General features: G+C 59.5%; 40 protein-coding genes and 1 riboswitch. Of the genes, 14 read left to right on the forward strand and 26 right to left on the reverse strand.

Features of this window, described 5'->3' with window-relative positions:
• The 5 genes from HMPREF2712_RS02195 to HMPREF2712_RS02215 all read right to left on the reverse strand — a co-directional run.
• Positions 1-626, reverse strand: a 626-nt coding sequence (locus HMPREF2712_RS02195; protein WP_141762564.1) for an ATP-binding cassette domain-containing protein, incomplete at its 3' end; no start/stop codon positions are given.
• A 416-nt stretch (positions 627-1,042) separates the two neighbouring features.
• Complete coding sequence (locus HMPREF2712_RS02200) at positions 1,043-2,830, reverse strand: ABC-F family ATP-binding cassette domain-containing protein (protein ID WP_070819155.1); 1,788 nt, start codon at positions 2,828-2,830, stop codon at positions 1,043-1,045.
• A gap of 466 nt (positions 2,831-3,296) precedes the next feature.
• On the reverse strand, positions 3,297-4,109 hold the full coding sequence (locus HMPREF2712_RS02205) for an NUDIX hydrolase (RefSeq protein ID WP_070629352.1): 813 nt from the start codon (positions 4,107-4,109) through the stop codon (positions 3,297-3,299).
• Positions 4,110-4,370: 261 nt separating this feature from the next.
• Positions 4,371-4,691 carry a putative quinol monooxygenase gene (locus HMPREF2712_RS02210; protein ID WP_049360721.1) on the reverse strand — a complete coding sequence of 107 codons (321 nt, stop codon included), beginning with the start codon at positions 4,689-4,691 and terminating at the stop codon, positions 4,371-4,373.
• 136 nt (positions 4,692-4,827) lie between these two features.
• A complete protein-coding gene (locus tag HMPREF2712_RS02215) occupies positions 4,828-5,406 on the reverse strand; it encodes a TetR/AcrR family transcriptional regulator (protein WP_070819156.1) in 579 nt (192 codons plus the stop codon).
• A gap of 177 nt (positions 5,407-5,583) precedes the next feature.
• On the opposite strand from HMPREF2712_RS02215, the gene HMPREF2712_RS02220 reads away from it, so the two are divergent.
• Together HMPREF2712_RS02220 and HMPREF2712_RS02225 are read left to right on the forward strand one after the other, a co-directional pair.
• Positions 5,584-7,149: an MFS transporter gene (locus tag HMPREF2712_RS02220; RefSeq protein WP_070819157.1), complete on the forward strand. Its 1,566-nt coding sequence runs from the start codon at positions 5,584-5,586 to the stop codon at positions 7,147-7,149.
• 209 nt (positions 7,150-7,358) lie between these two features.
• Positions 7,359-8,714 (forward strand): NADH dehydrogenase, encoded by a 1,356-nt coding sequence (locus tag HMPREF2712_RS02225; RefSeq protein ID WP_070819158.1) that lies wholly within the window; start codon positions 7,359-7,361, stop codon positions 8,712-8,714.
• Positions 8,715-9,211: 497 nt separating this feature from the next.
• On the opposite strand, the gene HMPREF2712_RS02230 is transcribed toward HMPREF2712_RS02225, so the two are convergent.
• The 6 genes from HMPREF2712_RS02230 to HMPREF2712_RS02255 form a co-directional block, all read right to left on the reverse strand.
• Entirely contained in the window at positions 9,212-10,282 is a 1,071-nt protein-coding gene (locus tag HMPREF2712_RS02230) for an alcohol dehydrogenase catalytic domain-containing protein (RefSeq protein WP_070819159.1), read from the reverse strand.
• Positions 10,283-10,573: 291 nt separating this feature from the next.
• Positions 10,574-11,428: an anchored repeat-type ABC transporter permease subunit gene (locus tag HMPREF2712_RS02235; RefSeq protein WP_049338175.1), complete on the reverse strand. Its 855-nt coding sequence runs from the start codon at positions 11,426-11,428 to the stop codon at positions 10,574-10,576.
• Entirely contained in the window at positions 11,425-12,297 is an 873-nt protein-coding gene (locus tag HMPREF2712_RS02240; protein WP_070819160.1) for a metal ABC transporter ATP-binding protein, read from the reverse strand. Before HMPREF2712_RS02240 ends, HMPREF2712_RS02235 begins: the two co-directional genes overlap by 4 nt.
• Positions 12,294-13,388 carry a TIGR03773 family transporter-associated surface protein gene (locus HMPREF2712_RS02245; protein ID WP_070819161.1) on the reverse strand — a complete coding sequence of 365 codons (1,095 nt, stop codon included), beginning with the start codon at positions 13,386-13,388 and terminating at the stop codon, positions 12,294-12,296. Before HMPREF2712_RS02245 ends, HMPREF2712_RS02240 begins: the two co-directional genes overlap by 4 nt.
• A gap of 93 nt (positions 13,389-13,481) precedes the next feature.
• Positions 13,482-15,245 carry an anchored repeat ABC transporter, substrate-binding protein gene (locus HMPREF2712_RS02250; protein WP_070819162.1) on the reverse strand — a complete coding sequence of 588 codons (1,764 nt, stop codon included), beginning with the start codon at positions 15,243-15,245 and terminating at the stop codon, positions 13,482-13,484.
• On the reverse strand, positions 15,232-17,607 hold the full coding sequence (locus tag HMPREF2712_RS02255; protein ID WP_070819163.1) for a TIGR03773 family transporter-associated surface protein: 2,376 nt from the start codon (positions 17,605-17,607) through the stop codon (positions 15,232-15,234). Before HMPREF2712_RS02255 ends, HMPREF2712_RS02250 begins: the two co-directional genes overlap by 14 nt.
• Before the next feature lie 274 nt (positions 17,608-17,881).
• Here HMPREF2712_RS02255 and HMPREF2712_RS02260 point away from each other — a divergent pair, with 274 nt between their 5' ends.
• Positions 17,882-20,896: a choice-of-anchor M domain-containing protein gene (locus HMPREF2712_RS02260; protein ID WP_070819164.1), complete on the forward strand. Its 3,015-nt coding sequence runs from the start codon at positions 17,882-17,884 to the stop codon at positions 20,894-20,896.
• 88 nt (positions 20,897-20,984) lie between these two features.
• Here HMPREF2712_RS02260 and HMPREF2712_RS02265 read toward each other — a convergent pair whose 3' ends face one another.
• The 7 genes from HMPREF2712_RS02265 to HMPREF2712_RS02295 all read right to left on the reverse strand — a co-directional run bounded on the left by HMPREF2712_RS02265 (position 20,985) and on the right by HMPREF2712_RS02295 (position 26,996).
• Positions 20,985-21,674 (reverse strand): hypothetical protein, encoded by a 690-nt coding sequence (locus tag HMPREF2712_RS02265; RefSeq protein ID WP_070819165.1) that lies wholly within the window; start codon positions 21,672-21,674, stop codon positions 20,985-20,987.
• A gap of 89 nt (positions 21,675-21,763) precedes the next feature.
• Positions 21,764-22,381 (reverse strand): hypothetical protein, encoded by a 618-nt coding sequence (locus HMPREF2712_RS02270; protein ID WP_239665157.1) that lies wholly within the window; start codon positions 22,379-22,381, stop codon positions 21,764-21,766.
• A 44-nt stretch (positions 22,382-22,425) separates the two neighbouring features.
• Positions 22,426-23,208, reverse strand: coding sequence for a hypothetical protein (locus HMPREF2712_RS02275; protein WP_141762562.1), 783 nt, complete (start codon positions 23,206-23,208; stop codon positions 22,426-22,428).
• A gap of 101 nt (positions 23,209-23,309) precedes the next feature.
• The gene (locus HMPREF2712_RS09125; RefSeq protein ID WP_246828656.1) at positions 23,310-24,647 is read right to left on the reverse strand and encodes a hypothetical protein; all 1,338 of its coding nucleotides are present in this window, start codon (positions 24,645-24,647) and stop codon (positions 23,310-23,312) included.
• Positions 24,648-24,766: 119 nt separating this feature from the next.
• Positions 24,767-25,426, reverse strand: a complete 660-nt coding sequence (locus tag HMPREF2712_RS02285) for a hypothetical protein (RefSeq protein WP_070819168.1) — start codon at positions 25,424-25,426, stop codon at positions 24,767-24,769.
• Positions 25,427-25,574: 148 nt separating this feature from the next.
• Positions 25,575-26,477: a hypothetical protein gene (locus HMPREF2712_RS02290; protein ID WP_070819169.1), complete on the reverse strand. Its 903-nt coding sequence runs from the start codon at positions 26,475-26,477 to the stop codon at positions 25,575-25,577.
• A 27-nt stretch (positions 26,478-26,504) separates the two neighbouring features.
• Positions 26,505-26,996 carry a hypothetical protein gene (locus tag HMPREF2712_RS02295; RefSeq protein ID WP_070819170.1) on the reverse strand — a complete coding sequence of 164 codons (492 nt, stop codon included), beginning with the start codon at positions 26,994-26,996 and terminating at the stop codon, positions 26,505-26,507.
• A gap of 351 nt (positions 26,997-27,347) precedes the next feature.
• Between HMPREF2712_RS02295 and HMPREF2712_RS02300 the strand changes: the two genes are divergently transcribed.
• The 4 genes from HMPREF2712_RS02300 (at position 27,348) to HMPREF2712_RS02320 (ending at position 32,830) form a co-directional block, all read left to right on the forward strand.
• Complete coding sequence (locus HMPREF2712_RS02300; RefSeq protein WP_083323934.1) at positions 27,348-28,010, forward strand: hypothetical protein; 663 nt, start codon at positions 27,348-27,350, stop codon at positions 28,008-28,010.
• A 237-nt stretch (positions 28,011-28,247) separates the two neighbouring features.
• The gene (locus HMPREF2712_RS02305; protein WP_049350179.1) at positions 28,248-28,487 is read left to right on the forward strand and encodes a hypothetical protein; all 240 of its coding nucleotides are present in this window, start codon (positions 28,248-28,250) and stop codon (positions 28,485-28,487) included.
• Positions 28,488-28,616: 129 nt separating this feature from the next.
• Complete coding sequence (locus tag HMPREF2712_RS02310) at positions 28,617-29,336, forward strand: DUF6318 family protein (protein ID WP_070819171.1); 720 nt, start codon at positions 28,617-28,619, stop codon at positions 29,334-29,336.
• A 413-nt stretch (positions 29,337-29,749) separates the two neighbouring features.
• Complete coding sequence (locus HMPREF2712_RS02320) at positions 29,750-32,830, forward strand: beta-galactosidase, LacZ type (protein ID WP_070819172.1); 3,081 nt, start codon at positions 29,750-29,752, stop codon at positions 32,828-32,830.
• Between the two features lie 148 nt (positions 32,831-32,978).
• Here HMPREF2712_RS02320 and HMPREF2712_RS02325 read toward each other — a convergent pair whose 3' ends face one another.
• The 4 genes from HMPREF2712_RS02325 to HMPREF2712_RS02340 all read right to left on the reverse strand — a co-directional run bounded on the left by HMPREF2712_RS02325 (position 32,979) and on the right by HMPREF2712_RS02340 (position 40,425).
• Positions 32,979-34,961: a M13 family metallopeptidase gene (locus tag HMPREF2712_RS02325; RefSeq protein WP_070614780.1), complete on the reverse strand. Its 1,983-nt coding sequence runs from the start codon at positions 34,959-34,961 to the stop codon at positions 32,979-32,981.
• 107 nt (positions 34,962-35,068) lie between these two features.
• Positions 35,069-36,514, reverse strand: coding sequence for an MFS transporter (locus tag HMPREF2712_RS02330; protein WP_070542024.1), 1,446 nt, complete (start codon positions 36,512-36,514; stop codon positions 35,069-35,071).
• Between the two features lie 516 nt (positions 36,515-37,030).
• Entirely contained in the window at positions 37,031-39,358 is a 2,328-nt protein-coding gene (gene metE / locus HMPREF2712_RS02335; RefSeq protein WP_070819173.1) for a 5-methyltetrahydropteroyltriglutamate--homocysteine S-methyltransferase, read from the reverse strand.
• Between the two features lie 161 nt (positions 39,359-39,519).
• Entirely contained in the window at positions 39,520-40,425 is a 906-nt protein-coding gene (locus HMPREF2712_RS02340) for a methylenetetrahydrofolate reductase (RefSeq protein ID WP_070819174.1), read from the reverse strand.
• 117 nt (positions 40,426-40,542) lie between these two features.
• A riboswitch (SAM riboswitch) is annotated at positions 40,543-40,659 on the reverse strand.
• A 347-nt stretch (positions 40,660-41,006) separates the two neighbouring features.
• Between HMPREF2712_RS02340 and HMPREF2712_RS02345 the strand changes: the two genes are divergently transcribed.
• The 3 genes from HMPREF2712_RS02345 (at position 41,007) to HMPREF2712_RS02355 (ending at position 45,471) form a co-directional block, all read left to right on the forward strand.
• On the forward strand, positions 41,007-42,767 hold the full coding sequence (locus HMPREF2712_RS02345; protein WP_070819185.1) for an ABC transporter ATP-binding protein: 1,761 nt from the start codon (positions 41,007-41,009) through the stop codon (positions 42,765-42,767).
• A 36-nt stretch (positions 42,768-42,803) separates the two neighbouring features.
• Entirely contained in the window at positions 42,804-43,805 is a 1,002-nt protein-coding gene (locus tag HMPREF2712_RS02350) for an aldo/keto reductase (protein ID WP_005507313.1), read from the forward strand.
• Positions 43,806-44,028: 223 nt separating this feature from the next.
• Entirely contained in the window at positions 44,029-45,471 is a 1,443-nt protein-coding gene (locus tag HMPREF2712_RS02355) for a sugar porter family MFS transporter (RefSeq protein ID WP_070819175.1), read from the forward strand.
• An 82-nt stretch (positions 45,472-45,553) separates the two neighbouring features.
• On the opposite strand, the gene HMPREF2712_RS02360 is transcribed toward HMPREF2712_RS02355, so the two are convergent.
• Positions 45,554-45,835, reverse strand: coding sequence for a type II toxin-antitoxin system prevent-host-death family antitoxin (locus tag HMPREF2712_RS02360; RefSeq protein ID WP_060824046.1), 282 nt, complete (start codon positions 45,833-45,835; stop codon positions 45,554-45,556).
• 175 nt (positions 45,836-46,010) lie between these two features.
• Between HMPREF2712_RS02360 and HMPREF2712_RS02365 the strand changes: the two genes are divergently transcribed.
• Together HMPREF2712_RS02365 and HMPREF2712_RS02370 are read left to right on the forward strand one after the other, a co-directional pair.
• Positions 46,011-46,304, forward strand: a complete 294-nt coding sequence (locus HMPREF2712_RS02365) for a type II toxin-antitoxin system RelE family toxin (protein ID WP_049341179.1) — start codon at positions 46,011-46,013, stop codon at positions 46,302-46,304.
• Positions 46,305-46,637: 333 nt separating this feature from the next.
• A complete protein-coding gene (locus tag HMPREF2712_RS02370) occupies positions 46,638-47,849 on the forward strand; it encodes a cytochrome P450 (protein WP_005507311.1) in 1,212 nt (403 codons plus the stop codon).
• Between the two features lie 190 nt (positions 47,850-48,039).
• Here the strand turns inward: HMPREF2712_RS02370 and HMPREF2712_RS09240 are convergent, their stop codons facing one another.
• Positions 48,040-48,924 (reverse strand): lytic transglycosylase domain-containing protein, encoded by an 885-nt coding sequence (locus HMPREF2712_RS09240; RefSeq protein ID WP_049346496.1) that lies wholly within the window; start codon positions 48,922-48,924, stop codon positions 48,040-48,042.
• Between the two features lie 214 nt (positions 48,925-49,138).
• The gene (locus HMPREF2712_RS02380) at positions 49,139-52,033 is read right to left on the reverse strand and encodes a multicopper oxidase domain-containing protein (protein WP_070819176.1); all 2,895 of its coding nucleotides are present in this window, start codon (positions 52,031-52,033) and stop codon (positions 49,139-49,141) included.
• A 330-nt stretch (positions 52,034-52,363) separates the two neighbouring features.
• Between HMPREF2712_RS02380 and HMPREF2712_RS02385 the strand changes: the two genes are divergently transcribed.
• Positions 52,364-53,770, forward strand: a complete 1,407-nt coding sequence (locus HMPREF2712_RS02385; RefSeq protein WP_070819177.1) for a glycosyltransferase 87 family protein — start codon at positions 52,364-52,366, stop codon at positions 53,768-53,770.
• The gene (locus tag HMPREF2712_RS02390) at positions 53,767-55,308 is read left to right on the forward strand and encodes a glycosyltransferase 87 family protein (RefSeq protein ID WP_070819178.1); all 1,542 of its coding nucleotides are present in this window, start codon (positions 53,767-53,769) and stop codon (positions 55,306-55,308) included. Before HMPREF2712_RS02385 ends, HMPREF2712_RS02390 begins: the two co-directional genes overlap by 4 nt.
• 152 nt (positions 55,309-55,460) lie before the next feature.
• Here HMPREF2712_RS02390 and HMPREF2712_RS02395 read toward each other — a convergent pair whose 3' ends face one another.
• Entirely contained in the window at positions 55,461-57,620 is a 2,160-nt protein-coding gene (locus HMPREF2712_RS02395) for a hypothetical protein (RefSeq protein WP_070819179.1), read from the reverse strand.
• Between the last annotated feature and the right edge of the window lie 51 nt (positions 57,621-57,671).

A 57,671-nucleotide genomic window follows, 5' to 3' on the forward strand; every position in this document is an offset into this window, starting at 1 on the left:
TGGCTAATAATGAGCGCCGGGCAGGGCAGCGCATCCAGCGCCGTGAAGAGCTGAGCCTTCGCCGCGGAATCCAGGTTATTGGTCGGCTCATCCAGCAGGATGAACTCGGGGTCAGAAATCATCAGCGAGGCAAGTGCGGCGATGACCGCCTCGCCACCGGAGAAGCTGCGCATACTGCGAGCAAAGAGCGCGCGAACCGCCTCCGGACTATCGCGATCAACTAGGGTCGCCGGGGTGAAACCGTAGGTCGCAAGAGCCGCCAGGGTGCGCTCTTCAACGTCCCAGTTATCGCCAATAGTGTCGTAGAGTTCGGGGGAGTATTCGCCGGATTCCACTGCCTGTAGTGCCCGCAGAATCTCGGAGATTCCGCAGAGCTCGGCTAGGGTCTGCTCCCGATCCAGACCCAAATCCTGAGGTAGATACGCCATGCGTTCCGGTGCTGCCAAAGAACCGGAATCCGGGGTCAAATCGCCCAGAATCAACCTCATGAGGGTTGTTTTTCCGCAACCATTGTCGCCAATGAGCCCGGTCAGAGGTGCCGAAAACACCGCCGACAGGTCGATGAAGAGCGCGGGCTCGCTCGGGTGCGCGTACGAAATATGGTCGAGTGTAATGTGACGTGACATGGGCTGAGTTCCTTCGAGTAGGTGCTCGGGTCCCTCAACCGCCGGCGCAAAAGTACTGCGGAGATTATGAGAAGGAGGTCGCCTTCAAAGGGCGCAAAAAACCCGAGCGTAACGGTGGGTGTACCTGTGCCCGGGTGTGCGCGCTGATTGGAACACGCAGAAAATGTATCCGTAGAGTTGCTGCGTGAGCGCGCGAAAAAACTGTTAGATCCGGGCTTATGCTCGGTGGGTCATTTCTTTGATGCCTCCTAGATTCCGAATACCGCCCCGGTCATGCCTTGGGTGGCTTCGGTCAAACGATACGTTCAGTCCCTTAGGCTACCCCCACGGTGGGGTAGCGCGGATAGAGAGCTGAGGATTCCAGCATAGGAACTATATGGGCGGCGGGTCAAGCACCCTCCCATGTAGGAGAAGATTCAGCATGCTGATTCCCCGAATGGTTCCTTCCCGAGAGTTTTTGTTGAAAGGTTGAGTGTGCGGTCAATGCGGATGCGGCGGCAAAAATCCTCATCATGACTCACTACAATGAGTGCGCCGGTATAGGCTTCGAGCGCCTGCACCAGCCAATCCACCGAGGAAATATCGAGGTTATTCGTCGGCTCATCCAATATGAGTAGCTGCGGCACCGGATCCGCCAGAAGCACCTGCGCCACCGCGGCACGGAAGCGCTCACCTCCGGATAAATCCCCAATGCGCTGATGTACGCTTTCGCGACGGAAGAGCAGGCGTGCCAGCTGGTCACGCAGATGCTGTTCGCTCGCACCGGGATTCGCCCTCTGTACGGTTTCAAGGAGGGTGAGCTCCGGGTCGAGGATGATGCGCTGCGGCAGGTATGCGGTGTTGTCCAGACGGTAGAGCACTTGGTACGCAGGCGGCACTGGGGAACGGTAGTCAGGGTCATTTGCGTGCGCTATCGCGTTGAGAAGCACAGTCTTGCCACTGCCGTTTGCTCCCGTGATGTGCAGGTGTTCGGGTCCGGTCAGGATAAGACCCTCGGGAAAATCTTGGACTTGAAGCAGATAATCAACTTTATAAGGTTGTGTTTCACGTGAAACGATGTTTTGGGTGTATGCCTTCTTAATGTCGGCGCTCTGCGGTGTAGATGCGCAAGAGTCGTTCTCCACCCGATGTAATTCCAGTACTTTCCGTCCCAGCGGGAGCGCATCCTGAGCAAGTTCCAGATAGATACGCTCCTGCACGCGCAGGTTCTCTTGGGCTTCTCCAACTGCCGCACGCGCATCCGCCACCATGCTTTCGTGGGCTGTGTGAAGTTTCCCGGCAGAGCGCTCTGAACTGTTCTTATCCAGGCCCATAGCCATGCCAGGTTTCCGCTTTGACCGTTCAAATTCGCGACCTCGGCGGGTGTTGCGATCGAGCTTAATCTGGTTCTCAGCGCGCTCACGCTCAGCCTTACGTGCCTCATTCTTCGCCTCGGTGACGCGACGCTGAGCCGCCTGCTGCTCGGTCTCCAGCGCCTGCCGGTAGGTGCTGTAGTTACCCTCGAAAAGGCGCAGATGCGCCACCCCCTGCCGGTCGGCGTGAAGCTCGGCAATCACGTTTACGCGCTCCAGTAGGTCGCGGTCGTGGCTAATAATGAGCGCCGGGCAGGGCAGCGCCTCCAGTGTCGTGAAGAGCTGGGCTTTCGCCGCGGAGTCCAGGTTGTTCGTCGGCTCGTCGAGCAGAATGAACTCTGGGTCTGAATACAGAAGCGCGGTGAGTGCGGCTGTGACCGTCTGACCACCTGAAAAGGTGCTAAGGGGACGCATCAGAAGGTTGCGGCGGGCCTGTGTATCGGTCGTAGTGAGGGCAGGACCAAAACCATGTTCGGCAAGGGCTACGAGGGTGCGTTCTTCAATATCCCAGGCGTCGCCTATGGTGTCGTAAAGGCTGGGGGAATATTCGCCCGATTCCAGCGCATCAAGCGCCTGCAGTATTTTTGTAATTCCAAAAATATCGGCAAGATGCTGATGCCCACTCAACCCTAAATCTTGCGGTAGGTACGCTATGTGCGGTGGGGTGCTGATTATGCCTTGACTAGGGTTTATGTCGCCAAGAATAAGTCTGAAGAGGGTAGTTTTTCCGGCGCCGTTATCGCCGATAAGCCCGGTGAGTGGCGCAGAAAATACCGCGGAAAGGTCTGTGAAAAGTGGGGGCTCACCCGGATGTGCATACGAAATATGGTCGAGTGTAATGTGGTGTGGCATGGGCCGAGTTCCTTCGAATGGGTGCTCGGATTCCCGCCATCGTAGTGCACGTTAGGCATGAGAATATGAAAAACCCGAGCGCGGTCTGTAGGTACACGTAAGCCCGGGTAGTGGGGTGGACGCATAAAAGCGTATTGACCTGGTGTTGTTGGATCCGGGCTTATGCTCGGTGGGTCATTTCTTTGATGCCTCCTAGATTCCGAATACCACCCCGGTCGTGCCTTGGGTGGCTTCGGTCAATCGATATGTTCAGTCCCTTAGGCTACCCTCACGGTGGGGTAGCGCGGATAGAGAGCTGATGGCTCAAGCATAGAAACTGTGTGGGTGCTGAGTCAAACACCCTCCCGTAAAACCTCCTGACAAGTGCCGATACCCCTTAGAGAACGCAAAAGGAGGGGCGACACCAATCGGTGCCGCCCCTCCTTTTAAGCATTAAATCTGCGCGCGTACAACACGCGAAACGCTATTACGCTTCGTGGCGTTCACGGTACATACCCAGCGGGCCCGCATCCGCGTACGCCTGAGCGTCGTTGTAACGGTACAGGCGCGGCGGGCGGTGACGGGTGCCCTCCACGCGGCGGCCGGTGTCAATAATCGACTTCGACGCCGCAATCTGGCGTCGGAAGTTCGCCGGATCCAGGGTACGACCCAGAATCGCCTCGTACACCTCACGCAGCTGCGCCAGGGTGAACTCCTCACCCAAGAAAGAGTGCGCAATACGCGAGTACTCGACCTTGTTCTGCAGGCGGTAGAGCGCGTACTCAATGATTTCGTTGTGGTCGAAGGCGAGCTCGGGCAGCTCATCCACCGGGAACCAGCGGATGTTCTCGTGCACGCGAGTGTTCGCGACCTCGGTGGCGGGAATCGACGCCCAGTACACCACGGACACCACGCGCTCATGATCAGTACCGGGTGCCGGTTCGGGCTCTCCCACAACGCGGGCGGCGCGCGCCTCGGGGGTGCGCAGAACGTCGCCGAACGCGTAGAGCTGCTCCAGGTAGCCGGGCTGCAGATTGGTTGCACGCTTCAGGGTCGAAGCCGCTGCCTCTTCGAGGGAAAGATTCGGGTTAAGCGGACCGCCAGGAAGTGCCCACTGGCCCTTATAGGGCTCGCGGAGGCGGCGAACCAGCGGCAGCCACAGGGTCGGGTGGGTTTCGTTGTCCTTGGGGCGCAGTGCCAGAATAACGGTCGAGACGGCGAGGGATACAGAGGTGTGGTCCACGTCGTTGTGCTCTTCAACGGCGACTGCGCCGGGAAGAGGCTGGGATGCGATGCTCATTCAAGCCTCCTGTGCGAATGGGTATCGATAGGTGTGCATACTCTACCCATTTTAAGGGGTTAATAGGGTAAAAATGCACGCAAGGCACCCGCTGAGTCGAAAACCGGTACCATCCGCGTCGTGTCAAGGGGAAAAGTTCAGGTACCGGACACGCCAAAGCACCCCTCCTGCCTGTCCAATAGAACAGGCAGGAGAGGCGCTTTAGCGTCTACTTATGCAACATCTAACTATGCAGTTTTAGGTGCATATCAGGGGTGCAGACTAGTCGATCTGCAGCTCGCCCATAGCGTCCCAGCCGTCGCCGTCAACCAGGCGAGAAATAATCTTCGGGGTTGCAGTCAGCAGCGGACGCATGTCCTTCATAGCCTGCTGGAAGTGGTCAGAGTTCACGTGCGGGCCAGCTGCATCGTCGTTGAAAGCCTCGAGCAGAACGAACTCGTTCGGGTCCTCAACACTGCGGGACCACTCGAAGAACTTATTGCCTTCCTCGGCGCGGGTTGCCTCGGTGAAAGCGCGGGTCTTCTCAATCCACTGGTCAGCGTATTCGGGCTTGACGGGGAACTTTACAGCAATGAAAATCATCGGAACTCCTTGGTTGAAGAGTAGATACGTACCCTTCCAGTTTAAGCCCCGGGTGCTCGCCGGCGCTGAAGAATAGGGTTTGAGGTAGCGGTTTTAGCTTGTGGCTTTAACCGCTGTGTCGAGTGGCTTTTGTGGTTTAACGAGCCGCCGCCTTGAGTGCCTGCAGGGCGCGTTCGAGTGCCGCACGGTCTGCCGCGATGGCTGCAGCCCTCTGCGGGCTGGCGGAGTCGCCTCCGAATGCCGCGTTGTAGTACATGCCATCACCCAGAAGCAGCACGGTGCGGGCAATCTGTTCATCACCCAGCTCAGCGAGAACGAGCGCATGCCAGCCATCCTGTACGCGACTCATGGTCTGCTGGGCGAGCTCATTATTGTTCTGCGCCAGGCGGCTGAGGGCAATGAGGGCACGGTCGAACGGGGTGTTATCCGGCGTGGAGGAATTGATGTAGTAGGCGCTTGCCCCCTCGGGTGCCTGCTCCATTGCCGCGAAGTCCTCTTCAGCCAGGGTGAGGGTGCGTTCTGCGAGCGCTTCAAGGAGCGCCTTCTTGGATGAGAAGTGGTAGAGTAGCCCGCCCTTGGAAACCTTGGCGGCGGTGGCGACGGCGTCGAGGGTTGCGGCGCGTTCTCCCGAGCGAATCAGCAGGTCGACGTAGGTGTCGAGGATGTGTTCGCGGGAGTTGTTGGCGCGCTGTTTGCGGTGGTTGGGGGTGGTCATGGGTACCAGTCTAACCGCTTGAAACTATACCGTCCAGTTGGTATAGTTAATCTTCGTTTATGGCCCCGTCCGGACCCCTAAAACCTCACTAAAAGACCTAGTCCAAAAGACAGGCCGAGCTGATGTCGCCGCGTCCGCCGCATCAGCCGACACCTTATAGACGCACGAAAACAACCCATGACGAATCACAATCCGCACACCACGGCTCTGCCCATTCACGCCCCCGACCAGAAGACCAAGCGCTGGGCGGCACTCGGCGTGCTCATGCTCCCGGTGCTCCTGGTCTCCATTGACAACACGGTGCTCGCCTTCGCGGTGCCCGCAATCGCTAAGGCGCTGAGCCCCTCCTCCGCGGAACAGCTGTGGATCGTTGATGCCTACCCGCTGGTGCTCTCCGCCCTGCTCGTGCCCATGGGCGCTATCGGTGACCGCATCGGCCGCCGCAAGTTGCTGCTCATCGGTTCGACCGGCTTCGCGGCGATCTCTACGCTCGCGGCATTCGCACCCTCCGCGCTGATGCTCGTGGTTGCCCGTGCCCTGCTCGGTATTTTTGGTGCGATGCTCATGCCGGCAACCCTGTCGATTATTCGCAATATCTTTGTGGATGCGACCGAGCGCCGCATCGCTATTGCCGTGTGGGCTTCGGGCTTCTCCGCCGGTGCGGCGCTGGGCCCGATTGTGGGTGGCTTCCTGCTGGAGCACTTCGACTGGGGTTCCGTGTTCCTGCTGGCTGTGCCGATTCTGATTCCTCTGCTGATTCTTGCCCCGATCATGGTGCCCGAGTCTAAGGACCCGAACCCCAGCCCGGTGGACCCGCTGAGCATCCTGCTGATCATGGTCGGCATGACCGGCATTACCTTCGGTCTGACTCACACCTCCGAAGCCGGTTTCGACGCGGTGGCTATTAGCACCATCCTTGCCGGTCTGTGCTTCATCGTCCTGTTCGTGCTGCGTCAGCTCAACCGCGAGAAGAACGATATTCAGCCCATGCTGGATGTGCGACTCTTCCGCAACACCGTGTTCACCGGTGCGATTACCGCGAACCTCATCTCCATGACGGTGGACGTTGGCTTCATCTACTTCGCCTCCCAGCACCTGCAGCTGGTCTCCGGTCTGCCGCCCATGTACGCCGGCATGCTGCTGATTCCCGGTACTTTGGCGACTATCATCGCCGGCCTGGTGATTGCGCGTGTTGCGGTGCACTTCCACCCGGCGCAGGTGGTGTCCTTCGGTCTGGCTCTCAACGCCGCCGCGTTCGCGGTGCTCGCCTTCCTGGGTGCGCACAGCGACGTGGTTATTATCCTCATCTTTATTGTGCTCGGTACCGGCATCGGTATTGCGCAGACCATTTCGAACGACCTGATGCTCTCCAGCGTGCCGCCGCGTAAGGCGGGTGCGGCATCCGCGATCTCGGAGACCTCCTACGAGACAGGTACGGTGCTCGGCACCGTCATCATCGGTGGTATGCTCACCGCCGTCTACCGCGCAAATGTGGTTGTACCCGACGGCCTGGATGAGACTCTCGCCGACCACGCCCACGAAACCCTCGGCGGTGCCGTGACGGTCGCAAGCCAGGTGGGTGGCGAGCAGGCGAACCAGCTGCTCTCCTCCGCATTCGCTGCCTTCGACTCCGGCGTGGTGCTGAGCTCCGCATTCAGCGCCGTGCTCATGGGTGTTATGGCCGTCATTAGCTACTTCATGATCCGCAAGGCACCGCGCGAAATGAAGCCCGCAGAACACTAATACAGCGCACTAAACCTCATAGATAAGCTCCGTCTCCCGTTGCTCTTGAGCGCCGGGAGGCGGGGCTATTTTTACGCACCCACCTGCGCATTTAAAGGTTCAGCACAGGTGCCGGTGGTACGGTAAAAACAGTAGGCTCACGCCCGAAAAAGTCGCCCGAAAAAGACAGAGGAACCAACGGCTCCACACACTCAAGGAGGAACGCCACCATGGGACTCAAAGACTGGATTGCACCCTTCATTACACTGCTGATTGGTGCCAGCACCATCTTCATCTCCTACAAGAACTACCAGGCGCAGGCGGCGGCAAAACCCTCCGAACTGGCGCGACTGGAACTGTGGAGCAAGCTCCTCACCGAAGCCGGCTTGGACCTCAACGCCCTACCCGACCCCGAAAAGCTCACCTCCGACCAGCGCGTCGTCCTCGAAAACTACCGGGTCTTCCTCAAGCGTGCGTCCCTCGAATCGAAGCTGCGTAAAGTTGGCATCGACAGCAACCGTATCTTCAGCCTGCTCATGAAGCGTGCGCACTCTTCCGTGAAGCCTACGCCCATCCCCATTGGCGACTCGATTAGCTACTACCGCCTGATTCTACGTGCCCTGCTGTACATTTGGGTTCCGCTGGCCGTGATTTTCATCGGCGTGCCCATCATCGTGGTCACCATCGCCTACCTGATTGGCCTGTTCACGAACCACCGCGGCAATCTGTCTGACTTTGCACTCTCCCCGCTCGCCGTGGTGCTCCTGATTGTTGGTGCGGTCGCCGTCGGTGCCCTCGTGTACCTGCAGAACCGCATTATCTCCGCCATTATCGCGAACAATGTGTACTTTTACTTCTGGGATATTTACGGCTCCAAGAAGGGCGCTCGCGACTCCAAGGACGCCTACAGCGAGCGCCTGGCGGCTAAAACCTACGCCGACCAGCTGTTCCTCGGTCAGCAGGAGTTCGCTCACCAGTTCCGCGAGAACATGTACATGGCGGGTATTCAGGAGATTGATGAGTACCCGCGCGTGCTCAGCGACAGCGTGATGCTGCCGCGCAACTACCGGGTTGCGGAAACCACCGAGGGTGAGGACCGTATCGACCGCTTCGTGAACTGGGTGCGCTCCAAGATTGGTTTTGAGCGCCTGGAACCGCGCATCATCTACAGGCTCGAACATAAGGACGCGCACAAGGATGCGAAGAAGGAATCCGCGCACGGTGAGCCGGTAGCTACTGAGCAGGGTGTTTCTGAGCAGCCTGTAGAGACTCTGGCTCAGGATAAGCAGGAGGATGCGCAGAAGGCTCCGGAGGCGCCCGCCTCTGCGGAGTCCGCCTCGGATGAGCCCATCGTCGCGGAGGTGTCCGTCGAGGCTCCTGCCGAGGTACCTGCCGAGAATCTGGCTGAAGTACCCGTTGAGGATGCGCCCACCGAACCCGTCACCGGAAGCGCCACCGAACCCTCTGCCGTATCTGGGGTATCTGCCGCATTCGGAGAGGATGATCCCACGGAGGTTTTCAACCCCATCACACAGAACGCCGCTATCGGCGAGAAGGCTGACGGTGAGAAGCCTAAAACTAAATAGCCGCCCTAGAATCCATCGGGCATGAGAAAAGGGTCGCAGCCTACGAATCGCCATTGAACCGTAAGCGTGCGACCCTTTTCCTTTCCCTTCAAGGAGGAGCAGAATCGGAGGTACCGCCCGACCAAGAAGAGCCAAATGATGCGCCCCTCCACCAGTAGAGGTTGCCTGGCAGAAGAACCCGCAAGAGCGGGTCGGCAGAGCGCCCGGCAGAGGAGGCATCACGCTTGAGGAACCGCCCCTCAACCCACCAAAGAACAGGTTGAGGGAACAGAAAACCCCGAGCTGGCGTATCTCTTGAATCTTCAGAAAACCTTGTCTCTTCAGAAAATAACTACATCTCGGGGTAGGGGAGGGCGATTCGCGCTCCGGGTGGGACCTACCCTCTCCCACCCGGAGGCGAATCCTAGGGATGTTCGCAGTGTAATGAAGACATCCCACCGAAATCCCTAACGAAAGTTCGGGGTTTCAGTATGAGCGGTATATGAGCCTACCGCAGTCTATGCCGCAACCTCGGGGTCGCGGGAGATAACAACCTTCACCACGTTGTGCTCGGCAGCGTGGCTGAACAGGTCGTAGGCTTCCTCGAACTGGTCGAACGTGAAGCGGTGGGTTGCCATTGCCTTAGCGTTCAGGCGACCGGAGCGGACCATGTTCAGCAGGTTACCGACGGTGTTGCAGTTGACCAGGCCCATGTCGATGCGAACGTTAGAGATCCACATGGTGTTCAGGGGCAGCTCAACGGGCTTGCCGTGCACGCCAGCGTTCGCGATGTTGCCGTAGGGGCGAACAATCTTGGTGCAGGTCTCGAAGGTCTGCGGAACGCCCACAGCCTCAATTGCCACGTCCACGCCCAGGCCGTCGGGGGAGAGAGCCTTAATCTTCTCGATGAAGTCCGGGTCGCCCGCGTTGACCTTATCGGTTGCGCCCAGCTCCAGTGCCTTGTTCATGCGGTTGTCGTCGAAGTCGACGGTGATGACGCGGCCGGCACCGCAGAGGTTAGCGGTCATGATCGCGCCCAGACCCACGGGGCCTGCACCCACGACAGCGACGGTGTCGCCGGGCTTGGTGTTGCCGTTCAGAATACCGATCTCGAAGCCGGTGGGCAGTGCGTCGGTGAGGAAGAGGACGTCCTCATCGGTCAGGCCCTCCGGAACTAGGTGGACCGAGGTCTCTGCGTAGGGAACACGCACGTACTCTGCCTGGGTGCCGTCAATCATGTAACCGAAAATCCAGCCGACACCACCAACGGTCTGGCAGTGCGAAGGCTGGTTTGCCTTACAGTAGGAGCACTTACCGCAGCTGGTCACGGCGGGGATGATGATGCGGTCGCCGACCTTCAGGTCAGTCACCGCGGAGCCAACCTCGGTAATGGTACCGACAGCCTCGTGGCCGAGGATGCGTCCGTGGTCCACCTCGGGGCAGTCGCCCTTCAGGATGTGCAGGTCAGTACCGCAAATGGTGGTGGTGTCGACACGGGCGATAACGTCCGTGGGCTCAAGAATGGTGGGGTTCGGGACTTCCTCCCAGGCGCCCTTCTGATCGGGACCGTGGTACACATATGCCTTCATGGTGCCTCCTCCGTTGAAGTTCTGATGAGGGTGCAGTGACTGCTTTATCACTACATGTATCAACCTATAAGGAATATTTGATAGGTTGTATTTTCATTAAACCCGACGTGTTGAATTAAGCGCTTTTATTACGCGGAGTGTATCTTTTAGTTCTTTAAACATAAACATGATTCAGTTTGGGTATTTAATACCTGTAAATAACGCACGAGGCGCACCCCTGAAAATAGGGATGCGCCTCGTGCGTTGTATGTAGAAAAGTTGGGTTCAGCTGGGCTTAGCCCTTCACTGGGTTTAACTCTTGAGCTGCGCACGTGCTCGCGAACGAACCGCCGTCACGGCCCACACCAGCACAAAAGCCGCCACCATCGACAGCACAATCGTGCCACCGGTCGGCAGGTTAAACGCCCACGACAGGTACAGGCCAACAATCGAGCAGATACCGCCGAACACCGGCGAGAACACCATCATCGAGCCCAGTCGGCGGCACGCCAGGCGGGCTGCCGACGCGGGAATCACCAGAAGCGCCAACACCAGCACATTACCGAGCGTCTGCAGGCCCAGCACCACAGAAATGGTCACCAGAACGTACAGTACGATGTCCAGGGCAAGCACCGGCAGGCCCATCGCGCGGGCACTCTCACGGTCCAGGCTGACCGTCACAATCTGGCGGTGAAACAGCCACAGCACCAGCAGGATAACGGCACCCATAATCGCGGCGTTGGTAATGTCCTCATTCGAGACACCTACAATCGAGCCGAACAAGAAGTCCTGCACCGACCCCGAATAGCCCGGCGCCAACGAAATAATCACAATACCCAACGCAAAAGATGCGGCAAAGAAAATACCAATGACCGAATCCTCGCGCAGCCGCTGATTCTGACTAAAAATAGCCACCAGAATAGCCGTCACCACGCCCGCCGTCAGGCCGCCCACCATCAGGTTACCGCCCAACACGAACGCCACCGCCAGGCCCGGGAACACCGAGTGCGCCACCGCATCGCCAATGAAGACCATGCCGCGCATCAGCACGTGGCAACCCACCACGCCGGTGACCACCGACGCGAGCAGTACCGCCGCCAGGGCGCGCGGAAGGAACGCCAGCGACGGGTTGAACAGGTCGGCAAAAAAATCGAGAGGAGTAATCAACGGGCACCCCCGGTAGAAGCAGAATCAGCGTGGGCGGGGGAAGCGGTGCAGGAATCCGGCAGCTCGTGGCCGTACTCATCCAACGCACCACCGGCACAGGTGAAGCCCGTGCGGGCGTGGCCCTGCGCCTCCTCAATATCGTGACCGTGCAGCCACGTGTGCAGCTGCTCCAGACTAAAGGACGCCGCCGGGCCATCCAGGTGAATATTGCCGCGCACACCGCATAGACGCGAGCAGGACTCGCGCGCCGCCAGCATGTCGTGCGTGGACATCAGAATCGTGATGCCCTCGTCCGCCAACTCACGGTACAGGCGAGTCAGAGTGGTCTGAGTGGGTGCATCCACGCCCGTAAACGGCTCATCCAGCAGCAGCAGGGAGGGGTTCGCCGCCAGAGCGCGCGCCAAAAGAACCCTCTGACGCTGACCACCGGAAAGCTCCGCAATGGAAGCATCCTGCAGGTGCAGAACATCGGTGCGTTCCATCGCCGAAAAAACCTGCACCCAATCCTTCTTCGCCGGGCGGCGGAAGAACCCAATCTCACGCACGCGACCGGTCATCACCGTATCCTTGACGGTCAGCGGAAAATCCCACTGGAACTGGTGCTTCTGCGGCACATAACCAATATGCGCACGCGCCACACGCGGCGACTCACCCAGAACCCGCACCTGACCGGACGCCGGGCGAATCAGACCCAAAATGGTGCGCAGCAGCGTGGTCTTACCGGCACCATTAGCACCAATCAGACCCGCAAACTCGCCGCGCTCCAGGGTCAGGGACAAATCCTTGAGGATGGAACGGCGCGCGTAGCCCGCGTACAGGTTCGAAATCTCTAGAACGGGTTCAGTACCCGCTGTTACCGACGTGCTCACGAACGGTCACCGCGCACTTCATCCAGAGCCTCACGCTGCGCGGAGGAACGGCGGCGGCGGGAGATGATGAACGCGCCCACGCCCACCAAGACTACGATGCCAGCAACGATGGGACTCCAGGAAATCGTGAACTCAGCACGGAAACCCTTCTGGTCGCTCGCCGCGGCGGCAGATGAAGAACCCGAAGCCTGGGTACCAGCAGCCTGGGAAGCAGAGCTAGAGGAAGCATCCGAAGAGCCCGAGCCCGAACCGCGTGCCTGCGCCTCCATCGCGTACAGGGCATCAGCGCTCGCGGAGTCACCCACCGCAAACTTCAGGTAGCGAGTATCAGACACGGTCGAACCGTCAGACAGCTCAGCGCTCGCGGTGACCTTCAGTAGGTACTCGCCCGGGGCGGTGAACACCCAGTTCGCGTGGGTGTGAGTGTTCTTCTCGACCCACAGCTTCTGCGGCTCACTCTTGGTCGAGGACCACAGCACCTGCGGTGCCGAGAAGTTGCCGTTCTCCAGGTACAGGCTGAACGTGCCGGGGCCGCTCACCTGCTCCAGGGTCAGGTTCACGCCGCGGTTCAGCTTGGACACCAGCTGCGGATCCTGAGTGTTCCAACCCGGCCAGATCACGCCCTTAGTTTCGGTCTGCGGAATGACGTACACCTTAGAGCCGGCGGGCGCACCCACGAAGGAGTAGCGCGGGTCGTTCGGCACCTCAAGGATCGCCTGGTCGCTACCGCGGTAGATGACCTCGTCCAGGCTGCGCCAGACGGGGGTTTCACCGTGGTCGTCGTGGAGCATGAGCTCAAACTTGCCGTTGTTGAAACGAGGACCCATATCCACGTGACCGGCAGAAATTTCGGTGCGGCCGGATGCGACCGGCTGCTCCGCCGACAGGGTCTGGGTGAGGGCGCGCTCGCCGCGGCTGAGGTTGCTGTCGCTCGGCTGAGCCGAGGCGCTCTCGGTGGTTGCCTCAGTGGTTGCCGGGGTGGTCTCCGCGTGTGCCATACCCAGGGGTGCGAGCATGAGGCTGGCGCCCAGAGCCAGGGCGGGCAGGGCGCGGCTACGTGAGGAGCGGGAGGGGGTGGTTGAGTTCATCATGAGGACTTCCTTGGATCATGACCGAAACGGTGTGTGAAAGATTATCTATATGCTGATACGGCTATATAAGCTTGTGGGTAGCTTAAAATCGGGTTATGAGGCGCTTGCCTCCGAGCAGCTAGCGCCCGAAGAATCGCCGCCAGGACTAGCCCCAGAGCTATTCCCGGAGCACAGCGCAATCGTGTGAGCATTCGCCAGCATCATTTGCGCATAGTGAGGAGCCTGCGCATCCAGGGTGTCCGAGTAGAGCACCCCGGTACGCACCTGAGCCTCCCGAGCCAGCTCCGTGAGAACCGGCGAACGCATCGCCGTGGACTTGTCCAGATAAATCGCTGGAACCTTCAAATCCTCGACCGTGCGACGCAGGCGCTGACGCTGCTGAATGCTCGGCTCGCCGCTGGCGCTGGCGCTCACAAAACCGGCAATGTGCAACCCGTAGGTGCTCGCCAGGTAGCGGTAGCCGTCGTGCGTGGTGACCAGGTTGCGTGCCGACTCCGGCAGGCCTCCGTACACCTGACGCAGCTGAGCGTCCAGGGCGTCAAGCTCCTTCATGACCTGCTCGGTGCGGGTCGCGTACTCGCTCGCACCCTCCGGGTCGGCGGAGGTGAGCGCGTCACGAATGACCTGCACGCTCGCCTTCGCGTTCGGCACCGAATGCCAAATGTGCGGGTCAATCTCGCCGTGCACGTGCTTGCCCAGAACGGCCTGCGCCAGCAGATACACCTGACCGCGATGCTCCGAAGCACCCGAACGCAGGAAACGGTAGCTACCGCCGGCGGGCACCTCCTGCAGGGTGCGGGAGGGGACCGCCACCACGGTGCGGTTCAGTTCGTACTCTACGGCGCCCTGGGAGGAATCCGCGCGAAGCACGAGCCTGCCGTCGCCGGTACGTGCCGTAATATCGGCGTGACCTGCAGAAAGAACCTTGATCTCGGCGGCAGAAACGTTCTGTTCCTTCGCCAGACGGTCCACCAGCTGTTGCGGGTCGCGACCGACCGCGCAGTACAGGGTGCCGCGCGAAGAACGCACCGACTCCGGCGCATTGACCGCGGTGGCGCTCAGCTCAATGGCGTACTCGCCGGCATCACTAAACGCCCACGACAGGTGCGTATGCGCCTGCAACGGAAGCTCCAGCGAACCCATATCGCCGGTACGGATCGCGGTGTCCCCCTCACGGGTGAGGTTCACGCCGCGCGCATGCGAATCGCACAGCATCTCCACCGCACCGAAGGTCTGCGTAATGAACGCCGCCAACTGCGCATTCGACGAATCGGTAGAGGTGCGCGCCCGCACGCTCTGCACCTCAAAACGCATGCCGGCATCCGAAGAATCGGCGGGTGCAGACTCGTTCTGCCCGCCCTCTTCAACGCGCAAACCCAGCCAGATGGAGTCCAGGGAGGCGTCCTCAACAATGGCTTCCAGCTTGCCGCCGTACTGCTCGATTTTCTCCGCAACCGCCACGGACACGACCCCGGCGGGCAGGTTCGCCTCAACCATTTTGGAGAGCTTGCGCTGCTCCAGCAGTAGGCCGTTCGTCAGGGCGCAACGGGCGTAGGCGACATCGCGGATATCGCGCAGGCTCGGCTCGTACGAGTGCGGGTCAGCACCGGCGGGCACGAGGGAGTGCACGCTGGCTCGGTCGCCGGCAATCTGCTGCGCCAAGTCCGCCAGAATCGGGGTCGTGGCGACCACGCGCATCCGGTCGGAGGAGGCGTTCACGGTGCTGGCGCATCCGCTCAGTGCGAAGGCACCAGCCCCCACCCCCGCGCCCACCGCGATACGGGAGGCGAGGGTGAGGGCGGCGCGTCGACTATAGGTGTGTGACCCCTTGCCGGTATGCCCGCTATGCGGTGTCACCGCTGCGGCCCTTTCGGCGTGCCGAACGCAGAATCATGGCACCGAGCGCCAGCGCCAGAATGGAGGTGCTGACCATGAACGGGTCGATGACCACGCCGGTGTTCGGCAGCTTACCCGCCGCGGCTGCCTTCTGTGCGTTTGCGAGTTCCTGGCTGGTCAGGGCGCAATCCTCACCGGATGCGGTCTTTCCGACGATGCGCACCTTGGATCCGTCGGGCTTGGTGACGATGCCGGTGGCTTCGTCTACGGTGCCGTTGACGGGGTTCTTTGCGGTGCTCTTCTCGCCGCCGTTGTTGGCGCCGTTAGCGCTGTTAGCGTTGCCACCGTCCTGCTTGGTGTCTGCCGCACCCTGCGCGTTGTTGCTTGCCGGGGCGTTATCGGGGTTGCCGACGGTGAAGTGCAGAACCGATTCGCTGCTGACCTGCTGACCGTTCTTCAGGCGTGCAGTCCAGCCGATGGTCACGGTGTAGCGACCCTCAGCGGTGAACACCCAGTTGCTGTGCTGGTGGGTGTTTGCGGGCACCTGGAAGGAGCCGCCGCTACGCGAATCGAAGACCTTCTGACCGGCGGAACCGAAGTTGCCGGAGAGGAAGGTGGACATGGTGCCGGGGCCCTCAAAACCGTTGAGGCTCATGGTGACGGGGCCGTCGAGCTGCTTGAGCAGTTCGGGGTCCTGGGTGCTCCAGCCGAGCCAGGGCACGCCCTGCTGCTGGGTTGCACCAATCATGTGCACGGGGGCGCCCGCCGGGGCGATATTCTCCATGCCTGCGGGCAGGTTGATCTTCGCAGCGTCATTGAGCACGAACTCGAGCGCGCCGGGGGAGACGTGGCGGGCGGGGCTGGTGCGGTCGTCCTTCACGCTGCTGGTGAGGTTGCCGCCGTTGAGGATCGGGCCCACGTCAAAGTGGCCGTGGGTGACTTCTTCACGGCCGCTGTGCTCGGCGGTGTTGACTACAGCGAGGGTGGGGATGCTGGTCGGTGCCTGGGCTGCCTGGTTGCTCTGCTTGTTGTCCTTCTGAGCGTCCTTGGAGTCCTTGCTGTCCTTGGAATCCTTAGCATCTTCGGCGGGAACCTCGGTGGCGATGCACTGCTGGTTCAGGCTGCCGGGCAGACCGGAGGATAGCACGCCGCTACCGGTAATGCCGCCTCCGTTGCTGCTGGGTGCGCTGATGTTCTGGGCGTTGGAGCCCTTCACGCTGGATCCCTTCCCACTGGTGGCATTGCCGTCCTTGTTTTCACCCTTGTCGGAGCCCTTATTGGTGTTGTCGGTGCCGCTGATGGCGGTTACACCAGATCCGCCCCGGGATGCCTGCTCACCATTCGCCGCCGCCTTCGCGCCGTTCGGGTCGGTCACCTGCGCGGCGTTCTGACCGTTCACGGATCCATCCACGCGGCGAATACCGGTGGATGCGCTCGCCTCAGCAGATGCACTCGCCTCAGCATTTGCGGAGGTAGAAGCAGAAGCGGATGCGCTGGGGCTGCTGGTGGCGCTCTCGGTGGCGGTGGCGCTCGCCTCGGGGGTAGTGGTTGCCTCGCTCGTGGCGTCCTTGGTTGCTTCCTTTGCGGCGTTCTGCGCGTTCAGGAGCTTGAAACCGTCCTCAGCGTTAGTGCCCACGGCGATGGTGTAGGTCGCCTCGGAGCTGACCGGGGTGCCGTCGGCAAGGGTTGCGGTGGCGCGGAAGGTCAGCTGGTAGATGCCCGCGCGGGTGAATGCCCAGCTGAGGTGCTCGTGACCGCCAGAGGTGATGGTGTGCGGTGCAAGCTTGTCGTTGGTGCTGAAGACGCGCGGGTTGTCGCGACCGGATTCGGTGAAGACTTCGGCGCGACCGCCTTCGGGTACGCTGCTGCGCACGAGTTCAAGGTTGATGGTGTTGTCCTTGAGTGCTCCGGGGCGGATTCCTTCCGCACCGAGGCCGGGGTAGAGCAGGCCGCGGGTGCGGGTGGAGGGAATGTAGAAGATGTCGGTGCCTTCGGGGGCAATGTAGTCGTAGCCTGCTACGACGTTGGTGTGTGCATCCTCGACGTCGGGCAGGTGGAAGACGGTGCGGGCGGGGTTGAATCGTCCCTGCTGGCCGGGGCCGGTGTCTGCGAGGGTGGCGAGGGTGAACTGGTTGCCGTCGAGGAATGCGTTGAGCATTTCGGTGTGTACGCCCGCGATGACGTAGTCGCCTTCGTAGTTGACGTAACCGCGCGACTCGGTGCCTGCCTGGGTGCCGGTCTGGTTTTCCTGCGCCTGGTTTTCCTGCGCCTGTGCGGCGGTGAAGGTGCCGACCTGGGGGAGGGCGAGGGGTGCCCCGAGTGCGAGGGTGCATCCGAGGGTGGTTGCGCTGAGTAGGCTCAGAGGTTTGGTGCGTCCTTGCATGGTGGCTCCTTGGATGACTGCTCGTTGGCTGGCGCGGGGCCCGTTGCTTTCGGGGCTTGCCCGGTGCTGGGTCCGGCGGCCTGTTGCCGGTTTCCCTCTTGGGTTCGGGGTGCGCTCTGCCGTGTTTTTCTCTTTGTGGATGTACGTGGTGTGCGTTTTTGGGCGCGCCTCGGCGCACACGTGTTTCTGGGAATCACTATACTCACTTAGGTTCTAAATGACAATTATTTGCAAAAGAGCTACCCTAGAGGATAGAAAAATGAGAAAGGTTGTCATGAGCTCTCAGAAGCAGACCCAACGACGGGTCACCACACACACCCCCGCACTCTTCATCCCCGGCGGCAAGCCCGCCCTCCGCCGCGCAGCCGCATTCCTCTCCGCCGCAGCGCTGCTCGCGCTCGCCGGCGCAGCCCCCTCCCTGCCCGCCGCAGCAGGCCCCGACGACGGCAAAATTGTCACCACCAAGGGCCACGTTGACGCCCCCAAGGCATACTGGGACGAGCAGAACGGCACCTTCGTCCTCATGAACGAGGCGAACCCCTACAAGACCGGTGCAGACACCTACGAACTGGACAAGACCGTCAACTGGGTCGGCAAGGGCTACAGCACCAGGGACGGCAAGTCGCAGTACACCATGACCCTGGGCGAATCGCCCTCCCTGGCGTTCCTCGGCGAACCCGGCCAGACCCTCTACATGGCACCGCACCTGACCTACGGCAACCAGGACCCCATCTGGGCTGGCCTGGGCGCCTCCACGAAGGTGCCCACCGAGCGTTTCCGTGACGGAGTGTTCGCTACCGACATTCTCTCCGTTGAGGGCCCCGGTCGCATGGAGCTCTTCCGCTACAACCCGGACGACGCCCCCGCCGACGTGTACCGCATGCTCTCCAGCAGCTCGACCGGCTGGCACTCCTGGCTACTCGACAAGGGTAGCCACACCCACAACACCACGACCTTCACCCGCCCCGGCCGCTACGTGGTCACCTACCGCACCGTGGCGCGCTCCACCGACGGCCGCATCATTAGCTCCAAGCCGTCGAAGCTGGTCTGGCAGGTTGGCGGCATGCAGCCCGTGCTCGGTGACGGCACCCCCACCGCCGTGCCCACCGTTGATCGCTACAATGCGGCACCCGTTGGTGACCTAGACGCCGCAAAGTACGTGCTGTCCGTGGCACCGCACCGCCTGGACGCCGACCCGGCTAAGAACAAGGATGCCGACGACAAGCTCAGCGACATCACCTTCACTGCCGCGAACAAGAACCTCAAGGGCACCCTGACCCTGTACAACAACGGCTACTTCCTGACCGATCTGCCGGTCGTGAACGGTACCGCCACCTGGTCTGAAATGCTCGGTAGCGAAGGCTCCCAGCTGCAGGCGGTCTTCACCCCCGACACCTCCGACGAGAATAGCGCGGAGGCGTCCCGCTGGATCTCGCACAAGCTCACCTACGAGCCCGGCCGCTCCGAGAGCGTGTACAGCGATGACGGTAACGGCTCCTGGCCCGAAGAAATCCCGGATCAGGCGAACACCGTACTCAGCACCCAGCAGTACACGCCGACCAGCATGGACTACGACGTGACCGTCACCCCGAACGGCAACGGCTTCAGCACCGTTGAGGTCCGCTTCAAGGACCCGAAGGTGCGCGGCTTCATGCGCGGCGGCTTCTACGCCCAGGATGACCCGGTCTACCCGTACCTCGACCTGGAAGGATCCGTCGAGGATGGTGTGGCGCGCTTTACCTTCCGTGACGAGTCCTTCTACAAGGGCACGGCTCTGCGCGTGAAGATGCTGACCCACCCGGATATGAACGCTTCCGCCTCCACCACTGAGGTTGCGGCGAACTATGAGCCGGGCACCAAGTACACCGCGCACGGCGCTTTGGCTCCCGATAGCGCACCCATTAGCGATGCGCCGAAGCCTGCTCCGGTGGATCCGTCGCCGAGCGCTGAGCCTACCGTCGCGCCCTCTGCCGAGCCTTCTGCAGAGCCGAGCGAGGCTCCCTCCGAGGCACCCAGCGAGGCTCCGACCGCTGAGCCCAGCACCGTTCCGTCGGTGTCCCCCAGCGAGGTTCCGAGCGTGCCTGCGGTGCCGACCGCCTCCGCAGAACCGAGCGTGCCTGCTCCGGCACCCTCCACTCCGGCACCGACGACTCCGGCGCCCGCGAACCCGACCCCGAGCGCACCTGCTCCGACTAGCCCGGCGCCGTCTGCGCAGCCGTCCACCCCCGGAACCCCCGGTAACCAGTGCGTGCCCGGTCAGATTGACGGCCGCACCAAGATTTCGCACGGCCACCTGGACATCCAGGCAACCCTGAAGGACCGCCAGCTGTCCGTGGGTCTGCGCGACGACAGCGGCATCATTGACGCTGATTCGACCGTGCGCCCGCTTGATTCGGTCGTGTGGACTGTCAGCGAGAACGCCCGCCGTGTGCGTACCGAACGTATGGCTGATGAGAAGCTGAACTTCATGGGCCCGGTCGGTACCGCCTTCTACGGCCTGCCGCAGACCCAGCAGAGCGGCCTGCCCTGGCCCGGCTACAACACGCAGGACATCGACTACTCGCAGCTGCGCGGCCCCGTGCACCTGCACGTGGTGCCGAAGGTCATGCCTGAGGGTGCGCGCTTCGGCATGTTCACCGAGTCGCTGAACGGTGCGGATGTGCTGCTGGATTCGACGACCGGCAAGACCACGATCGACATTGATTACGCGACGCACGCGCACGCGAACTGGGTGTTCTCTGAGCCCGGCCAGTACATGTTTGACGTGCACTATTCTGCGACCCTGGCTGATGGTACTGAGGTGAACAGCCCGGTGCAGCAGCTTGCGGTTGCTGTGGGTAAGAAGGCGTCGGATGCGTGCTCGTTTGAGACTGCCGTGCCGAAGGACCCGAACGCGGCTAAGGACGACTTTAGTGGCGTGCGCCGTGTGGATTCGGCAACCCCGGGCGGTACCGCTGGTGCTAACCAGCCCGGCTCCGCGCAGTCTGGTGCTGCGCAGGGTGGTCAGTCCGGTCAGGCTGGTGCTTCTGGTGCCGCCGGTGATGTGAACGCGAAGGGCTCCTCTGAGGGTTCGACTGATGGTTCCGCTGGTGGCGTGTACCCGGGTGGTATTTCCGGTGGCGGATCTTTGGGTCAGTCCGGTGTGTCTGCTTCTTCTGGCGGTGCTAGCTCCCAGCAGGGCGGCCTGGCACGTACTGGTTTTGGTGCGGTGTCTGTGGCTGTGGGTGGCGCACTGGTGCTTGGTGTCGGCACTGTGATGGTGTTGCGTTCTCGCCGCCGCGCTTCTTAGCGCTCGCCGCGTGAGGACACGCTGATACGATAAAGCCCCCGCGGCTGAGAGGGTGACTCTCGGCTACGGGGGCTTTCTCTATGCGGTGTTACATCTTGATATCCGCTAGGCCGGTGATTTTGTTGCGTCTTCTATACAGCTTCCTGAACAGGGGTCGGGTCCACTCGAGGCTATCCCACGTATCAACCCACGCCAGATCCTGCGGGTCCCGCATATCGGGCCAGCGGTCGAACTCGAGCCTGAACCGTACGATTGCCAGCAGCCGGTGGTTCCTTCCAACGGGGTCAAGCTTGGCGATTTCCTTGCCCTTCTTGGTGTAGAAGGTAGCCTTGTCGGTCCCTTCCCCATCCCAATCCTCCGCCTCCGCCCTACCTTGGAAGTAGAAAACCTGGTCGATAGCCCTAATCGGGTAGGGGGTCACGGTAGCGAACGGTGAGAGCTTCTGCTTCACAGTGTCAGGCGTGATTTTCGTGTACACCAGGTGAACGTGCAGAAGGTGGTATAGGAAGACCAGCAGCAGGATGAACATCAGGAGGTTGAAGAGGATGCCGAGCTCTGCCTGCGTGTAGAGGTAGAACGCGAAGAAACCTGCCGGGAGTGTGGGCGTGAGAAGGCTTATGAGTGCTTCACGGCGGGGCACGCGTGTAATGTAGATGCCTTCGTCGCGTAGCTTCATGTCCTGGCGCAGGTGTCTATCATGCAGGACAACGACAATGATGGCGCCGATAATCGATGCGAGGGTGCAGGTGCCCCAGAGCAGAAGGAAAAAGGTGTGCATGATGTGTGCTCCTCTTTCGCGGTGTTGGTGGTGTTCGTGCCAGTTGTGGCTCTTAGGATGTAGGGGGTAGTCGGCGCTTATCGAGCGGGCTACATGTCGACATCGGCGAGACCGGAGACTTCTCCCCGTTCCCTGAAGAATGGAATTGTCTCACCCCATGTGTCCAACAAGTTAACCTGAGCCACATCACCCGAATTATTCATATCAGGCCAGCGTTCGTTCTCAATCCTGAACCGCACAATCGCCAACAAACGATAATTACCATGAATAATCGGGCAAAACGCAGCAATATGTTTACCTGATTTAGTATAAAATCCAACAATATCTTGGTCATCAATTGAGAGCGCTTCACGGTAGTAAACACTATCAATTACATTGAATGGATAACTTGTCGGCTTGGTGGAAAGAATGCGTTGCTCGACGCCTTCCGGTGAAATTTTTACATAAGCAACATGAATATACCATGAGAACATTAGAAAAATTGAGGTGAAAATTAGAGCAATAAAATCTTGGATAAGATTTATTTTTCCATCATATATCATGGACAAAAAGAAAATTAATGGAAAAAATGGGGATGCGAGACAGCTGAAAATCTCAAAACGATTCACGCGTCTAACATAAATACCCGCAGACTCTCTCTTCTTATCCTGACGCCGATGCACCTCATAACTAATAAGAATATAAGGAATTGAAATGACAGTAAGCACTAATAAGCAACCCCAAAAAATAGTTAAAAAAGTGCTTAGCAATGCTACTCCCTAATCTTTTCGGTTGTTTCCTTCTTCGCTTCTTCCTTCTCAGGAATAGAAATACCCACGGTGACGTACTTCTTCACCGACCACGCATTCATCGCCACCGAGGCAGCAAAGAACAGCGCGGGCAACCACTCCTTGCGGACCAGCGAATAACCCACATACCCGAGCGCGATACACCCCGCCAGGCCAGCCACGCCAATACACGCGGCACGCAAGGTACGGTACCCCTCAGACCCCTCCTCAAAGCGGGCGCTCTGCAGGTAGAAGAGGCCCTCACGCACAATACGCAGGAACCCCGGGGCCAAGAAAAGCGCAACCGCCAGAGCCGCCGGATCATAGCCTGCAGTCATGAAACTGGTCAAAGGAACCACGAGGCACAGAACCGTGAAAATAGCCGCTGATATAACGCCCACTCGGGTTGAGCGCCTGTCCATCTGCTCCATGCGCTGCAGGTCAGGAATATCGTCATTAGGCTCAGTAGGCTGAATGAGGAAGTAGGTAATGAACAGTCCACCAACCATGTACCAGGAGGCAAAGTTCGTCTCAGGGGTCCACAGCATTGCATCCGCAGTGCGCAGTACCCCAAAAGCGGTCAGAACCGTCAGAACAATCAAGCCTACCGCGCTGATGGAGTGAACGAAGATAAAGAAGTGGTGGAAGAGGCCACCGTTTGATTCGTAGCCAATACCTCCCTTGAGTACTGTATCTATGGCTGAGAGACCTATGAATCCTACAAGGAAGAACATTGCGCCCCAAGGCCATACCCCAATAACGGTCATCGCTAGAGATGCAAGAGCTACGAAGATAAAGGCGAACCAGAGGCAAATAAGCCACAGCACCCTTAAGATTTCAAAGAAAATATGCACCCTACTCCTTTCATCTACCCATTCCCATTTTGCTGGTTGTCCGGAGCCTCCTCAACATGATGTCGCAATGACGTTACCCCAGCAGACAATGCAGGTACAAAATTATTTACCGCATGTTTCACACCATACTTAACAGCGTACTTAATCGGTTGAGAAGTGGTTAGCTGAGATACAGCCTGATTGTGCCACCAACCGGAAGAAAACACTGCCTTATGCTGACCCGGTTTCATAAACTGTCCAACTCGATGCGACAAGAATTCCTTAGCCTCTCGCACAGGAGCCATCATGGCTACATCATCGGCAACCCCTGAGGTTCCCTTCAAGCTGGTCCAAGGCTTATAGTCGACAGCCTTACGGATCAGGTTATTTGCCCACTTCCAATCAGTTTTCTCGGCAACTTTACTAGCCAATTTACTTACCTTTGGAGTAACGCCTGCAACATCCCTGGCTCCGGCCAAAATGCGGCCGCCAATACCACCGGTTATACCACCGATTACAGCACCAATCGCCGCATCTTTCAGCATCTCTCCCATGTCCACAGACCCATGCTGCGCCTTTTGGGTAATCATAGACATGCCAGCGCTAGAAATTGCCCCTCCAAGAGCACCAAATACCACCATGGTCAAAGGACCGCCTGCAACAGATAGAGCACTTATGCCTATTCCAGCAATGACCATCGCACCACCAGCCAAGTACTCCCAGTTTTCCCCGACCCACTTCTTAGTCTTGTCCCAACCGACCTTAACAGCTGTTGTTGCTTTATTCCATAGGTCCTTTGCAGAGTTAGTAGCAGCCTGATACAACTTCTTACCTTGATTCCACAAAGTTACTGCACCACTAGCAACATCTGTAGCCGTCCTCTTGACCCAACCGGTAATACCAGAAGAGCCCTTCTGCTCGCGGTACTTCTCAAAATCCTCCACCGACACCGGCGACAAACCCCACGGATCCACCAACAAAACCGGGTTACCACCCACCAGCGAATCCGGCAACACAGGCACACCACCAGCACCCACAGGCGCAGCCAAAGAATCAGGCGCAGTAAAGCGAGCCACACGCGAATCCACCACGCGGGCACCCAACACCTCAAAACCAGTAGAACCCAGCACCACACCCGAAGCCGCAGAAACACCAACCAGCGAATCCGGCAACACAGGCACACCACCAGCACCCTGAGCAGACGGCAGAGCAGGCGCCACAACACCCAAAGAAGCCCAACCATACGGATCCAGCAAACCGGCACCAGAACCGGCACCAGGCACCAGCGAGCCCACAGAAGGCATCGACGAGCCGGCTACACCCAGTACACGCGGAACGAACGAATTCTCATCCCACACCAGAGGGTGCATCACCAGCGGGTGGTGACGGTACTCAGGTGAGCAGCCGCTGGTATGTAGAAAGCCCCTGGTCTGAGAGGCAATCTCTCAGCCCAGGGGCTTTCTCTATGTTTCGAGGCTAATGCCGTGCGATGCTACATATCGACGTCGGCAAGGCCGGTGACTTTCTCTTTTCCCCTGAAGTACGGGACTGTATCAGGGCCACTATCTAGAGCATCCACCCGAGCAATATCACTCGGATTATTCATGTCAGGCCAGCGGTCGTTCTCAATCCTGAACCGCACAATCGCCATTAGACGATAATTCTTATGAATAATCGGGCTGAAGGCAGCAATCAACTTCCCAGACTTGCTATAGAAAGAGACGAGGTCCTGACTATCTACAGCAAGTGCCTTATAGTATTCGATTCCGTCAATAGCGTTGACCGGGTACACGGTTGTACGCGCCGACCACATACGCTGCTCAATACCTTCAGGGGAGATCTTCACATAGGCAACATGGACATACCAGGCGTACAGCATGAACATAATTGACATAAGTATCCCACCCAGTTCATACCAAAAACCTGGAGACCCCTCCTCAACAAGATGGAGAAAGAAACCAAGACACGGGAACCCAGGGGTAAATATTGTTAGAAGAGCCTCTGCCTGATTAACCCGTCGGATGTACGCGCCTTGGCGGCGGCGCTCCATATCCTTCCAGCGCTGAATCTCATAGTTGGTAATGATGTAGAGCGTCCCGGTTACCGAGATGAAGGCCAGGATGCCCCAGATAATAATCAGGAAAATGCGCATGACGGGTTCTCGTTTCGTGTGGTTGGTGAATATCCGGAAGCGCACCACCGACAGGTGGCGTACCTTCCCCAAGGATACCCCGGTGCGTGAATCGTCCTAGACCGTGCGCTTGGTGCACAATGCTCCTCCGCCCGCGGGTTTCCACGGTTTAGCCGGCTGCAGGTTCAGCCTCCGGGTCCTCCTCATCTTCCTTCTCGGGGATAGCAACACCCACAGTCAGGTACCTCTTCACCAGCAGGTACGAGGCGATTACCGGTACCACGTACACCAGCGACAACCCGCTACCGGACTGCACAACATCAGCGGCAAGACGCACCGCCGCCAAACATCCACCCAAACCCACCAGGGCTACGCAGAAGCCACGCAACACGCCATACCCGGCAGTATCCTCCTCAAAGGTCACCGCCCACAGCTTGAACAGGGTGCGGCGCACAAAAATCAGGAAAACCGGCACCAGGCACAGCACCACTGAAACACCCACAGGCTCATAACCGGCAGCAGCGAACGAAACCACCGGAATAACCAGGCAGAGGAGCACCATCAGGGCGCTCACACCCAGCACCACGGTGCGCACATACCGGTTGATGCGCTCCATACGGTGCAGGTTAGGGATCTCCTCGCTCGGCTGCGCGGCATTGTAGAAGAACAGCAGCAGAACCAGCGCGGATACCGCCACATACCAGGGCGCGAAATTGATGCCATCCACCTGCGGGGTGGAGGCAACCTGCGGGACACCCACCAGGGAGAGAACAGCGAGCAGAACAATTGCGGCAACGCAGAACGTGCCCACCGTCAGCAGAAAGTAGTGGTACGCGCCGCCGTTCTTTGCATCGTGCACACCGTGCTCACGCGTGCCGTCAATCATCACGACGGAAAACAGCATCGTGGAGATGGATAGGATGCTCCACGCGTACTCGCCCGTCATGACGGGGACAAGTATGAGGAGCACGGATGCAGAGAACAGAATCCACAGGAGCACTCGCTGCAGGGTGGGTGAGGATGCGATGGCCTCTCCAATAAAGTCGATGATAAATTCGCCGATAAAGCTCACGGTGGGATCCTTTCTGCGGGGGAGGGGTTACTCTTTGATCTCTTCAAAGCGGAGGACGCTGAAGTCGAATTCATCGTTGCGGGTTAGCAGAGACTTATATGCCCTGTATTTCTTGCCCGTCTTGAAGTTCTGGAGGTAGGGGTAGATACGTTCTCCATCGGGGGCGTTCGATGTTGTGATGATTCCGCACTCTTCCGTTTCGAATTCACCGGATATTGAGTAGGGGTCCTCATGTTCAACGATTTCTACTGACGTAACAGTGCAGATAGTGGAGTCGTTGTACGGATTGACATAAGAAATGAAATATAAGGATGCGGGAAATGCCAGAAGGCACAACATCAGTAGGATTCTCTCGCGGTCACGCCAAATATCGCTAGCCTTTGAACGAAGAAAATTCTTGAAAGCGACTTTCTTTGTGGGCTTCTTCGTGATAATAGATTTTTTCTTTGGGTAACCATTTTTCTTTGAACTGTTTCTTTTCTTTGAAACATTCTTTTTCCTTGGGGAGTTCTTTTTCACTGCTTTTCACCTTCTTTCTGGGCTAGAGGCTGTTGCTCTGTGATGTCTTCAAAGCGGGTTGCCTCAAAGAGCTGCACTCATGGTGTGTACGTCCTTGTGCGGTAGTGGTTGGTGAATCATGCTCGCTACGGCGAGGTGGCGGGTACATCCTTAGCCTATCGCACGGTATCTGACCAGAAGGTTAACTCGACGCAATGCTCCGGTGAAGACTCGGCAACCACTCTGCAGATAACCCGAATCTGGGCTTAACCACCCAATTTCCTCGGCTACTCTGAGAACGAACCCGCACCCTCCGCATCGTTGCCGGAAGGCTGCCGGTCACCGATAAAACAGAAAGGGTAGTTGACCACCATGATGATGAACTACACCATGATTGCCCTCTGGGGCGTAGTAAATGTCCTACAGATGTACAAGATGGTCCGGTCCATCATTGTCTACGAAATCAACCGACGCCGAGACAAGAAGCTGTACGCCAAAAACATTTACATTACTCGAAGCGACCGCTCCGAAATAATTGTGCTTGCCGTCGCGCTTCCCATGACCCCTGCTCTGATGTTTATGGTGCATCTGCTGGGCGATATAGGATTCCATTTTCTATATGATGTCGGAGCTTTCCTCTTCACGTGCTTTCTTCTATATGTCTTTAACGAAACCGCTGGTTCTTACACTAAAATCTCGCCGGAAGGATTCGAAGAGGACAACGGGCACGACAATAAAACCTTCTACCCGCTCAACGCGATCGATAAGGTCACGTATACGCAGAGTTCCGACAGTGAAATTTCAGACTCCGTCTCCTTCGACACGAAATCGGGTAAGCGCATTGCGCGTTTCGGGCCCATCTATGAGGGCTACCCCCTCCTCGCAATGACCCGATTCAGGATCGAAAACGACCGCTGGCCAGATATGAACAACCCCGAAGAAGCTGCGCAGGTCAAGGCGTGGATGAACTGGAGCTCCACCATCCCGCACATCAAGGACAAGGAAATTTCGGGCCTCGCCGAAGTAGACATGTAGCCCGCAATTCAGCCCGTATTTAGCGTGTGCCCGGCGTGTTTCTCAACCAATATTTCCGCAATTTTTCTGCCGGAAAAACGTTGACTAGCCCGCATGGTCTAACCCTCAACTAGAAGGTGCACTCTGCGCGCAAAAACATTAACGTTGAGGCTTACAATAAGAAATGGTTAATGCACAGCCGCACGCCGTGCACACGCCACGTCACTTCACAGAAACACCAACCCCGAAAGGCATATCATGGCCACCAAGAAGTCCGCACGCCTCACCCGCCGCGCAGCACTCGCCGCCGCAGGCGCAGGCGCAGCAACCGCCCTCGGCGCACTGCTCACCCCCGCACAGGCAACCACCTACCGCCCCACCGTGCGCCGCACCCCCTACAACCGCTACTACTCCGACCGTTACGGCCGCCGCACCCGCATCGTCATCAGCGACTACTACGGCAGCTCCTACAGCCACTACTACTATTACGGCGGCTAAAGAATCCCAAGCCCAATAAACATATACTGGAAGACGGCACTACACCCCGTGTAGTGCCGTCTTCCCGTTAGATGCCGCAGGCATCACCCGCACCGCGGTGTGGAACCACACCACAGATAGAGAGAACCCATGAAGAACGTAACCCGCCGATCCGCCCTCGGCCTGCTCGCAGCAACCGGCGGCGCAACCCTCCTCGCAGCCTGCGGTGCTCAGCCTCAGGCAACCAGCGGCAACGCATCCGGTAGCGCATCTGCTTCCGCAACTGCGTCCAAGACCGCACGCACCGACTACTCCGGCGTTGCAACCCTCGACGGCTACACCTCCAAGCCTTCCGACTACCAGCCCGCAACCCGCACCGAGCCGTCCAAGAACGCCCCCGTGCCCGTGAAGCCCGCCGTTGCCAACGAGAACAGCGTCGAGGGTCTGTACCAGTCCATCGCGTTCTTCGGCGCAGCCATTGAGTACTACATGCGCACCGGTAAGACCGAACCCCTGCGTGAATGCGCGGTTGACAACTCCGAGCTGAAGAACATGCTCGAACCCGAAGAAGGCACCCTGGGTGCTGGCCTGCAGCAGGGCAAGATTTGGATGCAGGACCCGTCCGTCACCATCACCATGCTCACCGCACAGCCCGAGCGTGATGGCGACGCCTACAACTGGAATATCCGCCTGACCATGGACAGCGGTGAGTTCATCGCAAGCAAGGACCGTGTGGAGAACGCTACCTCCGATTCGGACCGTAAGAACGATGTGGAGCGCACCCTGCACGGTGTCTACGAGAACGGTGCGTGGAAGCTGACCGGTATGCGCACTTCCTCTTCCTCTTCGTCCTCGTCTTCCGACTCCTAAAACTCAGAAGCCTAGAAGCGCATAGCTTCTACATCTAAAAGGCGCCCGCCCCGTGGCTCGAAAACCACGAGGCGGGCGCCTCTCTCATGCGGTGAAGGACCTACCCTGCTTTTACCTATGCAGAAGCAAGCTTCTCCTCAAGCTCCTTCACAATCTTCGCGTGTTCCTTCTCAGAGATAGAAACCTTGAAGAAGAAGGCGAGGAACGAGCACACAATAATGGCCAGCGGCACATAGAAAGCAGCCGTGTTGAACGTCTGAATGTTCTGCGCGGTGAGGCTATTAGGACCAGTGCCACGTAGACCAGAGCCAAGTTCTGCGGGAAAAGAATGAACAGAATGTAGGCAACAATCATCACGCCTTCCGGCATCCTTAAAGGGACCAAACAAAGATGTATACGAGAGGAAGGAAGACATGTCTTCCACCGAACAAACGACTCCCGTAGTCTCCTCCCAGTCACCCTCAGCAGCGTGGCTTGATGACCCCACCGTGTACGCTGTCAACAGGGAAGCAGCGCACTCCGACCATCACTCCTCAAACCCCCAGCAGAGCCTCAACGGCACGTGGGCTGTCCGCACTGCATGGGCCTCAGAAATTGACGTCACCACCGCAGAATTCGCCGCCCCCGCCCTCGACGAAAGCGACTACCAGAGCATCCCCGTCCCCGCCACCCTGGAAACTGAAGGACTCTGGCGCCCCGCCTACGTCAACATCCAGATGCCCTGGGACGGCCACGAAAACCCCGAAGCTCCTCACATCCCCGAGAAGAACCACGTAGCCCTCTACCGCAAGCACTTCACCCTGGAGGGCGACCTCAAGAAGATGCTGAGCGAATCGGGCCGCATCGTGCTCGCCTTCGAAGGCTTCGCAACCGCAATTTACGTGTGGGTTGACGGCACCTTCGTCGGTTACGCAGAAGACGGTTACACCACCACCTCCTTCGACATCACCGATATCATCGGCAAGGACGCAGAAGGCAACCACACCCTGACCGTCGCATGCTACGAATACTCGAGCGCTTCATGGCTGGAAGGCCAGGACTCGTGGCGTTTCCATGGCCTCTTCCGCGCTGTGAACCTGGTAGCCCGCCCCGCAGTCAGCATCGCCTCCCTCACCGTTGAAGCAGACTACGACGCACCCACCGGCGAAGCACACCTGGACGCTCTCGTCACCCTCAACGGTGAAGAAATCAAGGCGTACACCCTGCAGGCCAGCGTCCTTGACGGCACCCAGGTCATCTGGTCTGGTACCGTCGCCGCCGAAGACGCATCCGTGCGCATCTCCTCCGACGCCCTTGAAGGTATCGCTCCCTGGTCGGCTGAATCGCCCTCTCTCTACACTCTGACGGTGGATCTGCTCCACGACGGCAAGACCGTAGAATCCACCAGCCAGCGCGTCGGATTCCGTCGCTTCCGCATCGAGAACGGAATCATGACCCTCAACGGTCACCGAGTCCTCTTCAAGGGTGTCAACCGCCACGAGTTCCACCCGCGTACCGGCCGCGTCCTGACCGTTGAAGACATGACTTCAGAGATTCTCTTCTGCAAGCAGCACAACATCAACGCTATCCGCACCAGCCACTACCCCAACGATTCACGCTTCTACGCCCTGGCTGACGAATACGGTATCTACCTGGTTGACGAAGCAAACCTGGAAACTCACGGCTCCTGGTGCACCCCCGGTGACATTCCCACCCCCGAGACCACGATCCCCGGCTCCCGCATGGAATGGGAAGGCGCCTGCGTTGACCGCGTAGAATCCATGATGCGCCGCGACTACAACCACCCCTCCGTAGTAATCTGGTCGCTCGGTAACGAAGCATACGGCGGCGAAGTATTCCGCTCCATGTACCGCCGAGTCCACGAACTGGACCCCAACCGCCCCGTACACTACGAAGGCATCACCTGGCACCGCGAATTTGATGACGTCACCGACATCGAATCCGGTATGTACACCCACACCGACGTCGTCGAAAAGTACCTGTCGAACAACCCCCAGAAGCCCTTCATCATGTGCGAATACATGCACGCAATGGGCAACTCGGTCGGCGCTATCGACGAATACGTCGCACTGGAACGCTACCCCCACTACCAGGGCGGTTTCATCTGGGACATGATCGACCAGGCACTCTGGCACCCCGGTGAGAGCGAAGGCGCCCCCGAATACCTCGCTTACGGTGGCGCATTCGGCGAACGCCCTTGCGACTACGAATTCTCCGGTGACGGTATCCTCTTCGCCGACCGCAAGGTAAGCCCCAAGGCCGCTGAGGTGAAGGCAGTGTACTCCAACCTGCGCATCACCCCCGACCAGAAGGGCGTGACGGTCGTCAACGACAACCTCTTCACCTCCACCGCAGACTACACCTTCAAGGCTAGCCTGCTGGTCAACGGCGTTCCTCAGTGGCAGGAAGACTACTTCTTCGACGTAGCCCCGGAATCCACCCACGAGCTGGTAATTCCCTGGCCCCTGGAAGAATACGCTGTCGACAACGCAGAAGTAACCCTGGACGTCAGCCTCGTGCTCACTGAAGACGCCGCATGGGCTCCTGCAGGACACGAAATTGCCTTCGGTCAGTACGTCATCCCCGCATCGCAGGCTGAAGCAAACACCGCTGAAGACGCAGCAGATGCGACGGTGACCGTCGGCCGCTGGAACGTCGGTCTGCGCAACAACCAGGCTGAAGTTATTCTGTCCCGCACTCAGGGCGGCATCGTCTCCTGGGTACACAACGGCACCGAGCATGTTATTCGCCCCCCGAAGCTCACCACCTTCAGGCCCCTGACCGACAACGACCGCGGCGCCGGACACGGTTTCGAACGCGCCCAGTGGACCGTTGCAGGCCGCTACGCCCGTTGCGCTAACGTTGCTGTCGAGCAGCCCAGCGATGACAGCGTGGCAGTGACCTACACCTACGAGCTGGCAACCCCCGCTCACACCGCTGTTACGGTCCGCTACGAAGCACAGAGCACCGGCAACGTGCGAGTAACCATCGACTACCCCGGCGAGAAGGACGCACCGTCCCTGCCCGCATTCGGTCTGGAATGGGCACTGCCCGGCGAGTTCTCGCACCTGCGTTACTACGGCCTCGGCCCCGGCGACTCCTACCCCGACCGTTGCAGCGGCGTCCGCCTGGGCGTGTGGGAAAGCACCCCCGAGCAGGACTACGCACCGTACCTGGTACCTCAGGAAAGTGGCAACCACATGGGTGTCCGTTGGGCTGAAGTGACGAACGACAGCAACCACGGCTTCCGTGTCCGCCAGCTGCAGACTGCCGGTGACGGCCTGCACGTATCGCTCCTGCCCTACTCCTCCTACCAGATTGAGGAAGCTTCCTACCAGTGGGAGCTGCCCGAGAACAACCGCACCTACCTGCGTATCCTGGCAGGTCAGCTCGGCGTTGGTGGAGACGACTCGTGGGGCTCGCCGGTACACAGCCAGTACCACATCGATGCAACCGAGCCGCTGCACATGGACATTGCGCTAGAAATTATCTAACGCAACGCTCGGCACAGTAGCAGTAGACGCCTACCTTCGTGTAGCGTCCGCAGTTCTCTAGAAAAGAGGTGCCCGCCTCGTGGTTTTCAAGCCACGAGGCGGGCACCTTTCTTATATACGCAATAAAGCATATACCCTTATCGGGATGCTACCAGATGCGCACGCGCTCCTCCGGAGCCAAGTACAGTGCATCGCCCTCAGAGACGCCAAACGCCTCATAGAACTCATCAATATTGCGCACCACACCGTTCACACGGAACTCATCCGGCGAATGCGGATCCACCGAAATCATCACCTCAGCATGCTGCGGGCGGGACTTCGTGCACCAGCCGCGAGCATTCGAGAAGAAGAAACGCTGAATACCGGTCATACCGTCAATCACCGGCGCGTCAGCCAGCGACTCAATGCCCTGCTTCTTCAAAGCCAGACGGTACGCCTTCAACGCAATAGACATGCCAGCCAGGTCGCCAATGTTCTCGCCCAGAGTCAGCTCACCATTCACGTGGAACTTCGGGTCCAGACCCACCGGAACGTACGCGTTGTACTGCTCCACCAGTGCGGAGGTGCGCTCCTTGAACTTCGCGTAATCCTCCTCAGTCCACCAGCTCTCCAGCTTGCCGTCACCGTCATAGCGGGAACCCTGATCGTCAAAACCATGACCAATCTCGTGGCCAATAATCATGCCGATATTGCCGTAGTTCGCCGCATCATCAGCATCCGGGTTGAAGTACGGCGGCTGCAGAATCGCTGCCGGGAACACAATCTCATTCGCCGGCGGCATGTAGTACGCGTTCACGGTCTGCGGAGTCATCAGCCACTCCGACTTATCCACCGGCTGACCCTTACGGGCAATCAGCCAGTCAGCATCAAACGCACCGGTACGGCGCAGGTTCTCGAACAGGTCACCGGGCACGAGCTCCAGGGCGGAGAAGTCACGCCACTTATCGGGGTAACCGATCTTGGTGACGAACTTCGACAGCTTCTCCAGCGCCTTCTGACGGGTTGCCTCAGTCATCCAGTCCAGCGACTCAATAGACTCGCGGTACGCCTCAAGGAGGTTGCCGACCAGAACCAGCATCTTCTCCTTGTGCGAAGGCGGGAAGTGCACAGCCACATACTCCTGGCCAATCTCCTCACCCAGAGCCTTCTCGACAGCACCCACGCCGCGCTTCCAGCGCTCACGAATCTGCTGAGTGCCGGAAAGGGTCTTGCCGTAGAAGTTGAAGCTCTCCTGGACCAGCTCGTCGTACATGAACGGCGCACGCGAACGCAGAACAGTCCACACAGCCCACAGCTTCCAGCTCATCAGCGGGATGGAGGTGAACAACTTCGCCGCACCCTCAAAGAAGGACGGCTGAGCCACAATAACCTGACCCAGGGTCTCCGGGTCGGCACCCAGAGCCAGCAGCCACTGGGAGAACGGGAAGCCGGGGAACTTCTCGTCCAGCTCGGTCGCCTGGTACGGGTTGTAGGTCGCCTCCGCGTCGCGGTTCTCCACGACGTTCCAGTGCAGACGAGCCAGCTCAGACTCGTGGGTGAACACCAGCTGAGCCGCCTGCTCCGGGGTGAGACCGAAGCCCTCAGCCAGACCGGTCAGCTGGAACATGCGGGCAATATGCTCAACATACGCCGCGCATGCAGCCTCGTGCTTCTCTTCACGGTAGTAGGATTCATCCGGCAGACCCAGGCCCGACTGGTACAGGAAGAACGTGTAATTCTTCGGGTCCTTCGGGTCGTTGCTGGTGTACCAGGCGAACAGCTGCGGCAGACCCGCACGAGACAGCAGTGCCAGGGTCACAGCCAGGTGGGAGGGGGTTGCCGAGTTCAGGATCGGGGCAATCTCCTTCAGCAGCGGCTCCAGGCCGTCCGCCTCAATCTTCTCAACATCCATGAAGGAGTTGTAGAGTGCGCCAATACGGGACTCCGGCTGCTCCTTCGCGATCTTCTCCACCAGCTCACGCACGTGCTTCTCTGCGTTATCGCGGAGGGTGTACAGGCCGCCGTCCTTGGGGCGATCCGCCGGGATTTCGTGGGTAGCAAGCCACTTACCGTTGACGTGGCGGAAGAAATCGTCGCCCGGCTTGACGGTTTCATCCACCCATTCTTTAGTGATTCCAGAGTTAGTAGTCATGGTTCCATTCTAGGTTCTTAACGTAAGAAGCCACACGATTACCGACAAGCCATCATATGGTGACTCACCAGCAAACGTGTGGCTTCCCTACACGAAAGATGGGGCAATTATGCCTGAGCCGCCAGCTTCTCTGCACGCTCAGCCATCAGACGCTTCTCAGCACCGTTAACCAGCCAGAGGAACAGAACCGCCAGACCCGAGCACACAATCATGAAGACGAACGCGGTGCTCCAACCCCAGTGATCAACAATGATGCCGATACCAGCAGAAGCCAGGGTCGCACCCAGCGCGTAACCGAACAGGCCGGTGAAGCCCGCAGCGGTACCCGCAACGTGCGAGGGAGACAGGTCAATAGCCTGCAGACCAATCAGCATAACCGGGCCGTAAATCAGGCCACCAATCAGAGCCAACGCAACGTACGCAATCCACAGCGGCGCATCCGAAGAAGGCAGCCAGTACAGCAGAATCGCGCCAACGGTCGCAATCAGGAACAGGATACCCGCGGGGGAGCGGCGACCCTTGAACATGCGGTCAGAAACGTAACCGCACAGGACGGTGCCGCCAATACCGGCAAGCTCCAGAATCGAGAAGCCCGCAATACCACCCTCAAGGGAAGCGTGGCGCACATCGTGTAGGTACTTCGGCGCCCACACCAGCACACCGTAACGCAGGGTGTACACGAACACGTTTGCCAGAGCCAGGTACACCATAGTCGAGTTGGTCAGCACGTGCTTACGGATGGTGGTCCAGGTGGACTCTGCACGATCCTCAGCGGTGGACTCAACCTTGTGCGGGTCGTTGCGGTACACGTCAACGGTGGGCAGACCCTCAGCCTCGGGGTTGTCACGAATCAGCAGCCACGCCACGAACGCTAGAACGAAGCTGATAACAGCCGGGAACCAGAAGGCAACTTCCCAGGTCTTGCCGAACATGGAGAAGCCCCACGCAACCAGCAGACCGGACAGCGCACCACCAACGTTGTGGGCGGTGTTCCACCAGGAAACCTTCGTGCCGCGCTCGCTGGTGGAGAACCAGTTCACGAGCACACGACCCGAGGGAGGCCAACCCATACCCTGGAAGATACCGTTGAAGACCATGATGGTCGCCATGATGGAGGCGATAGCGGCACCGTAGCCTGCCGCACCCGCGCCTTCACCCATGTAACCGGTCATTGCCAGCAGGATGTTTGCAACACCCGAGAGCACCAGACCGATGGGCAGGAACAGACGCGCGTTCGAGCGGTCAGAAATCATTGCGGTGAAGAACTTGCTGAAGCCGTAAGCGAGCAGCAGTGCCGTGGACAGTGCACCAATTGCTGCGTTGCTGAAGCCAAGTTCCTTGGTCAGAATCGGGGTGACCAGCGGGACGTTGTTACGAATCAGGTAGAAGGTCGCGTAACCGATGAAGATACCCATGAAGACCTGTAGGCGCATGCGCGGGTACTTCGCATTAACTTCTGCTTCGCTGAGCTGGGGCTTGGGTGCCGGAATAGCGAGCCAGCGGGGTGTAGAACCCTTCTTCTTCTTCTTCTTTGATGAAGTGGTAGTAGTCATGCTGGAATTCTAAAAACGGCGGCTTATAAAAATGCTAATCCGCTGGAAATGTTTTCAGTAGAATGTTCACTATGGTGAACGGATATTCGGAGCGATTATTCTATTAATACTGTTTTTACCCTGGAATTACGGGGAAGTGCTAAATCTGTGTGATGTATATCTGTCTACTGGGCAACAGTGCCACAAGTGCTGCGGTGAATATAAATACTTTCCTTGTTGAGTAAGTATGTGTTTTGGTCAGACCACACTTAAATTTAGAGTAATTTATACCCTAAGTTCAAAAAGAAAACCACTTGGACACCAATAAATCACCGCCCTAAAACAGCACAGAAAACCCGCCCGCACGGTGCAGAAGAAAAACCGTACGGGCGGGCCTGTTATCTATCCCCAAAAGCTCGGCATACAGTCGGTACGCATACCGGCACGAAGCCGAACAGCCGCCACCTGCCGCAGGTTACCGCGAGCAAACCATCATCCGGTCAACCCGCAGCAGGCAGCGGAACCAATAGGCGCCTCCTAGAGGGATGCGCGAATCGCCTTGGTGGCATCCACCAGGTGACGCAGAGACTGCTTGGTCTCCTCGTAATCACGAGTCTTCAGACCGCAGTCAGGGTTCACCCACAGGTCAGCAATGGTGCCGTAACCAATCGCAGCCTTCAGCAGGGACTCAATCTCATCCTGCGAAGGAACACGCGGGGAGTGGATGTCCCACACGCCCGGGCCCAGACCGGAAACGAAGCTCTCCGGAATGTCAGCCAGCAGCTCCATGTGCGAACGAGCCGCCTCAATGCTGGTCACGTCAGCGTTCAGAGCGTTAATCGAGTCGATAATCTCGTTGAACTCCGAGTAGCACAGGTGGGTGTGAATCTGAGTGGAATCCTTCACCGCGCTGGTTGCCAGGCGGAAGGAGTTCACCGACCAGTCCAAATACTGCGGCTGCTCGTCGCGGCGCAGGGGCAGCAGCTCACGCAGAGCCGGCTCGTCCACCTGAATGATGCGGATGCCCGCCTGCTCCAGGTCGGCAATCTCGTCGGCAAGAGCCAGAGCCACCTGGTTAGCGGTCTCACGGCGCGGCTGGTCGTCACGCACGAAGGACCACGCCAGAATCGTTACCGGGCCGGTGAGCATGCCCTTGACCGGCTTGTCGCTCAGCGACTGTGCGTGGGAGCTCCACGGAACGGTGAACGCCTCACCGCGCAGGCCCTCACCGTGACGCTTCACGTCACCGAACAGGATCGAGGGGCGGGTGCAACGCGAACCGTAGGACTGAACCCAGCCGTGGCGGGTGGTGGCGAAGCCGTCGAAGTTCTCAGCGAAGTACTGAACCATGTCGTTACGCTCAGCCTCACCGTGAACCAGCACGTCCAGGCCCAGCTCCTCCTGCAGCGCGATAACCGAAGCGATCTCGTCACGCAGGAAGCCGTTCAGCTCCTCAGCGGAAATCTTGCCCGCACGAGCCTCCGCACGGTGGCGGCGAATCTCAGCGGTCTGCGGGAAAGAACCGATGGTGGTGGTCGGCAGCTTCGGCAGGTTCAGGTCGGCCTGAGCCGCGCGGCGAACGTCAATAGTCGGGCGGTCGAAGTCCTCGGGAGTCACAGCTGCGGCGCGGGCACGAATCTCGTCGTTGTGCTTGCGCGGGTCAGCGGCGAAGCGAGCCAGCGCCTCGTCAGCAGCCTTCAGCTCCGGCTCAACAGCAGCCTCACCCTCAGCCAGGCCACGAGCCAGCAGAGCAATCTCAGCGACCTTCTGATCGGCGAATGCCAGACCATCCACGGGAACCTCGGCGGGGTCTTCCAGAGCCAGGTCGTGCGGCACGTGCTGCAGGGAGGTCGAGGAAGCCACAGACACGGCACCCTCGGATGCGCCGGGCAGCGCCTCCAGAGTCTTCAGTGCGGCACGAACATCAGCACGCCACACGTTACGGCCGTTCACAACACCGGCAACCAGGTGCACACCAGCAGCAGAAACGGACTCAAGCTCAGCCTTCGAATACACGCCGTGCACCAGGTCAAGGTGCAGCGCCTCAATGCCGGTACCCAGCAGTGCCGGCAGGTTCTCACGCAGGGAACCGTAGGGGCTGGTCACCAGAATCTGCGGGCGCTTATCGCCAGCAGCTAGGGCACGGTAGGTGCGCTCAGCCAGCTGCGCAATCTTCGCGTTGTCGGCACGGTCCACGGTCAGGCCCGGCTCGTCCAGCTGAACCCACTCAACACCGCGCTCAGCCAGCTGCTCCAGCACCTGAGCGTACGCGGCAACGAACTCATCCAGACGGTCAACGGGGGAGAAGTCCTCAGCGGAACCCTGCTCAGCCTTAGCGCCCAGCAGCAGGGTCAGCGGGCCAACAATCTGCGGGCGAACCTTCACGCCAGCCTGCTTTGCTACCTCGAGCTGCTCGTCAATAGCCTCAAGGTTCAGCTTAATCTCGGTGCCGGAACCAATCTCGGGCACCAGGTAGTGGTAGTTGGTGTCGAACCACTTGGTCATCTCCAGCGGAGGCAGGGTCTCGGTGCCGCGCGCCAGGGCGAAGTAGCCGGGCAGATCCAGCAGGCCGCGTGCGTCCTTAGCCTCAGCCAGACGCTCGGGAACCAGGGTGAACAGGCGAACCACATCAAGTACCTGATCGTAGTAGGAGAAGGTCGCCGGAATCGAGTAGTTATCAGCCTTCAGACCGGCGGCGGTCACGCGCTCGAAGTAGGTGCGCTGCACGTCAGCGGCGGTGTCCTGCAGCTCCTGCAGGGTTGCCTTGCCCTTCCAGAAAGCCTCCTGAGCCTTCTTCAGCTCGCGGAAGCGGCCCACGCGGGGGTAGCCAACAATGGTTGCGGCGGGGAATGCGGTGTTCGACATAATAGTTATTCCTTTACTGGGGATAGATGTGGGAGTCGGTTCCGGCGTTTTACCACCCGACTGTGGGTGGTGAAACGGAGGACTCAACAACTCCCGGAATATTTGTGGGGGAGAAAGTGGAAACGCATCCGACAAGGAGCGTTATCGGTTGAAGCGGGGTTTTAGGCGTATTCCAGTTCGCTCAGCGGCTGAGAGAAACGGTTACTGTACCGCGGCAAATCCAGCTGATCCAGAACGTCCAGAACCGCCGCATGCTCGTTGAAAGTGAAGAAGTGCAGGCCCGGTGCGCCCGCGTCCATCACGGTGCGGCACTGGTTCAACGCGTACTCAACACCGATGCGGTGCAACTCTGCGTTGCTGGTCGCCGTCTCTAGGGCGTAGGCAAGATCCGCCGGGACTTCCATGCCCGCCATCTGGCAGAGGTTCTGCAACCGCTTCAGCGAGGTTACCGGCATGATGCCCGGAATAATCGGAATATCCACGCCTGCCAGGTGCGCCGAATCGACCAGGGCGCTGTAGCGTTCATCCTCAAAGAACACCTGAGTGATCGCGAAATCCGCGCCGGCACGCTGCTTCGACAGTAGAATCTCAATATCCTGCAGCAGGGATGCGGACTCGGGGTGCTTCTGCGGGTACGCCGCCACACCAATCGACACCTTGCCAGCTGCCAGGTGGGCGAAATCTTCACGCTCCACGCGGCGAATCAGCTCCACCAGGTAGCGGGCGAAAGGAAGCTCAGAAACCTGACCTTCCTGAATGTCACCGCGAAGAGCCAGGAAACCGCGCACGCCCAGACCCAGAATCAGGCGGACCGCACGCTCCAGCTCATGCACCGAGTGGCCTGCACAAATCAGGTGAGCCAGCGGGGTGAGGGAGGTTTCATGCACCAGGTGGTCGAGCAGCGCCAAGGTCTTCTGGCGGCGCTTAGCATCTCCGGCGTAGGTGACCGAAACGTAGTCGGGGTTGGTACCCTCAAGCTCCGCAATGGTGCGAATCAGCGACTCACAGCTTGCGTGTGAGCGCGGAGGGAACAGCTCAAAAGAAAGAGCCGGGTGAACTGTAGCCATAACCATCCTTCGTGTTCACCCGATAGATACGCACCGTGAGGGTGCGCGAATTCTTCTGCAGGATGCGCTGTACCGGTTTGCGGGTACGACTCATCAAGGGGTGCCGAAGGGTATTCTTCTCTATCGGTTCTGGCGGGAGCACCTTGTCCGTACCCTGCACCGTGACGGTGGGGGATACTGGCGAGGTTGCTGCGACGTCTACGAGCCAGATCTCTCGGTCGCTCTTGATAGATAACGCTTTCACTCTACCCACCACCTCCGAGGGCGTGCAAGGGATACGGCGGTTGATGTCCTAATATTTCTGGACATGACATTGGGGCGAAATATGAACTTAATATGACTGACTATGACGAAGGGGGGCTGGGGGGCGTTGCGGGTAGGGCTGTCGGCTGACCCTGGATGCCCGGAACTATCGCAGATATATCTGCTTAATATTCTTGGACACGCACGAATATATGTGTTTTGAATTTCATTGAGGGGTAGGGTAGCTAGTGAGGCACGGGTAGTGTTTCGATGTCCGCTCATCGAGGAGTTGTAGGGCTCAAAGATGAGTTCAATATGACTTTGTGAGCGTGGTGAGAATGAAAAAGCTATTTTCTTCTATACTCTGGTCCTTCCGCCTAGCATGGAAAACCTGTCCCACAACCCTGGTGAGCGTCGCCCTATCGCTAGCCGTCATTGCCTGCATTCCCTTGAGTCAGTCCCTGCTGATTGGTAATACAGTATCAGCCTTGAGCGGTTCAAATGGTGGTGCGGCCTGGATTTATATCGTTGCTCTTGCCCTTGTTGTCGGAATTAATATCATTGCTAAACGCTGGGTCATAAGTAACATGCTCATCCTCAAATCAAAGGTGAACTATCGGGTTCACTGCATGTTAAATAACAGGTTATCTACATTTCCGTTATCTGATATAGGTAGCACAAAATCACAGGAAGATATACGTGCTGCTAGAGAGGCAATATCGAAACAGGAATTGCAGGTTCACACCATGTCAGTTATGACACTGGTGAGTGCCTTCGCAATGGTGTTACTTCTCTGTCTTAATATCGCGAACGTCAGCATTGTGGCAGCAATTTTTGCGGCACTGTGTTCACTACCCCTATCTATTGCAATGGTAATCCTCGCTAAACGTGATTACGCTATATACACCCTAATGTACGAGGACTATCGGGTAGAGAACTACTATCTAGACAATCTGATGGCTCAAAGTCGCGCCCAAGAACTTCACCTCATGAGAGCCTCCCGATTTTTCTCGCAACGCGTAGCGTCCTGGCGACGCCGGGCGGCCGGTAGGGAATTGAGCCTTGAAAGTGTTAGAGGAATCATCTCCGTAGTTGCAGGGCTACTCTGCTCTGTCTTACTTTTTGCGTCCCTGTACTTCCTTGTGGATTCAGGAGCCGATATATCGTATGTGGCCGGATCGCTGATTGGAATCATTGCCTGTGTTGACGCGACCCAAGAGGTGGGATATTCATTCGGTCAGATTATTAATGGAGCATTATCTGTTCAGCAATTCCGAAGGGTATGCGACTCTAATACTTACGACCATGCTTCTGAGATAAAAACTTCTAACCCTAACCATGAAAATATTTCAAAAATTATATGCAAAGATGTATCCGTTCAGTATGAGGGCGCGTCGTCTTTTGCGCTTAAAGATATTAATCTTGAGCTGATGAATAATCAAATGATTGCAGTAGTTGGTGCCTCGGGCGCGGGAAAAACAACGCTAATAAATGCAATTCTTGGAATTACACCAATTGCCCAGGGGAGCATAACGTATAAGGGTGCTTCTTCTGAGAGTAAATACAACATGTTGGCAAATGTTGGTTTGGTGAGTCAAGACTACGGCCGTTATGAACTGACTGTGCGTGAAAATCTTCTTCTGGGTTTGCCGCAGGAGGCTGTTGAGCGTCTTGGTGATGCTGATTTGTGGTCGGCTTTGTCGGTGGCTTGTGCTGATGATTTTGTGCGTGGTCTTGAGGGTGGTTTGGATGCTCAGTTGGGTGAGTCGTTTGGTGGTGTTGGTCTTTCGGGTGGTCAGTGGCAGCGTTTGGCGTTGGCGCGTGTGGTTCTTCGGGATGCGCCGGTGTGGGTGTTGGATGAGCCGACCAGTGCTGTGGATGCTGAGACTGAGGAGGAGATTTTTGCTCGGTTGAAGGTGGCTGCTGTTGGGCGTTTGGTGGTGTTGGTGTCTCATCGTGCGTGGACGTTGCGTGGTGTTGATTCTGTGGTGGTGTTGGATGGTGGGTGTGTGGTGGAACAAGGAACCTACCGGGACCTAACGACCGACCCCACATCACGCTTCAGGAAGCTCTTCGCCTCCCAACTGGAGGGGAAATAACCACGCAACATACCCGCACAACGTAGAGTTAAAAACATGGAACGTATTGAATCTCCCGTCTACCGCAGGCTCGGCAACTCCGGTCTCGTCGTACCCAGCGTCGGCATCGGCTGCAATAACCTCGGCCGCCCCGGCACCCCCACCCGCACCCAAGAAGGTACCAACGAAGTCATCGCCGCCGCAGTCGACGCAGGCATCAGCTTCTTCGACATCGCAGACCTCTACGGCGCCGAACCCGGCCTCTCAGAAACCATGTTCGGCACCGCCCTCACCCAGCTCGGCCTCGACCGCGACGAACTGACCATCGTCACCAAATTCGGTCTGCCCGTCGGCGACCTCAACGGCAACGACCGCAACGCCCGCGGATCGCGCCGCTACATCATGCGCGCCGTCGAAGGTTCCCTCCGCCGCCTCGGCACCGACTACATCGACCTGTACTTCTACCACAGCCCCGATCCCAACACCCCCATCGAAGAAACCCTCAGTGCCCTCGACCAGCTCGTACGCGACGGTAAGGTCCGCTACCTGGGCCACTCCAACTTCTCCGGCTGGCAGCTCGCCCACGCCGAACACTGCGCCCGTGAACTCGGCACCGAACGGTTCATCGTCGCTGAAAACCACTACAACCTGCTCGACCGCCGCGCAGAACTCGAAATCCTGCCCGCCGCACGGCACTTCGGCATGGGTGTGCTGCCGTACTTCCCGCTCGCTAACGGCCTGCTGACCGGCAAGTACCGCCGCGACAACATTCCCGCCGGTTCGCGCCTGTCCCACTCTAAGAAAAACGTGCTCGACGCCGCCAACTGGGACCAGCTCGAAGCCTTCCACAGCTTCTGCACCGAACGCGGCATCACCGAGGTGCAGGCGGCGTTCTCCTGGCTCGCACAGCAGTCGCCGGTCACCTCCGTCATTGCCGGTGCAACCAGCGCCGAGCAGGTGCGCGCCAACGCACAGGCGGCATGCCTGCGCTTCGACGCTGAGGACCTCGCCGCCCTGGACGCCATCTTCCCGGCACCCGAGAAGATCGCGCTGTTCTAAACTCCGGCTCCCTCTCAAAGGGACACTCAGGCGGTCGCACGTGTCGGCCGTAATATACGCTGAAAAATGTCCGTGGTGAGAAATAAATATCACCCGCCGCACGTTTTCGCTAGGATTAGGTGAGGTGTGTCTAACCTGACGCACCTCACCTAGCCCACTGACAGTGCTGAAGAACCACCAATGTCGGTGTAATCTCACCTAACCCCTCGGCATAAAGGACACCATGAGCGCACAGAGCACCGCCTCCACCCTGCCCCCTCTGGGCACCGGGAAGCACAGTCGATACCTCGGCATCATCGCACTCATCGCCACCTTCGGCGGTCTGCTCTTCGGCTACGACACCGGAGTAATCAACGGCGCGCTCGAACCCATGAGCCGCGAACTCGGCATGGATTCCACCGCCCAAGGCTGGGTCACCGGATCGCTCGCTTTCGCCGCCGCTATTGGCGCGCTCGGATGCGGCCGCATCTCTGACCGGTTCGGCCGCCGAACCACCATCATTGGGTTGTCCACCATCTTCTTCTTCGGCGCCCTGGCGTGCGTCTTCGCACCCAACGTCGCCGTGCTCATCACCGGACGCACCCTGCTCGGCCTGGCGGTCGGTGGCGCCTCCGCCGTAGTGCCCGTGTTCCTCGCAGAGCTCGCACCCTACGAAATTCGAGGCTCCCTCTCCGGCCGCAACGAGCTCATGGTCGTGGGCGGTCAGCTTGCCGCGTTCATCGTGAACGCCCTCATTGGCAACCTGTGGGGCGAGCACGACGGCGTGTGGCGCTGGATGTTCGCCATCTGCACCCTGCCCGCCATCGGCCTGTTCGTAGGTATGCTGCGTGTGCCCGAGTCGCCGCGCTGGCTGCTGCGCGTTGGCAAGCGTGAGCAGGCGCTTGAGGTGATGAAGCGCATCCGCTCCACCGAGCGTGCCGAGGCCGAAATTGCCGATATTGAGCGCACCCTGCAGGCGGAGGCGACCACCCAGAACAACGCGGCGGGTAAGGAAAGCGTGGGCGTGCGCGGCTGGTTCGTGCGCATCCTGCTCGTCGGTATTCTGGTCGGCGCGGGCCAGCAGCTGACCGGCATCAACTCGATCATGTACTACGGCATTAAGGTGCTCAAGGAAGCCGGTTTCAGCGAATCCGCGGCGCTCATCGCGAACATTGCGCCGGGTACGATTGCGGTGCTCGGCTCGATCCTGTCGCTGCGCCTGATGGAGCGTGTGCCGCGCCGCGTCATGGTGATTACCGGCTATAGTTCGACCGCGTTTTTCCACGTGCTGATTGCGGGCGCATCCATGCTGCTGCCCGCCGATAATGCGGCGCGTCCCTGGATTCTGCTGGTGCTCATCGTCTGCTTTGTGGGCGCGATGCAGACCTGCCTGAACGTGTCCACGTGGGTGATTATGAGTGAGCTGTTCCCGCTGCGTGTGCGTGCGGCGGGTATGGGCATTTCGGCGTTTAGCGGCTGGATGATGAATGGTGTGCTGTCGCTGGCGTTCCCCGTGATTCTGGGTGCGGTCGGTCTGACCGGCTCCTTCATCGGCTTTGCCGTGGTGAACGTGATTATTGCGTTGCTGATGTTCCGCAACCTGCCGGAGACTCGCGGCGTGAGCCTGGAGCAGGTGGAGCGCGGCGTGATGGACGGCAGCATCTACCCCTCCGCACACAAGCGCTAGATTCGGCGGTTTTAGGCAAGAATGAGGCGGGCGGCCCCTCCCCGGTGGAGGTGCCGCCCGCCTTGCAATATGCGTTGAAAGACTAGTCTGCAGGGTTCTCTGCGAGGAACTCGTCGAGGCCGATGCGGTAGCCGTCATCTTCGGCGCGTGCCTTGCGAAGAGTCTCAATGTCGAGGAGCTCTTCGTACTCTTCCAGCAGCTTCAAATCTTCGTAGGAGATGAGCGCGGCAACAGTCTTACCATTGCGGCTGATGAGGGGACGTTCGCCGGAGAACACGGCTTCGTTGACTTTGGTTCCGAGGTTGTCGCGGAGTTCTTTAAGAGTCGTGACATTGGAACGAGTCCGGTGAGTGGTGACAGTCATGACTGGTTCCTTTCTGGGGTTTATGCGTTAGCTCCGAGGATAGTTCCTGTGTAGGTTCCAGCCAGGGGGCTACTTATATAGTTTATATAGTACTACAATGTAAAGTATGTAAAAAGTGTACACTTTTTCTGCTAAGGTTGAGGTTAAGATTTAAAGCTCTGCCTGAAGGATGCAGATGACTGCAAACCATCTCTCAAACCCCGCGTACCGGGTCGAATTGACGCGCAAAGCAGCGAAAGAACTGAAGAAAATCCAACGAGAAGACCGGGCAGTCTTCGAGAAAATTATCGCCTGCCTCCGGTCCCTTGGCGATGACCCCTATATGGCGGGAGTCAAGAAGCTACAGGGCGAAGAAGGGTACAGGGCGCGAGTAGGAAATTACCGCATCCTGTACACCATTGATAACGGTGCGGTTGTTGTTGAGGTCTTCCGAGTTGGTCATCGGCGAGAAGTCTATCGTGGCCTGTAGAGTGAATGCGGCGTGATGGACGGTAGCATCTACCCCTCCGCACGCAAACGCTAGATTCGGCGGTTTTTAGGCAAGAATGAGGCGGGCGGCCCCTCCCTGTGGAGGTGCTGCCCGCCTCGTGCGTCTCGTGACCTGCCGCCCCTCGCCCCACCGCACTGTTCGTTGAATGAGAAGCAAGGAACCCCTACCCTGCGCCACCAATCCATAAGTGATACGGTCAAAGAACAAGTAATGGATTCACGTGCTGAAATGCACGCCCGACCCTGCCCCACACGCATCGCCCGGACGCCCGCATCCAGCACGCCACAACTCTATAACGAACACGGGTGAACAATGACTGAGAACGTACACAACGACTGGGACCTCCGAAGCGAAGAGGTCCAGAAGGACCAGGTAGCTGCCTACGACGCAATGCGCCGCCGTTGCCCCGTCGCCCACGACGAATTCATGGGCTACTCCGTCTTCAAAAACGCCGACGTACAGCACGTACTCGACCACCCCGAAATCTACTCCAACGTCGTCTCCACCCGCCACATCGCCGTCCCCAACGGCATGGACGCACCCGAACACACCACCTTCCGCGCGGTCAACGACAAGTACTTCACTCCCGAACGCCTCGAAAAGTTCGCACCCGTCATCCGCGACGCCGTGAAGAGCCTCATCGCAGAACTGCCCCGCGGCGAAGAAGTAGACGTCATGCAGGGCTTCGGTCAGGCATACGCAATGCGCGTGCAGAACGCCTTCATGGGCTGGCCCGCATGCCTCGAACAGCCCCTCACCGAATGGATCGAAAAGAACCGCGTCGCCACCCTGCGCCGCGACCGCGAAGAAATCGCTAAGGTCGCCCTCGAATTCGACGGCTACATCCGTCAGCTGCTCGACGAACGCCGCGAGGACGCCGCCGCCGGCAACCCCAAGGACGTCACCGCCGAACTGCTCACCGACACCGTGCAGCTGCCCGGCGAAGAACCCCGCACCATGACCGACGAAGAAATCGTCAGCCTCATCCGCAACTGGACCGTGGGTGAGCTGTCCACCGTCTCCGCAACCGTAGGCGTATTCGTCAACTTCCTGGCACGCAACCGCGCCGAGCAGGACCGCCTGCGCGCATCCCTCGCCGACGGCAACGCACTCGACGACCGCAGTGAAATCGCCCTCGCCGTCGAAGAAATCATGCGACTCGAAGACACCCTCGTCACCAACCGCCGCATCACCACCCAGGACACCGAACTCGGCGGCCGCACCCTGCCCGCCGGCTCCCGCGTGACCATCAACTGGGCAAGCGCCAACCGCGACGAGGACGCCTTCGAAGACGCCCTCACCTACAACCCGCACCGCGACCAGTCCCGCAACCTCGTGTACGGCGACGGCATCCACGTCTGCCCCGGCGCGCCCCTGGCACGCCTGGAACTGCGCATCCTGCTCGAGGAGCTGCTGCGCGGCACCGAGTCCATTGAGATCGCGGACGAGAGCGAGAAGCCCGCAACCGTGAACGCCGTGTACCCGGTCTCCGGCTACTCGGTCGTGCGCGCCATCTTCAACTAGGCACGCTCCAGCTCTAAAAAGTGCGAGGCGCCGAACCCCTGAGAATGGGGGTCGGCGCCTCGCGCTGTTAAGAGTAAATATAAGAGTGAATAGTAGGGTAGTGGCGGCCGGTATCAGCCGCTCACTATAGATAAAACGGAATATTCCCAGACGGCTATATAGCCTGGTGGAATACTCAATAAAGCTAAATCTAGCGGCCGGAACTCGTTGTCGAAGGCTTCACCGAAGAACCTGCAGAACCGCTCGCAGATGCACGAGCCGAAGCACTCGCAGAAGCCTCCGCCGCAGCCGATGCCGACTCCTCCGGGGACAGAGCTGTACCGTCCGCATGAACACCAGCCATCGCCGGAGTCACACCATTAACGAAGCTCAACTTCGCCTGCTTGAACTGGTACTCGGGGGAGCAGGTCAGCTTATACTTCGAATTCGCCAGCTCGCGAATCGACTTCACATAATTCTGAGTCTCCTCATACGGGGGAACACCGCCGTACTTCTCCACAGAACCCGGACCCGCGTTATAACCGGCGAGAACCACATCCTGCAGCTCATCCTCATTGGAAGCGTACTTCGCCAAACGAGTACGCAACTCAGCCAAGTAGCGTGCCTGCGCCGCAATCGCATCGTGCGGGTTCAGAACATTACCGCCATTGCCGAAGCTGTAGTGGCCGCCGCTCCACGCGTCATCAGTGAACTGTGCAATACCCTTAGCGCCCTGGTGGGACTCAACGCCCACACGCCAGTGGCTCTCGGTCTCAATCTGCGCCGCCAGTACGCCGGGGCGGAAACCCGCCACCTTAGAGCCCTCCTCAAAATCGGATCGGAGAGCCGCCGGAGCATACGAAAGCTCCGTCATGCCGCAGTAGTCGTCATAGGTGGCTGCCAGGCCGGCAACACCGCCACCCAGAAGGACCGCAGAGGCAATAATCTGCCAATGCGCAAGAACCCCGGCGAGAAAGCGAAGCGGGAAAGCTTTACGCTGCCGAGGAGAAATTTGTTGATCCGCCGGAACGGAAATGTGGTTGGAGGCGCTCGTAGCGTTACGCTCGGAAGGGGCGCCCGAAGTGCTATCTGCCATTCCTATAGACTAGCGCACCATCGCCGTTTATGGTGAAAAAACTCCCCTCCGTTGAGGTGAAAACCATAGTCAGAGAGTTCTTGGCGCGTCTTTACCGGAGTCAACATCAAGTGCAGGTACAGACTCCGTGCACGTGAAGGATGACCCCACCCGGTACACCTTTGACAGGGAGCACCAGGCGGGGTCAATCCATGATGGGGAGCTTCAGGAGTCCCTAACGGTTCGTCACCACGATCTTGCCGGCGGCACCGCGCTCCATCTCCGAGAAGGAGTGATTCACGAACGTGTACGTGCCAGACTCTAGGAACTGCATCTCCACGAAGCCGCCCTGAGCGGGCGCCAAATCGAGTGCCTGGCTGTGGCCGTCACGGCTACCGAACGCATCTGCGCCGCGGCGCATCAGGTAGCCGCCCTCCTTGTAGACCGTGTCGAACTGCGAACCGACCACGTGGAAGCTCGTGCCGTGGTTCGGGCCCGCAGCCATTACCCAAACACGGATACGCTCGCCCTTCTTCACCTGCAGCGGCTTCGCCTTGTACTGGGTTGCGTGGCCGTTGAACATGGTCAGCGTGGGGGTGCCCGCCGCAATCAGCTCCGGCGAGTTCTCCGCCAGCTTGTTACCGTCGGAGGCGGTCTTGCCGGTGTCGTGCAGGTACGCCTCGCCCTGAACCATCACGTACTCATGATCGACCGGGTCAAGGTCCGCCGGGTCAATGATGACCGCGCCGTACATGCCCTGGGTCATGTGCAGGCTCAGCGGGGCGGTGCCGCAGTGGTACAGCCAGATACCGGCACCCTTCGCCTCAAAACGGTAGACGAGACGCTCACCGGGGGCGATGGTCTTCATCGTGTTATCGGGGGACACCATGCCCGCGTGGAAGTCCAGCGAGTGGCCCATCGTGCCGTTATTGATGAGTGTAATTTCAAAAATATCGCCGACCTTGCCGCGCAGAATCGGTGCCATGTTCTGCCCGTTGAACGTCCACATGTGAACGGTCACGCCGGGCGCCACCTCGCGGTCGACTTCCTCAACTTCCAGGGTGACCTTGCGGACGGTCTTGCCGTTCACCTGTGTGGCGGTGTTCGGTGCCGGGATGTTCGGGTCGCGGTACTTGTAGCCGCTGCCGGGCGCTGCGGACATGTCAATCCTGCTGTTCGCAACGGTCATGAGGGTCGGGGTGCTACCCGACGCGGCGTGGTTGTGGGTGCCCGTAGAACCGTGGTTGTGGCCGCCCTGCGCCACCTGGTTTGCGGAGGCACCGGTCGCCTTCACCTTGAACACCATGCCTAGGGAGCGGTGGCCCGCCACGGAGCAGTAGCCTTCCTGGTCGGCGGTAATAACGCCGGCGTCTACGGTTTTCGTTTCGCCGGGGTTGATGGTGCCGGTGGTTGCGCCGTTGTCGAAGGTCAGGTCGTGGGTCATGCCCTCATCGTCGTTGGTGACCTCGACGACCAGGCGGTTACCTGCGGGGACCTCCACCTCGGCGGGGGTGAAGCGGTAGTTGCTGGTCGCCTTCACCTGCACGGTGGTGGTCTGACCGGTCGCAGCCACGGAACCTGCCGAGGAGAACGACGGCAGGTTCAACGCGGACGGGTTCACGGCGAAGCCCAGCAGGAACGCCATGGCAACCGCCAACGCCGCCTGGAAGCTCTGCTTGGCGTGCGGGACGGGCTCCGGGGTCAGCGCCTCCTGGTTGAAGACGGGCTTCTCGCCGCGGGCGCGTGCCGCCATCATTTCCTTGCGGGTGTTCATGGACGCCTTCACGCCGCGTACCATGAGCGGAATGAACGCCATGAGCGCCAACGCACCCACGATAGCGACGGCAATCTTAATGGACTGGCCCACCATGGAGCTGGGCATCATGAAGATGAGCAGCGCCAGGTTCACGGCGGTTACGCGTGCCGCCGCGAAACGGCTGAACTCCTTGTTGGAGGCGCGCACCACCGCCGGGCCGCCACCCATGCGCTGCGGCAGCAGGTAGCTCATCGCGCCGAGCAGCAGCTGCAGCAGGAAGCCGACCACGAAGATGGGGGTTACGGCGCGTACATCCAGCTGCGCGAAGGGGACGGTTGCCACCATGTAGGCGGTGGTCGCTACGCCAATAATCAGCCAGAGGAAGCCCATACCCACGCTCATGGGCGGGTACTCGTTCGGGCGCTTGGTGCGCAGGGTACGCACCATCACCCAGGCGACAATCAGCAGGGCAACCAGGTAGACGACCAGGCCGGCTGCGGCGAGCGGACGCATCCCTAAAATCGCGCCGACAACGGTCAACGCCAAGCCACCGCACATCAGGTACAGGGCGCGCAGACTGTGAGTAAGCGCCTTATCAACCATCTTGGTGCGCAGCATGGTCGGCCAGAACGTCACCAGCGTACCCACCGCGGTAATACCGACGAAGCCGAGCACGTTCACTGCCTCGTGCGCGAGCAGGAACTGCGAATGCAGGGTGCCGGACAGGTTCGGGTAGGCAATCATGCCGCCAAACGCCGCACCGAGGGGCAGTAGCAGCGCCGCAACAATGTAGAAGCGAATGGTCACACCGAACCGCGACGGCAGAGCCTGACGCACCTGCTTCAGCAGGTAGATGCCGTGCCAGGCGACCATCGACCCGACAATGAGGGCGCCCACCACCGTGGCGGCGTAGAGGCCGGGCACGCTCAGCTGACCGACCATGCCGATCATGAGCACGAGAATACCGGCGTTCAGAATGAAGATTCGGCGCACCTGGGTTCCGCGGTGCTCGTCAGGAATCTTGATTTTCATGAGCGCTTCGGTGAAGTGCTGCGACCAAATCAGGATCGAGTTCGTAATCAGGCCGAGGGTGACAATGTGCACCATCAGCCAGCCGCTATTCGGGATAAACCTGTGCAGCAGAAGTACGCCGACAAGGGTAAACATCCAGTGGGAGACGGGCTTGGAGGCGCGACGATGCCACGTACCGCGACCGGATGCGCGGCGTGCAATCTCTTCGGGGGTGAGGTTTGCGCCGGGCACATCAGCCGGGCGCGCGCCAATGCTCAGGCCGGAGGAGCCGCCTCCGGAGACGTTTGCGGGCTTGCCGCTCGTGTTCTCGCCTTCGGGTGGGGTGCCGAGATGTTCACTCACGTGATCACTGCTTTCACTGCTGGTTGTTCGTGGACGTCGGTGTGCGGGTCGGCACCCGGTACCCCTGCGTTGGGGCGGGTGCCAATAAGCCCATTATATTGCCCGGATAGTACCAATTTTGAAGACATGACGTGCATATGAAGGCAGCTCATATCGTGATAGTTGTGCTTGTGTGCTCGAGCGGTTCTTCCCCTGCGAATCTCCCCCTGTGATTCTTCTCCCCAATGCATCCTTCACAGGTGCGCGCGATAAACTATTAGGATTCCAAAATCAGATGCCCGCCCACCCTACGCGCGCATCCGCCGGCACCAAGGTAAGGACAAACACCTCGTGACAAGGACTGACTCCACCACCCCCATCTGGGGAAAAATCGCTATTGTGGCACTCATCCTCATTGTTGGCGGTGGATACGTCGTCAAAATGCTCACCAACCCCTTCAGCGGTATGGACTTCTCCATTTACCGTCTGGGTGCGATGACCATTTTCGATAACGAGGGCTTTACCCAGGACCTATACTCCCCGACCCTGAACGATCACGGCGTGATTAAGCCGCCGTTCACGTACCCGCCGTTCGCGGCAATGCTGTTCTTGCCGTTTGCTTTTATTCCGCTGGAAGTTGGCAAGGTCATTATGGTGGTCGGTTCGGCTGTGGTGGCGTGGTGGATTTCCACGATCATTTACAACTACGTGAATGCGCGCGGCCGTGAACTGCCGCTGCAGCAGTACTTTGGTCGTGCGGGCACGATTGCGGTGCTGACTATTCTGGTGGTTTCGGCGGGGCCGTGGCAGCGCACCCTGGACCTGATTCAGATTAACCCGTTCATTACGGCGCTGATTCTTGCCGATTTTGTGCGCCCGGCAACCCGCGTGCCGCGCGGCGTGCTGATTGGTATTGCGGGCGGCGTGAAGCTGACCCCGCTCGTGTTTGGTCTGATTCTGCTGGTCCGCCGCGACTGGAAGGGCATCGCGACCCTGGGTGCAACGTTCTTCGGCACCATTGCGCTGGGTTTCATTCTGATGCCTAAGGACGCACTGGAGTTCTGGTTCTCCGCGCTGACGAACCCCTCCCGTGTGGGTGGACTGAACTTTGTGGATAACGTCTCGATTCAGGGTTGGCTGCTGCACTTCGGTCTCTCTGAGAGCGCCGCGAAGCCCGTCTACTACGCCCTGGCGCTGGTCACGATTGTGCTGACTGCCGCACTGCTGTACCAGCTGGAACGCCGCGGTGCCGCGCTGGCGCAGGTGGCGGTGACCGCCTCCTTGATGGTGGCGCTGTCGCCGATTAGCTGGTCGCACCACAACGTGCTGCTGCCTCTGCTGGCTGCCGTGTTCATCATGGATGCGTTCCCCACCTATTTTGCGGTTCAGCCTGCGTGGCTGCGGGTGACGGCGACGGTGTTCGCGGTGGTTGCGGTGCTGGGCCTGTACCTGTCGCCGATTAGGATTGCGTCCTGGTTCCACGGTAGCGCTGATGGTTTGGAGCAGCTGGCTCCGGGCGCGTTGGCGGTTTCGGCTATTCCCGCGTTCTGCCTGTGGGTGACGATGACGCTCTGGTCTATTGCCGCCCTGAGCGCGCCGGTGCGTGGCGCGAAGGTTGAGCCCGTACAGTACGGTTCCGTGCGTAGCGACGCGCCTCTGGGCTGGTGGGGCGCCCGTGCACTGGTGACCCAGAGTGCCCTGGTGACCGAGAGCGCCGAGTCTGTGCGTGCCGCCGCTTCCCGTGAGGCAACCGCGTGAGCCGCGACAAGAATCACGAGAAGAACGCCGAGGCGGCTGCGCCTATAATCCCGTGGGCTTCGGCTTCTGTTGCTACTGAATCCGAGCCGGCTGCGGAACTGGCTGTTGAGAGCGCTGAGCCCGTTGCGGAGCCCGCCGCATCCTCTGTAGCCACCGCGGAAAAAGCGGCAAAGGAAGAAACCACCAAGGAACCCATCGCAGAGCCCGACAAGCCTGCGCGTCCCGGCTTCTTTGACCGCATCCCCGGCATGCGTACCGGCGCTCTCTGGGCGCACCTGCTGTTCATCCTGGTTGCCCTCTACGCCTTCGACTACGTGACCCACGCGGCGGCTGACGATATTTACGTGTACCGCCTGGGCGCTGTATCCCTGGCGGACGGCCCGGACGGCTACCAGCTCTACACCTTCCGCACGCGCGGCCTGCCGTTCACCTACCCACCCTTTGCGGCGCTGCTCTTCTACCCGCTCGCGTTCCTCACCGAGCCGCAGAGCATGCTGCTGATTACCGCCATTATTTGCGCGCTCAGCTACTGGTGCGCGTACCTGCTGTACTCGTACGCGCGTAGCCGATCGTGGCGTCTGCCGTTGCAGAAGCACGTGGGTCATTGGGGCATGGTGTCGCTGATAGCGGCGCTGATTTGGATGTGCGGCCCGTGGCGTTTGACCACGCATTTTGGGCAGATTAACGCCATTATTCTGATGCTGATTCTTGCCGATTTTATGCGCCCGGCAACCCGCGTGCCGCGCGGCGTGCTGCTGGGTATTGCGGCGGGTATTAAGCTGACCCCGCTGGCGTTCGGTCTGCTGCTGCTCATGCGTAAGGACTGGAAGGGCATTGCAACCCTGGGCGCGAGCTTCGCCGCGACCGTGGGTATCGGCTTCCTGGTGATTCGTGAGGAGTCGCTGACGTTCTGGTTCCACGCGGTGCGTGACACTTCGCGTGTGGGTTGGTTCAGCTACTTCGATAACGTGTCGATTATGGGCACGCTGACCCACGCGGGCCTGCAGCATCACCTGACGGCGACCGCCCTGTCGGTGGTGCAGGTGGCGTTGACCCTGCTGATTGTGCTGGTCACGGCGGTTCTGCTGATTCCGCTGATTCGTGCCCGCGCGCTCATGGCGCAGCTGGCGCTGACCGCGTTCATGATGTTGCAGATTTCGCCGATTAGCTGGTCGCACCACAACACCTGGTACCCGCTGATGCTCGCCGCCGTGGTCATGGAAATCTTCCCGCTCATGTACCAGCGGGTCAGCTCCTTCGTGTTCACGCTGGCTGTTATCTTGGCGACTGCGGCGCTGGTGGGCATGTACATTTCGCCGTTCTGGATTGTGCTGGCGTTCTCCCCGCACTTCAACGCGGATCAGATTCTGATGGTGCCGGAAGGCTCCCTGGGCCTGATGGCTGGCACCATGCCGTACCAGCTGATGTACCTGTTTATTCTGGTGACGTTTTTTGTGTACCTGGCGAATCGTCAGCTGGTGGAGCGTGCAGCACACGCCGCGGGCGCCGAACTGGCGGAGGCGAGGTACTCCCGCTAAAGAAACCGCCCGCTCACGGTTGCTGCCTGCTCACGGCGGCGGGCGCATCCAGCAGGTGCACAGCTTTCACCGGGTATAAAAGTATCCCCGCACCCATCACGGGCGCGGGGGATACTTTTATACCCAGCCTACTGACCTAGTCAGCCAAGCCGCTAGTTAGTGCCGATGCTCCAGGTAACGTTGGAGTCGGTACGAACCTGCAGGTAGCTCTTGTTGCTCTGAACCCACTGAATGCTGCTCTTCACAGGCGACAGGGTCGAGGAGAAGAACGGGTCGTTCTTGGTCGCGTTCAGAACAGTGAAGCCGCGGGTGGTCGGGCCGCTGGTCTGGAACTCCATGGTTGCCTCGGTGCCTTCGTAGGTGAAAGCGTAGAAGTTCATGGTGCTCTGGAACTTCTCACCCTTCTTGTAGTGGGGTGCGGAGTCTGCATCGTAGACGCGGATGGTCCATTCGCCCTTACCGGTCAGCTCCAGCTTGCGGGTGGGGGTGGAGTGGCCGCTCGCGTCAATCCATGCGGTGCCCTTGAGCTCCTTGCCGTCGCGGGTGGAGTCGATAACGCTCACACCCGAGGCGATGTTGCCCTTATCGTCACGGCTGGTGATGAAAGCGTTAACCACACCGTCTGCGGGCTTGAACTCGTAGTAGAGCAGGCCTGCGGACACATCGCCCTTGATCTTCTCAATGTCGATGGTGTCCTTGTTGTCGGCGACGGTCTTCTTGTACTCCTTGAACTCACCCTCGGGCATCTTCGCTTCAGCAGCAGCAACCGGCGCTGCCGAAGAAGCCGAAGCCGCTGCCGCGCTCTCAGATGCGGGCGCTGCGGAAGAAGCCTCAGAGGATGCCGCCGCGGAGGACGCCTCAGCGGAAGTAGCCGCCGCGCTCGATGCCGCCGCAGAATCGGAGGCGGGGTTCGAGCCGCCACGCGGAATCAGCATGACAATCGCCAGGATGATAACAATCAGCAGAGCCAACGCACCACCGATAACACCCCAAATCTTGGTGCCGGAGAGCAGGCCCTTCTTCTCGGAGCCGTCCTCACCATTGCCCTGGTTGCCGGGTTCGGTCATGTAGGGGTTGCTCAGTGCCACGGTTGCCTGGTCCTGATCGGACACCTGACCTGCGTAGGGCTGCTGAGCGTTGTACGGCTGACCCTGGTAGGGGTTGTTCTGGTACTGGCCGCCCTGCGCGTTCTGGCCGTCCTGGAAACCCTGACCCTGGAAACCCTGGCCCTGGAAGCCTTCAGCCTGGTTCGGCTGGAAGCCGTTCGGTGCCTGACCTGCCGGGATGAACTGTGCGTTCTGGCCGCCCTGCGCGTTCTGGCCGGGCTGCATGTTCTGACCGGGCTGTTCCGAGAGGTTCACGGTACGCTCGGACAGGTTGACGGTGCGCTCGGTTTCGGGGGTGTGGAACTCAACGAGCGGGGAGCTCTCGATGGTGTGGGCAGCCTCTTCGGTGGGGGCGGGAGCCTCAGCTGCGGGAGCCTCAGCGACCGGTTCAGCTGCCGCCGGTGCCTCGGGGGCAACCTCGGCGACGGGCTCAACAACAACGGGCTCTGCAACAGGTTCGGAAACGACCGGCTCAGAAGCGGCGGGCTCGGAAACAGCGGGCTCGGACAGTGCGGGCTCAGCAACCGGAGCCTCAACAACGTGCGCCTCAACGGGCTGCTCGGAAGCAGCCTGCTCAGCAACAACAGGCTCGACAACCGGCGCTACGGGAGCCTCAGCAGCGGGCTCTGCAACGGGAGCCTCTTCAGCTGCAGTCTCTTCAACTGCGGAAGACTGGGATGCGAGAACCTGCTCGGGCAGAGCGGTACCGGTCAGCGGAACCTGAGTCAGGTGACGCATCGGCTTGGGCTCGGAGGATTCCTCAGTGGACTCCTGAACGGACTCAGCTGCGGGTGCCTCTACCTGCTGTGCCTCAACGTGGGGTGCCTCAGCCTGGGGTGCTGCCACCTCCGGAACCTCGACGATCTGCTCACCTTCGAGCTCAGCGGCGAGCTGCTCCAGGTCAACGTCCTCAACGGTCAGCGGTGCCGCAACCTCAGCAGGCTGCTCAGCCTCAACAGCGGACTCAGCAACTACGGGCTCAGCAACCTGCTCAGCGGGAGCTGCCTCAGCAACGGGCTCCTCGGGAACCAGCGGCTCAATAGTAGCCTCTTCAACCTGAATGGGTTCGGGCTCGGGCTCTTCGACCCACAGCTGCCAACCTTCAGGAACGGGACCCCACGCGGGGTCGGGGCGCCACGTAGGAGTGGGGGCCCATCCAGCAGGAGGAGCGGGCCAGTTGGGCGGCGGATTGAAGACGAGTGCCATAAGAAAGCAGCCTTTCTGGTGCTGAAAAAACACCCCGGAAGAGCGGTCATC

It is taken from the genome of Rothia sp. HMSC064F07, assembly GCF_001837265.1.
GTDB lineage: Bacteria > Actinomycetota > Actinomycetes > Actinomycetales > Micrococcaceae > Rothia > Rothia mucilaginosa.

Coding starts and splice junctions, on each gene's coding strand:
- HMPREF2712_RS02200 (WP_070819155.1), bottom strand. CDS start 2,830: ATGCCACACCACATTACACTCGACCATATTTCGTATGCACATCCGGGT.
- HMPREF2712_RS02205 (WP_070629352.1), bottom strand. CDS start 4,109: ATGAGCATCGCATCCCAGCCTCTTCCCGGCGCAGTCGCCGTTGAAGAG.
- HMPREF2712_RS02210 (WP_049360721.1), bottom strand. CDS start 4,691: ATGATTTTCATTGCTGTAAAGTTCCCCGTCAAGCCCGAATACGCTGAC.
- HMPREF2712_RS02215 (WP_070819156.1), bottom strand. CDS start 5,406: ATGACCACCCCCAACCACCGCAAACAGCGCGCCAACAACTCCCGCGAA.
- HMPREF2712_RS02220 (WP_070819157.1), top strand. CDS start 5,584: ATGACGAATCACAATCCGCACACCACGGCTCTGCCCATTCACGCCCCC.
- HMPREF2712_RS02225 (WP_070819158.1), top strand. CDS start 7,359: ATGGGACTCAAAGACTGGATTGCACCCTTCATTACACTGCTGATTGGT.
- HMPREF2712_RS02230 (WP_070819159.1), bottom strand. CDS start 10,282: ATGAAGGCATATGTGTACCACGGTCCCGATCAGAAGGGCGCCTGGGAG.
- HMPREF2712_RS02245 (WP_070819161.1), bottom strand. CDS start 13,388: ATGATGAACTCAACCACCCCCTCCCGCTCCTCACGTAGCCGCGCCCTG.
- HMPREF2712_RS02255 (WP_070819163.1), bottom strand. CDS start 17,607: ATGCAAGGACGCACCAAACCTCTGAGCCTACTCAGCGCAACCACCCTC.
- HMPREF2712_RS02260 (WP_070819164.1), top strand. CDS start 17,882: ATGAGCTCTCAGAAGCAGACCCAACGACGGGTCACCACACACACCCCC.
- HMPREF2712_RS02265 (WP_070819165.1), bottom strand. CDS start 21,674: ATGCACACCTTTTTCCTTCTGCTCTGGGGCACCTGCACCCTCGCATCG.
- HMPREF2712_RS02275 (WP_141762562.1), bottom strand. CDS start 23,208: ATGACCGTTATTGGGGTATGGCCTTGGGGCGCAATGTTCTTCCTTGTA.
- HMPREF2712_RS02285 (WP_070819168.1), bottom strand. CDS start 25,426: ATGCGCATTTTCCTGATTATTATCTGGGGCATCCTGGCCTTCATCTCG.
- HMPREF2712_RS02300 (WP_083323934.1), top strand. CDS start 27,348: ATGATGATGAACTACACCATGATTGCCCTCTGGGGCGTAGTAAATGTC.
- HMPREF2712_RS02305 (WP_049350179.1), top strand. CDS start 28,248: ATGGCCACCAAGAAGTCCGCACGCCTCACCCGCCGCGCAGCACTCGCC.
- HMPREF2712_RS02310 (WP_070819171.1), top strand. CDS start 28,617: ATGAAGAACGTAACCCGCCGATCCGCCCTCGGCCTGCTCGCAGCAACC.
- HMPREF2712_RS02320 (WP_070819172.1), top strand. CDS start 29,750: ATGTCTTCCACCGAACAAACGACTCCCGTAGTCTCCTCCCAGTCACCC.
- HMPREF2712_RS02325 (WP_070614780.1), bottom strand. CDS start 34,961: ATGACTACTAACTCTGGAATCACTAAAGAATGGGTGGATGAAACCGTC.
- HMPREF2712_RS02330 (WP_070542024.1), bottom strand. CDS start 36,514: ATGACTACTACCACTTCATCAAAGAAGAAGAAGAAGAAGGGTTCTACA.
- metE (WP_070819173.1), bottom strand. CDS start 39,358: ATGTCGAACACCGCATTCCCCGCCGCAACCATTGTTGGCTACCCCCGC.
- HMPREF2712_RS02340 (WP_070819174.1), bottom strand. CDS start 40,425: ATGGCTACAGTTCACCCGGCTCTTTCTTTTGAGCTGTTCCCTCCGCGC.
- HMPREF2712_RS02345 (WP_070819185.1), top strand. CDS start 41,007: ATGAAAAAGCTATTTTCTTCTATACTCTGGTCCTTCCGCCTAGCATGG.
- HMPREF2712_RS02350 (WP_005507313.1), top strand. CDS start 42,804: ATGGAACGTATTGAATCTCCCGTCTACCGCAGGCTCGGCAACTCCGGT.
- HMPREF2712_RS02355 (WP_070819175.1), top strand. CDS start 44,029: ATGAGCGCACAGAGCACCGCCTCCACCCTGCCCCCTCTGGGCACCGGG.
- HMPREF2712_RS02360 (WP_060824046.1), bottom strand. CDS start 45,835: ATGACTGTCACCACTCACCGGACTCGTTCCAATGTCACGACTCTTAAA.
- HMPREF2712_RS02365 (WP_049341179.1), top strand. CDS start 46,011: ATGACTGCAAACCATCTCTCAAACCCCGCGTACCGGGTCGAATTGACG.
- HMPREF2712_RS02370 (WP_005507311.1), top strand. CDS start 46,638: ATGACTGAGAACGTACACAACGACTGGGACCTCCGAAGCGAAGAGGTC.
- HMPREF2712_RS09240 (WP_049346496.1), bottom strand. CDS start 48,924: ATGGCAGATAGCACTTCGGGCGCCCCTTCCGAGCGTAACGCTACGAGC.
- HMPREF2712_RS02395 (WP_070819179.1), bottom strand. CDS start 57,620: ATGGCACTCGTCTTCAATCCGCCGCCCAACTGGCCCGCTCCTCCTGCT.